Genomic DNA, 54,979 nt, shown 5'->3' on the forward strand with positions numbered 1-54,979 from the left:
GCCCGACGCCGCCGATCCCCTCACCGGCGAGGACCCGGTCCGCACGCCGCCCCTGTTCCACGACCTCGACGGAGTGGACGTCGACGTCGACATCACCCCTCCGGCGCAGCCCGGCTCCCTCTCGCTCTCCGTCGCCGCCGACGCCGTCGACCTCGCCGAGTCGGGCTCCACCGCCCTCCAGCGCCGGTTCACAGGCGGGCTCCCCACGGTCACCGTCACCGACTCGCGCGTCGGCGCGCAGAACGACTGGTACGTCCTCGCCTCGGCGAGCGCCCTCACCGGCCCGAGCGCCTCGATCGGAGCCGACCACCTCGGCTGGACCCCGCGCCTGATCACCGGCACCGGCGCCGTCGCGGGCGATCCGGTCGCCTCCTCCCTCGAGGGCGGCGCGGGCCTGCAGGACGCGCTGCTGCTCGGAGCCGCCGGCGGGGCCGGCACCTGGAGCGCCGACGCCGAGCTGCGGCTGCTGGCCGAGCCGGACGTCGAGGCCGGCTCCTACCGCTCGACGATCACGCTGTCGCTGTTCGCCTAGGCGCGGACCAGCGCAACGGCCGGGGACCGCGCCCCGCGGTCACTCCTGAGCGACCGCGACCGCCACGACGAGCGCGGAGTGGACCGTCGGCTCAGAGACGGCGAAGTAGCGGCTCGAGCCCTCGATCCAGGCCTCGGTCGCGCCCTCCCTGGTGCGGAAGCGGACGGGCTCGTCGCTCGACGTCCCGCGCCCGTCGGCCTTCGCGACCGCCTGCGAGCGCAGATCGGCGAGCACCTGCTCCGCCGTCGTCGCCCCGGACGCCACGCGGTCGCGGACGCTGCGGGCGCGCACCGCGTCGATCCCGATGTCGCGTCCGGTCGCCAGCGCCGCGACCACCGCGCCGTCGCAGTGCGCGATGCTGATCCGCATCCGCTCCAGCGCCGGGTGCTCGCCGCGGAGCACCGGGCGGCCGTGCGGTCCGGAGCAGCGCTCGCAGCGCGCGTCCACGGCGACCTCGAGGGGATCGATCCCGAGCGTCTCAGCAGCCAGCTCGCGCACGAGGACCCGGCCGAGGAGGAAGCCGTCCCGGACCTCGCGTCGACTCGTCGCCTCGTAGCGCAGGCGCTCGGCGAGGGTGAGCAGGCGCAGCATCCGGTGGCGGGCGGAGTCGAGGACCTCGGGCCGCGCCCAGCGCAGCTGCACGTCGTCGGTGGCGAGGAGGGGGAGTCCGGTCATGCCCCGGACGCTACGCACGCCAGGCGACATCGGCGTGACGGGAGGGTGGCCGGAGGGAGACGGGCCGCTGTTGACTGGGAGGCGTGCAGACCTTCCTCCCCTACCCCGACTTCCACCGCAGCGTCCGCGCCCTCGACGGCAAGCGGCTCGGCAAGCAGCGCGTCGAGACGCTGCAGGTCATGCGGGCGCTGACCGTCCCGGGGTACGGCTGGCAGAACCACCCCGTCACGCGGATGTGGCGGGGCTACCGACCGGCGCTGATGACCTACCAGCGCGAGACCTGCGCGGAGTGGACGGAGCGCGGCTTCGCCGACACGTGCCTCGTGAAGACCGAGGAGGCCCTCGCCGCCACCCCGGAGGATCTCGCCGCCTACCTGACCGGCGACTACGCGCTCCCGCCGTGGTTCGGCGACGAGCGGCTGCACCTCTCGCACCGCTCGAAGCTCGTGGCCAAGGACGAGGACCACTACGGCCCGCTGTTCCCCGGCACGCCGCCGGGGCTCGACTACCTCTGGCCCGTCGGCGCCTGAGCTCAGGCCGCGGGCGGGCGGAGGAACGGGATCGCGATGCGCGGACGGAACACCTCGCGCTGGTTCGCCTTCACCAGTCCGCAGATGATCAGCACGAAGTGCACCAGCCAGAGCACGGCGAACAGCGTGATCGGGATGCCGATCGGATAGAAGTCCTTCGCGAGCGGGGTGTCGGAGGCGGCGAAGAGCAGCACGACGTGCGCGCCGAGCGTCACGACCCCGATCAGGATCACCGTCAGGCCCCAGTTCGCCGCGTTCCGCGCGTTCTCGGCGGCGAGCCCGCCCTTCCTCCGGGCGGAGGGGTACACGGACGCCATGACGATGCCGCCCACGATCAGGCTGAGGAACGGGATCCCGATGAACGCGAGGAAGCCGAGAGCGTACGAGAGGGCGCCCGTGGGCGGTGCGGGGACGGCCTGCGGGGGCGCGACCGGAGCGGCCTCCGGGGTCGTCGCGTCGGCCGGTCCGGGGTCGGAGGAGGGGCTCGCCATGCCGACAGCCTAGGGAACACCGTCCCCCGGGTCGCGGTCAGGGTCTTTTCAGGCCTCTGGCCGGGCCTTCGTCTTCGGGGGCTCTCGGGTTAGTCTGTCGAGGTTGACCTGCCGCACGGAGCGTGCAGGGCGTCGGCCGCGGTCGTCGCAGCATCCGGGGGGATTCGCGAAGGAGAAGGTTTGGCGTCCGACAGAAGGACCACCGGTGGTGTGGTCAAGGCGATCGTGGGCTTCCTGGGCATGAGCGTCGTGGCCGGAGTCCTCGTGACCGCCACCGTCACCCCGGCCGTGGCGCTCGCCGGAGTCGCCGCGAACCAGTCGATCGGCGTCTTCGACGGCCTGCCCGACTACCTCGAGGTCGACAAGCTCTCCGAGAAGAGCAACATCTACGCGACCGGCTCCGACGGCCCGCAGCTGCTCGCCTCCTTCTACGTCGAGAACCGCGTCGAGGTGCCGCTCGACCGCATCGCCCAGGCCGCCAAGGACGCCGCCGTCTCGGGTGAGGACCCCCGCTTCTACGACCACGGCGGAGTCGACCTCCCCGGCACGCTCCGCGCCGTCGCGCAGACCTACGTGCTCGGCAACGACGTGCAGGGCGGATCCTCGATCACCCAGCAGTACGTGAAGAACGTCCTCGTCGAGAAGGCCGTCCGCAACATCTCGGACGACGCCGAGCGCGCGGCCGCGATCGACGAGGCCACCCGGACCTCCCCCGAGCGCAAGCTCCGCGAGATGAAGCTCGCCATCGGGCTCGAGAAGCAGTACACGAAGGACCAGATCCTCCAGGGCTACCTCAACATCGCGTTCTTCGGAGGCACCACCTACGGCCTCGAGACCGCCGCGAACTACTACTACGCGACCTCGGCAGCGGACCTCTCGATCGCCCAGGCCGCGAGCCTCATCGCGATCGTCAACAACCCGGCCGTCCTGCGGATCGACCAGCCCGACAACCCGGACAACGGCGCCGCGAACGGCTACGCCCGCAACAAGGACCGCCGCGACTACATCATCGGCAAGATGCTCGAGGAGGGAAAGATCTCGCAGGAGGACCACGACGCCGCCGTCGCCGCTCCGATCGAGCCCCGCATCACCCAGCCCAGCACCGGCTGCTCGACCGCGGGAAACGCGGGCTTCTTCTGCGACTACGTCACCAACGTCCTGAAGAACAACGAGATCTTCGGCGCCGACGAGGACACCCGCTGGACCAACTTCCGCCGCGGCGGCCTCGACGTCTACACGACGCTCGACGTCGGCCTGCAGGACGCGGCCGTCGCCGCCGTCGACGCGCAGGTCCCGCAGACCTGGAACTTCGACGTCGGAGCCGTCTCCGTCAGCGTCGAGGTCGGATCCGGGCGCGTGCTCGCGATGACGCAGAACAAGAAGTACTCGCAGGATCCGGACGTCCTCACGACCGACCCGTCCTACAGCGCCGTGAACTACAGCACCGATCGGGCCAACGGCGGATCCTCCGGGATCCAGCCGGGCTCGACCTACAAGCTCTTCACCCTGGTGGAGTGGCTGAAGGAGGGCCACAGCATCAACGAGTCGGTCGACGGGACGCGCAAGTCCACCTGGGGCACCTTCACGGACTCCTGCGTCTCCGGCGGCACCGACACGAGCAACGAGACGAGCGCGAAGAACGACGAGGGCGGAACCGGCGAGGTCGGCACCCCGGTGTCCTTCACGAAGACCTCCCTCAACACCGGCTTCGTCGGCATGGCCCGTGAGCTCGACCTGTGCGGCATCCGCGACACCGCGGTCGACATGGGCGTGAAGCAGGGCAGCGGCGAGGAGCTCGAGCACAACCCGTCGTCGGTGCTCGGCACGAACTACGTCTCGCCCCTCTCGATGGCCGGCGCCTTCGCCACCATCGCCTCCGGCGGCACGACCTGCGACCCCGTCGCGATCGACCGCATCACCGACTCCGCCGGAGCCGACCAGCCGGTGCCCCCGGCGAACTGCCGCCAGTCGATCGACCGCAACGTCGCCGCCACCGCGGCCGTCGCGCTGCAGGCGACCTTCACCGGCGGCGGGACGGCCGTGGCCTCCCGCACCGGCGACGGCGTTCCGCTGATCGGCAAGACCGGCACCACCGACGACGCGAAGGCCACCTGGATGACCGGAGCGAGCACCCGCGTCGCGACCGCCGTCGGCGTGTTCAACGTGAAGGGCGACGCGAACCTGCGCCTCGGCCGCTACTCCTTCGACTCCGGATCGGCCGCCACCGCGCGCCACCGCATCTGGCCGGTCGTCATGCGCGCCGCCGACGCGACGTACGGCGGGACGGAGTTCCCGGAGGCCGACGGCTCGCTGCAGGTCGTCCCGAAGGTCGACATCCCGGATGTCGTCGGGCTCTCCTCCGCCGACGCCGAGGCCAAGCTCGAGGCGGCCGGCTTCGGCGTCGTGCAGGGCGGCACGGAGGCGAGCGACGCCGCGGTCGGGACGGTCACCCGCGCCGACCCGTCGGGCTCGGCCCCGCGCGGCACCGCGATCACCGTGTTCACCAGCTCCGGCAACCAGAAGACCGTGCCGAACGTGACGGGCCAGGACCTGGAGGCCGCGAAGAACGCCTTCGGCGCCGCCGGCTTCACGAAGATCACGCTCGCCTGCGCCGAGGACCCGAAGGCGCCCGACGCCGGCCAGGTCACCGGGCAGGAGCCGGCCGGCGGCTCCCCCGTCGCTCCGGACGCCACGCTGAAGGTGACGATCACCGCGAAGAAGTGCCCCTGACCGGCGCCTGACGGCTCGCGAGAACGCGTCCGGCCCGCGAGGATCCTCGGATCCCGCGGGCCGGACGCGTTCCTGTCGGACGACGGCGTCGGAGCCGGGGCTACTGCCCTCGCCCCCGGATCGCGCCGACGATCGCGACGGTCGCGAAGTAGACGATGAGGGCCAGCACGCCGAACGAGGCGAGCGCCCCGCTGGCCTCGGCCCAGGGCCGTCGCTCGTCCGTCATGGTGCCGGGCATGACGATGTCGAGGGCGAACATGCCCACCGCCAGGGCGAAGCAGACGAGGCTCAGCACGAGCAGCGCCCGGACCGCCTTGCCCACGGGGTCGTAGTAGCGCGGGTTCGACATCGTGCCTCCGGTTCTCGTGCTCTCGTGTCTATCCCGCCCGGACCGCTGTGGCAAGCCGTGGGGACGCGAAGACCCCCGCCCCTCCCCCTCCGCGGGCGCCGCTCTCGACGACGGGCGGTGCCGTCGTCACGAGCGGTGCCTCGCGGGAGGAGGAGGGACGGGGGTCGGAGCGGGACCGGCTACGCGGCCAGCGGGAGGGCGGCGGCCGAGGTCACCAGCAGCTCGCCGCCGACGGCGTCGACGCGGACCGCGCCTCCGTCGGAGACCTCGCCGCTGACGAACAGGTCGGCGATCCGGTCGTCGATGGAGCGCTGGACGAGCCGACGCAGGGGCCGGGCACCGTACTGCGGCTCGTAGCCGTTCTCGGCGAGCCAGTCGACGGCCGCCTCCGTCACCTCGAGCGTCACCTCGCGGGGAGCGAGGCGGGAGCGCGTGGTGTCGAGGACGATGCCGACGATCTCCCGCAGCTGCTCGCGGCCGAGGCGGCGGAACAGGACGATCTCGTCGATCCGGTTGAGGAACTCGGGGCGCATCGCCTCGCGGAGCCGGCCCATGACGCGATCCCGCAGGTCCTTCTCCGAGGCGAAGCCCTCGGCCGACGCATCGCTCTGAGCGACGAAGCCGAGCGCACCCGACCGCGAGGCCAGGAACTCCGAGCCGAGGTTCGAGGTCATGATGATCACCGTGTTGCGGAAGTCGACCGTCCGCCCCTGGCCGTCGGTCAGACGCCCGTCGTCGAGCACCTGCAGCAGCAGGTTGAACACGTCGGGGTGCGCCTTCTCGATCTCGTCGAAGAGGACCACCGAGTACGGGTTCCGGCGCACGCGCTCGGTCAGCTGACCGGCCTCGTCGTAGCCGACGTACCCGGGAGGGGCGCCGACCAGCCGCGAGACCGTGTGACGCTCGCCGAACTCGCTCATGTCGAAGCGGATGACCGACTGCTCATCGGCGAAGAGGGAGCCCGCGAGGGTGCGCGCCAGCTCCGTCTTGCCGACACCGGTCGGACCGAGGAAGAGGAACGAGCCGACCGGGCGCGAGGAGTCGCCGAGGCCTGTGCGGCTGCGGCGGACGGCCCGGGCGACCGCGGTGACCGCGTCGTCCTGGCCGATGACCCGCTGGTGCAGCTCGGTCTCGAGGTGGGCGAGGCGCTCGCGCTCCCCCTCCGTGAGCCGCGACACCGGGATGCCGGTGGCGCGGGCGATGACGGCCGCGATCTCGGTCTCGCTGACGACAGCCTCCGCGGGAGCGCTGCCGGTGGCGGCGTCGAGCTCCTCCTGCACGGCGCTGATCTCGTCGCGGACGCGAGACGCCTCCTCGTAGCGCTCGGCCGAGACGGCCGCGTTCTTGTCGGCCTCCAGGGTCGCCAGACGCTCGAGCAGAGCTCCGGTGTCGACGCCGGCTCCGAGGCGGAGGCGGAGGCGCGCGCCGGCCTGGTCGATCAGGTCGATCGCCTTGTCGGGCAGCACGCGGTCGGTGAGGTACCGGGCCGAGAGCTCGACGGAGGCGCGGAGTGCCTCGTCCGTGAAGCGCACGCGGTGGTGCTCCTCGTAGGCGGGGCGCAGGCCGTGCAGGATGGCGACCGCGTCCTTGATGCCGGGCTCGCCGACGCGGACCGGCTGGAAGCGCCGCTCCAGTGCCGGGTCCTTCTCGATGGTGCGGTACTCCTTGAGCGTGGTGGCGCCGACGAGGTGCAGCTCGCCCCGGGCCAGACGCGGCTTGAGGATGTTGCCCGCGTCCATGCCGCCCTCGCCGCCGCCGCCCGCACCGACCACGGTGTGGACCTCGTCGATGAAGACGATCAGCTCGCCGGAGTGCGCCGCGATCTCGTCCATGGTGCCGGTGAGGCGCTCCTCGAAGTCGCCGCGGTAGCGGGTGCCGGCCAGCATGCCGGGGAGGTCGAGCGAGATCACGCGCTTGCCGCGCAGCTGCTCGGGGACCTCCTCCGCCACGATCGCGCGGGCGAGGCCCTCGACGATCGCGGTCTTGCCGACGCCAGCCTCGCCGACGAGCACCGGGTTGTTCTTGGTGCGGCGGCTGAGGATCTCGACGGTCTGCTCGATCTCGTCGGCGCGCCCGATGACCGGGTCGAGCCGGCCCTCGCGGGCGAGAGCGGTGAGGTCGGTGCCGAACTTGTCGAGCATCGGAGTGTCGGAGGCGGGCTGTCCCGCCTCCTGCTGCTGCGGGGCCTCGGTCTCGCGCATGCCCTGGGTGAGGGCCTCGGCGGTGACGCCGGCGCGGGCGAGGACCTGCCCGGCGGGGGCGTCCTGGCCGAGCACGAGCGCGAAGAAGAGGTGCTCGGGCTCGATGTAGGTCGAGCCGCTGGAGCGGGCGACCTGGTAGGCGTGGAACAGCGCGCGCTGCGCGCTGGGGGTGATGGTGGCCGCGTTCTGCGAGGCGTGGGCCTCGTCGGCCTGCGGGAGGCGCGCCTCCGCGGCGGTGGCGATGGCGGCGGGGTCGACGCCGATGCGGCGCACGGCCTGTGAGACGGTCTCGTCGTCGATGAGCACGCGGAGCACGTGCAGGGCGTCGAGCTCGGTCTGGCCGCGCTCGAGGGCGAAGCGTCCTGCGGACTGCAGGATGTCGCGGGTACGGGCGGTGAGGAATCGGCTGAGGTCGATCGACCGCGCCGCGCGGGCGCGCTCACCGTCGAGGTAGCGGGCGAGGAAGTCGTCGAACGAGCTCGCTCCGGCCTCGCTGTAGTTGTCGGGCACCTGTCCTCCTGAGGAAGTTGAGTCGGTTACGCTCAAGTTCAACGCAGGGGTGCCGTTCCTATTCCCGCCCCTCCCCCGCGAGATGCCGCTTCGGTCGACGGCACACCGCGGCGGGCGTTCCGACCGGCGTCTCGCGGGGACGGGAAGAGGCACGGACTCCGGGGAGTCCGTGCCTCTCTGCGCCGACGCGCATTTCCTCCGGGGTGGGAGCTCTAGGGGACGAGGTAGCCCGCCGCGCGGAACAGCTCGTACCACTCCGGCCGCGTGAGCGGCAGATCGGAGCCGAGGGCCGCATCGCGCACGCGCTGCTCGTTCGTCGTGCCGAGCACGACCTGCATGCCCGCCGGGTGGCGGGTGATCCAGGCGGTGGCCACGGCGATCGCCGGGACCCCGTACGTCGCTGCGAGCCGGTCGATGACGGCGTTCAGCTCGGGGTAGGCCGGGTTGTCGAGGAAGACGCCGGTGAAGAACCCCGCCTGGAAGGGCGACCAGGCCTGGACGGTGATGTCGTTCAGGCGGCAGTAGTCGAGGATGCCGGCGTCGCGCATGACGGACTGGTCCTCGCCGACCATGTTGGAGGCGACGCCCTGCGCGATCAGCGGCGCATGGGTGATCGAGAGCTGCAGCTGGTTCGCCACGATCGGCTGGTTCAGCGACTTCTTCAGCAGCTCGATCTGGTACGGTGTCTGGTTCGAGACGCCGAAGTGCTTCACCTTGCCCGACGCGTGCAGCTCGTCGAATGCGCGGGCCACCTCATCGGGCTCGACGAGCGCGTCGGGCCGGTGCAGGAGCAGCACGTCGACGTAGTCGGTGCGCAGCGCCTCCAGCGAGCCCTCGACCGAGGCGATCAGGTGCTCGTACGAGAAGTCGAAGTAGGGGCCGTCCGGGACGATGCCCGCTTTGGTCTGCAGGACGACCTGCTCGCGCTCCGACGGGGTCAGCGCCATCGCCTCGGCGAAGCGCTCCTCGCAGCGGTGCAGCTCGCCACCGTACACGTCGGCGTGGTCGAAGAAGTCGATGCCGGAGTCGCGGGCGGCGCCGACGAGGCCGCGGATCGCCTCGTCGCTCATCTCGGGGATGCGCATGAGGCCGAGGACGACGTTCGGGGAGTCGACACCGGAGGTGCCGAGGGGGACGTGCTTCACAGGGAGTGCTCCTTCGCTGGATACCTCGTCCACGGTAGGCGCCCCGCCTGGGCGCCGTCCAACAGGGGGTGCTGGTGCGATTCATCCGGCGGAGTGGTGAATCGGCGGAGGGCGTCGAGGATGCCGGACGAACGTGGTGCCGCGACCCCGATTCCGCGGCAGGGAGGGAGTCCTTCGTCGTTCGTCCTGAGTTCTGAACGGCTTGTCCGCACATCGCGACGGTGGAAGGCTGCCGCCATGACGATCGAGGTGCGCGCAGCCACCGCCTTCGACGACCTGGCGACGATGGTCGGCCCGAAGCGCCCCGACGCGAGCGTGTGCTGGTGCCTGAGCTACCGGCTCCGCTCCTCCGTCGAGAACCGGGCTCTCGCCGGTCCCGCTCGCGGCGCCCGGGTGCGGGAGCTCGTCGCGGAGGATCCTCCGCCCGGCGTCCTCGCGTACGACGGCGAGGAGGTGGTCGGCTGGGCGGCGGTGCACCCCCGGGCCGACACGAGCTCCTCGACGAACCGGCGCATCCCGCACGTGGACGCCCTCGACGTGTGGAGCGTGTGGTGCCTGCGCGTGCGGCCCGGCTTCCGCGGGCGCGGGATCTCGCATCCGCTGCTCGAGGGCGCCGTCGAGTTCGCCCGAGCCCACGGGGCACCGGCGATCGAGGGCTACCCGGTCGACAACGCCGGTGCGGAGGTCGACCGGACGATGGCGTACGTCGGCACGCGCTCGCTGTTCGAGCGCGCCGGCTTCGAGAAGGCCGCGGACACGACCTCGGTGCTCGACGGCTTCCCCCGGGTGCTGATGCGCCTGGCCCTCTGAGGCGCGCACGACGGCCGCTCCGGCCCCGCTCCGCGAGACACCGACGTGCCGCGCGAGGCGCCGCCGACAGGACGGCGCCTCGGCGACAGGGCGGCGCCTCGCCGGGTGCGGTGACCCGGCGCCCGCCCGCCGCCCGGAGATGAGGAACGGCCCCTCACCCGCGAGGGGAGGGGCCGTTCGCCGTGGAGGCCGGGACGTGGTGTCGACGCCTAGAAGTCCCAGTCCTCGTCCTCGGTGTTCACGGCCTTGCCGATCACGTAGGAGGAGCCGGAGCCCGAGAAGAAGTCGTGGTTCTCGTCCGCGTTGGGCGAGAGGGCCGACAGGATCGCGGGGTTCACATCGGTGACCTGCTTGGGGAACATCGGCTCGTAGCCGAGGTTCATCAGCGCCTTGTTGGCGTTGTAGTGCAGGAACTTCTTGACGTCCTCGGTCAGGCCGAGCTGGTCGTAGAGGTCCTGCGTGTACTGCGCCTCGTTGTCGTAGAGCTCGTAGAGCAGCGAGAACGTGTAGTCCTTGATCTCGTCGCGCTTGGCCTGGTCGACCCGCTCGAGTCCCTTCTGGAACTTGTAGCCGATGTAGTAGCCGTGCACGGCCTCGTCGCGGATGATCAGGCGCACGAGGTCGGCCGTGTTGGTGAGCTTGGCACGCGAGGACCAGTACATCGGCAGGTAGAAGCCCGAGTAGAAGAGGAAGGACTCCAGCAGCGTGGAGGCGACCTTCCGCTTCAGCGGGTCGTCGCCGCGGTAGTAGTCCATCACGATGGACGCCTTCTTCTGCAGGTTCGGGTTCTCCATCGACCAGCGGAAGGCCTCGTCGATGTCCTGGGTGTTCGACAGGGTCGAGAACACCGAGGAGTACGACTTGGCGTGGACCGACTCCATGAACGCGATGTTCGTGTAGACGGCCTCCTCGTGAGGCGTGATCGCGTCCGGGATGAGCGAGACGGCGCCGACGGTGCCCTGCACGGTGTCGAGCAGGGTGAGCCCGGTGAACACGCGCATGGTGAGCTGCTGCTCCTGGTGCGTGAGCGTGTTCCACGACTGGATGTCGTTCGACAGCGGGACCTTCTCGGGAAGCCAGAAGTTGCTCGTGAGGCGGTTCCACACCTCGACGTCCTTGTCGTCCTGGATCCGGTTCCAGTTGATCGCCTGGACGGAGTCGACGAGCTTGAGCTTCTCGGGGGGAGTCATGATTCCTTCTCGCTGCTGCGGATGGGTCGTGCGGAGGGGGGTGGGGCTGCGTGCTCTAGAGCATGCACGAGACGCACTGGTCGAGCTCGGTGCCCTCGAGCGCCAGCTGACGGATGCGGATGTAGTAGATCGTCTTGATGCCCTTGCGCCAGGCGTAGATCTGGGCGCGGTTGACGTCGCGGGTGGTCGCCGTGTCCTTGAAGAAGAGCGTGAGCGAGAGGCCCTGGTCGACGTGCTGCGTGGCCGCGGCGTAGGTGTCGATGATCTTCTCGTAGCCGATCTCGTACGCGTCCTGGTAGTACTCCAGGTTGTCGTTCGTCATGAACGGCGCCGGGTAGTAGACGCGGCCGAGCTTGCCCTCCTTGCGGATCTCGATCTTCGACGCGATCGGGTGGATCGAGGACGTCGAGTTGTTGATGTACGAGATCGAGCCGGTCGGCGGGACGGCCTGCAGGTTCTGGTTGTAGATGCCGTGCTCCATGACCGAGGCCTTGAGCGCACGCCAGTCCTCCTGGGTGGGGACCGCGATGCCCGAGTCGGCGAAGAGGCGGGAGACGCGCTCGGTGGCCGGCGTCCACTCCTTCTCCGTGTAGGTGTCGAAGAACTCACCCGAGGCGTACTTCGAGTCGGCGAAGCCCTCGAAGGTGGTGCCGCGCTCGATGGAGAGGTTGTTGGAGGCGCGCAGGGCGTGGAACAGCACCGAGTAGAAGTAGATGTTGGTGAAGTCGATGCCCTCCTCGGATCCGTAGTGGATCCGCTCGCGGGCGAGGTAGCCGTGCAGGTTCATCTGGCCGAGGCCGATGGCGTGCGACTTGTCGTTGCCGTCCTCGATCGAGCGGACCGAGGTGATGTGCGACTGGTCGGACACCGAGGTGAGGCCGCGGATAGCGGTCTCGATGGTGCGGCCGAAGTCGGGCGAGTCCATCGTCAGCGCGATGTTCAGCGAGCCGAGGTTGCAGGAGATGTCCTTGCCGATCTGCGCGTAGGAAAGGTCCTCGTTGTAGGTCGTCGGAGTGTTGACCTGGAGGATCTCGGAGCAGAGGTTGGACATGTTGATGCGGCCCTTGATCGGGTTCGCCTGGTTCACCGTGTCCTCGAACACGATGTAGGGGTAGCCCGACTCGAACTGGATCTCGGCGATGGTCTGGAAGAACTCGCGCGCCGAGATCTTGGTCTTCTTGATGCGCGGGTCGTCGACCATCTCGCGGTACTTCTCCGAGAGGGAGATGTCGCCGAAGGGGATGCCGTAGACGCGCTCGACGTCGTAGGGCGAGAAGAGGTACATGTCCTCGTTGTTCTTCGCGAGCTCGAACGTGATGTCGGGCACGACGACGCCGAGGGAGAGCGTCTTGATGCGGATCTTCTCGTCGGCGTTCTCGCGCTTGGTGTCGAGGAAGCGGAGGATGTCGGGGTGGTGCGCCGAGAGGTACACCGCTCCCGCGCCCTGGCGCGCGCCGAGCTGGTTGGCGTAGCTGAAGCTGTCCTCGAGGAGCTTCATCACGGGGATGATGCCCGAGGACTGGTTCTCGATCTGCTTGATCGGGGCGCCGGCCTCGCGGATGTTCGAGAGCGAGAGGGCGACGCCGCCGCCGCGCTTGGAGAGCTGGAGCGCGGAGTTGATGCCGCGGGCGATCGACTCCATGTTGTCCTCGATGCGGAGCAGGAAGCAGGAGACGAGCTCGCCGCGCTGTGCCTTGCCTGTGTTGAGGAAGGTCGGGGTCGCGGGCTGGAAGCGGCCGGCGACGATCTCCTCGACGAGGGCGGTCGCGAGCGTCTCGTCGCCCTGGGCGAGGCCGAGGGCGGTCATCACGACGCGGTCCTCGAAGCGCTCGAGGTAGCGCTTCCCGTCGAACGTCTTGAGCGTGTACGAGGTGTAGTACTTGAACGCGCCGAGGAAGGTCGCGAAGCGGAACTTCTTCGAGTACGCCAGGTCGTTGAGCTGCTGGATGAACTCGAACGAGTACTGGTCGAGCACGGCCTGCTCGTAGTACTCCTTCTCGACCAGGTAGTCGAGGCGCTCCTTGAGCGTGTGGAAGAACACCGTGTTCTGGTTGACGTGCTGCAGGAAGAACTCGCGAGCGGCCTCGCGGTCCTTGTCGAACTGGATCTCTCCGTTCGGGCCGTAGAGGTTCAGCATCGCGTTGAGCGAGTGGTAGTCCATCTGTGCGGCGTCGCGGGGAGCGTCGATCACTGCTGCGTCCAAAACGTGTCCAATCCTTCGTCGACGGCGCGGACGTCGTCGGGTGTTCCGAATACTTCGAATCGATAGAGGTGCGGCACCTCGCACTTGCGGGCGATGATGTCGCCGGCGAGGCAGTACGCCTCGCCGAAGTTCGTGTTGCCGGCGCCGATGACGCCGCGGATCAGGGAGCGGTTGCACGGATCGTTGAGGAACCGGATGACCTGCTTGGGGACCGCTCCTCCGCCGTTGCCGCCGCCGTAGGTGGGGAGGACGAGCACGTACGGCTCGTGGACGTGGAGCGTGTCGAGGGCGGCTCCGTCGCGACGGGCGTGGAGCGGGATGCGCTGCGCCGGCCGTCCGAGCTTCTCGATGAACCGGTGCGTGTTCCCCGAGCTGCTGGAGAAGTACACGAGCCCGCTCATCCTCCGGCCCCTCTCCCCGTCAGCTGCTGTTCTCGGTCCCGCCTCCGAGGCGGCTGCGCGGTGAGCCGCGAGGCGGAGGAGGAAGCCGCAGCGGCGCTACGGCGCCCGCCGACGACGTCGCGGATCGCCGTCCGTGCGCCTCAGAGGGTCGCGATCTTGTCGGGGCGGAAGCCGGACCAGTGGTCGTCGTCCGTGATGACGACCGGCGCCTGGAGGTAGCCGAGGGCTTTGACGGCCTCGAGGGCCTTCTCGTCCACGGAGAGGTCGAACACCTCGTAGTCGATGCCCTTGCTGTCGAGGGCGCGGTACGTCGCGGTGCACTGGACGCAGGAGGGCTTGGTGTAGACCGTCACAGCCATGGGTGTCGCCTTTCGGAGGGGGTGTCCCGGTGCAGCTCCCCGACCGGCGGCTCGCGATGCGGGCGGGGTCGGAGGGTGGTCCGGGTGAGTTCTGGGTGCCGGTGGGGCTCTCGCTCCGACCTGCTCAGCAATACTACATATAGGGGGCGGGCCGGTGTCAGCCCACTAGACGTAGTAGTTACAGCCGTGTAGTTATCCACCGGTTCCTCCCCCGTTCATCCACAGGCCGGAGCCCGTGGAACCGCGGAAGGACGCGGATCCGGACGAACCATCCACAGGTGTGGACAGAAGGATCCCGTTCACTGTGTACAACGCGCCACGGCGTGTCGGCATGCCCGACCGGTGGGGTCCGCGCGGCGGCTCGACCACAAGATGTGGTGGTCGGATCGCATCGCGGGGCATGCCCGGACGGTACGCCCGACCACCGACACCGCGAACGGTCAGAGGAGCTGCGCGGCCCACTCCCGGGCGACGGCGCGCAGGTGCGGGAGCGGGTCCGCGAGGGCCGCGGACGAGGAGCCCGCCGCCTCCGTCAGCGACACCGCCGCGGTGAAGCCGGGAGTCGGCGCCGCGATCGCCCCGGCGACGAGGAGCGTCCGCGCCCCGGCCGCCTCGGCGAGCGCGAGGACGTGCAAGGGGACCTTGCCGGCGGCGGACTGCGCGTCGAAGCGCCCCTCCCCCGTGATGACGACGTCCGCGCCCGCGAGGAGCGTCGGGAGCCCGATCGCCCGTCCGACGGCGCCGGCGCCGGAGGTCGGGCGCGCGCCCCAGGCGAGCAGCCCGAAGCCCGTCCCGCCCGCCGCCCCGGAGCCCGGCGCATCGGGATCCGCGTCCAGGTGCGCGGCGAGACGGCGGAGGCCGCTCTCGAGGAGGAGGACGTCCTCGGGGCCGGCCCCCTTCTGCGGACCGAAGACGCGGGCCGCCCCGGAGTCGCCGAGCAGCGGGGTCGCGACATCGCTGAGCACGACCGCGCCTCCGGGCGGCAGAGGACGCAGCGCGCGGAGGTCGGCGGCGGCGAGCGCGGGCAGCGCACCGCCTCCCTCGCCGAGGTCGCGGCCGGAGGCGGTGGAGAAGCGTGCGCCGAGCTCGCGGAGCGCTCCGACTCCGCCGTCGGTCGAGGCGCTGCCGCCGATCGCCAGCAGCAGGGCGTGCGCCCCCGCGTCGAGGGCGGCGGCGATCGCGCGGCCGAAGCCGCGCGTGTGCGCGGTGAGCGGACGGAGCGGGTCGAGCAGCGTGATGCCGCTCGTGGAGGCGAGCTCGACGACGGCTGTCCCGTCGGGGAGCAGCAGCCACCAGGCGCGGACCGGCCGGTCGTCCGGGCCGGGGACGACGACCGGCCGCCGAAGCGACCCCGGGACCGCGAGCGCGAAGGCCTCGACCGTGCCCTCTCCTCCGTCGGCCATCGGCGCGAGGACGATCTCGTCCCCCGGGCGCGCAGCGCTCCAGCCCTCGGCGATCGCCCGCGCGACCTCGACCGCGCTCGCCGACCCCTTGAAGGAGTCGGGCGCGACGACGACCCTCAGCCTGCCCACGCGCTCAGTGTGGCACCGCGCCGCCACTCAGAGCGGGGTCGCGAGCCGGTAGCCGCGCTTGATCACCGTCGCCACGAGCCGCGGTTCGGGGAGGGCCTGACGGAGGCGGCTGATAGCGACGTCGACCGCGTGGTCGTCGAGAGCCTCCGGCGCGGAGGCCGCGAGGACGTGACGCGCGACGGTCGCGCCCTCGGCGGCGACGAGAGTCCGGAACAGCGCGAGCGCGACCGGGGTCAGCGCCACCCGGGTCCCGGCCAGGACGGCGTGCCGGCCTCGGAGCTCGAGAGTGCCGAAGGCCGTCTCGATGCGGGGCGACGCCTGCTCGAGGTGCTCGCAGGTCAGGCGGATGAGCGCACCCATCCGGAACCGGTCCGGCAAGACCGGGAGGATCCCTGCCTCGACCAGGGGTGCTGCGGTCACGGGGCCGACGGCGGCGGCGACCACCGTCTCGCGGAAGGCCGCCTGGAGGTCGTCGAGGCGGCCCGCGGCCTCCGCGACCGTGAAGAGCGCCTCCACCGCCGGCGCGCTGGTGAAGGTGACGGCGTCGATGCCCCCTCCGCAGACCGCGTCGATCAGCCGCAGCACCCGGGCGGAGTCCTCGTGCACGCTCCAGCGGTAGGGCGCGGCCGTGAGCACCCGGGCGCCGGCGTCGCGGAGACGCTGCAGCTGAGCCGGGTCGGTGAATCCGTGCAGCTGCACCGCGATCATGCGGCCGGCGACGCCCTCGCGCAAGGCCAGGTCGACGAGGGAGGTGGTCGTCTCGCGCTCGCTCATCCCGTGGTCGTCGAGACCCGCCGCACGGATCGCTCCGCGCGCCTTGGGTCCCCGGACGAGGATCCGCGCGGAGGACAGCGCGTCGGCCAGCTCGATCCCCGCGGCGTCCGCGGCCTCGAGCCAGCGCCGCAGGCCGTAGGAGGTGGTGGCGAGGAGCACGTCGGGACGGGCGGCGACGATGGCGCGGGTCTCCTCCTCGAGCGCGCCCTCGGTGTCGACGCCGCGCATGCGGATGGTGGGGGCGTGCGTGACGGCGGCACCGCGGCGCTCGAACGCGGCGATCAGGTCCTCGGAGCGGCGGTCGGAGGTGACCCCGATGCGGAAGCCGTCCAGCTGGTCGGGTCGGAACCCCACGGCGGCGTCGGGATCGGTGCCGGTCATGCTCGGCCCCCTCGGGGTCTCACGCGGTCAGTGCATCGACCGCTCGGGCGATGCTCTCGGGGTCCCCCGCATCATGGCACGCGGCCTGCCGGACCACCTCGCCGATGACGATCACGGCGGGCGAGCGCGGTGCCAGCTCGGCGAGCAGGCCGAGCACTCCGCCGACCGACGAGACCGTCGTGCGCTGGTCGCGCGACCAGCCCCGCTCGACGATCGCGAGGGGCGTGTCGGCGCGCATCCCGGCGCGCTGCAGCCCGGCGACGAGGTGCGGGAGGGTGTTCACGCCCATCAGCACCACGATCGTCCCGCCCAGCCCGGCCAGATGGCCGAGCTCCTGCTCGCTGAACGGCGCATGGCCCGAGACCACGGTGAAGGCCCTGCTGACCTCGCGGTGGGTGACCGGGATCCCGGCGGCGGCGGGCACCGAGATCGCGCTGGTCACTCCGGGGACGACCGTGGAGCCGACGCCGGCGAGCCGGCACGCGCGCACCTCCTCCGACCCGCGGCCGAACACGAACGGATCGCCGCCCTTCAGGCGCACGACGTCCAGACCCGCGAGGGCCCGCTCGATCATCAGCCGCTCGATCTCGTGCTGCGGCACCGCATGATGACCCGGCGTCTTGCCGACGTCGATCAGCTCGGCGCCGGGCGCCCACTCGGCCAGGCCCTCGTGCGGACCGAGCCGGTCGTAGAGCACCACGTCCGCGTCGCGGAGGGCGCGGCGGGCGGCGAGGGTCATCAGATCCGGATCGCCGGGGCCGCCGCCGACGATGCTGACGTGCCCGACCGGCCGGGTCGGCGCGGGGGCCTCGTCGACGATCCAGGGGCAGAGCTCGGCCGCCGCTGCTCGGAGCGGCGCCGGCCCCTCCACCCACACGATCAGGGCCGGGGGCGCCGGGGTGAGCGCGTCCTCCGCCTCGTGCCGCTCGACGAGTGCGCCGGCGGCTCGGTAGCGGGCGAGCACGCGGCGGGTCCCGGAGGCGGTGCCGATCACGAGCACGCGGCGTCCGGCGAGGTCGAGGGAGAGCTGCATCACGAGTCCGATCCGATCCCGGCCGGACCGACGGGGATCCTCGGCCCCGCGACCAGCACGGGTCCGTCCGGTCTCTCGTCCCGGCCGGCGGGCCGGACCTGCCCGCGCTCGCGCACGGTCGCGACGCGCGGATCCGCGGTGTCCGGGGCGTTCACGAAGGAGCGGAAGCGGCGGAGCCGGTCGGGATCGGCGAGGGTCGCCGCCCACTCGTCGACGTAGGTGTCGACGTGCGTGGCCATGGCGGCCTCCAGCTCGGCGGCGATGCCGAGCGAGTCCTCGCAGACCACCTCGCGCACGTGCTCGAGTCCGCCGGGGAGCTCCTCCTGCCAGCGTGCGGTCCGCTGGAGCCGCTCGGCCGTCCGCACGTAGTACATGACGTAGCGGTCGATGTAGCGCACCAGGGTCTCGTCGTCGAGGTCCTGCGCGAGCAGCTGGGCGTGCGCCGGCTGGTAGCCGCCGTTGCCGCCGACGTAGAGGTTCCAGCCGAGGTCGCTCGCGATGACGCCGATGTCCTTCCCCCGCGCCTCGGCGCACTCGCGGGCGCAGCCGCTGACCCCGAGCTTGAACTTGTGCGGCGAGCGGAGACCCCGGTACCGCTCCTCGAGGAAGACCGCCATCCCGACCGCGTCCTGGACTCCGAAGCGGCACCAGGTCGATCCGACGCACGACTTGACCGTGCGCAGCGACTTGCCGTACGCCTGACCCGACTCGAAGCCGGCGTCGACGAGGAGGCGCCAGATCTCGGGCAGCTGCTCGAGGCGGGCGCCGAACATGTCGATCCGCTGCCCGCCGGTGATCTTCGTGTAGAGGCCGTACTGCTCGGCGACCTCGGCGATCACCTTGAGCTTCGCCGGCGTGATCTCGCCCCCGGGGATCCGCGGGACGACGGAGTAGGTGCCGTCCTTCTGCATGTTGGCCAGGGCGCGGTCGTTGGTGTCCTGCAGCGGCGCCTGGCCGCCGTCGAGGATGTAGGCGTTCGTCTGGGTGGCGAGGACGGAGGCGATCACCGGCTTGCACACGTCGCAGCCCAGCCCGGAGCCGAAGCGCTCCATCACCTGCTCGGCCGAGTGCAGCCCGAGGATGCGGACCGACTCGAACAGCTCGCTGCGGCTGAGCGCCACATGCTCGCAGAGGGCGCGGGAGACCTCGACGCCCGCACGGATCAGCTCCGTGTCGAGCAGCTTCTTCACCAGGGGCACGCACGATCCGCACTGGGTGCCCGCGCGGGTGCAGGCCTTGAGCGGCCCCAGCTCGGTGCACCCCTCGCCGATCGCGTGGCGGACCTCGCCGACCGAGACGTTGTTGCACGAGCAGACCTGAGCGTCGTCCGGAAGGTCGCCCGAGGGCGCCTCCGCCCCCGCCGCCGCGAGGTAGGCGCCGGGCTCGGCCGGCAGCTCGCGCCCCAGCAGCGGGCGGAGGGAGGAGTAGGGGCCCGCGTCGCCGACGAACATCCCGCCGAGCAGCGTGCGCGCATCGTCCGAGACGACGACCTTCTGGTAGAGACCGCGGGCCGGATCGGCGTAGACGACCTCGAGCGCTCCCTCCGTGGTGCCGAGGGCGTCGCCGAAGCTGGCGACCTCCACGCCCGAGAGCTTGAGCTTGGTGGCGTCGTCGACCCCCGGGAAGGTCGCGTCGCCGCCGAGGATCCGGTCGGCGACCACCTCCGCCATCGCGTTGGCGGGTGCGACGAGCCCGACCGTGCGGCCGGCGATCGCGGCGACCTCGCCGATGGCCCAGACTCCCGCCCTGCTGGTGCGGCAGGCCTCGTCGACGACCACGCCTCCGCGCGGTGCGACCTCGATCCCGACCGCTCGGGCGAGCTCGTCGCGCGCCGTGATCCCGATGGAGAAGACCACGAGATCGGCGCTGATGCTGCTGCCGTCGGTCAGCGCGACGCCGAGCACCGTCCCCGTCGGCGAGGTGAGGATCGCGGTGGGCCGGTTGCCGAGGTGCAGCGCGATCCCCTGCGCCGAGATGATGCGGCCGAGGGCCTGCCCGGCGCCCTCGTCGAGCTGCGCGCTCATCAGCCAGCGGCCGGAGTGGACGAGGGCGGTGCGCGCACCGAGCCGGTGCGCGCCTCCCGCCGCCTCGAGGCCGAGCAGACCGCCGCCGACCACGACCACGATCGCGGGGCGTCCGCGCCGGGCGCGGAACGCGGCGAGCTCGGCGACGAGCCCGTCCACGTCCTCGAGCGTGCGGTAGACGCGGCCGTGCTCGGCGCCCTCGATCGGCGGGACCGTGGCGGAGGAGCCCGTCGCCAGGACGATCTCGTCGCCCTCGAGGGAGCGGCCGTCCGCGAGCTCGACGCGCAGGCGGTCGGGATCGATCGCGACGACACGGGAGGAGGTGATCAGCCGCGCCGACTCCCACAGAGCGCCGTCGCCCAGAGTCAGGTCGTGCTCGCCGTCGAGGCGCTTCGAGAGTGCGACGCGGTCGTAGGGACGGTGCACCTCCTCGCCGAGGACGGTGATCTCCAGCGCCTGGTCGCCGGCCCGGGCGACGAGCGCGTCGACCAGGCGGTGCGCGGCGGGTCCCGCTCCGACGACGAGCACGCGTCGGGGCCGGGCGGCGGGGTTCGCTCCAGGAGTCATGACGTCCACCGTAGGGACGGCCCGTTTCCCCGCCGTTGCCCCTGTGTAACAGCGTGTGACGCGCGCCTCTCGGCGAGCGCCGCAGGCCGTGAGGGCTTCGTTACGCCCGTGACACCGAAGGCGTGCTCGCACGAAACGCGCGATCCCTACCGTTGCCTCATCGCGTCCGACCGGATGCGGTGGCCCACCCGCAGGAAGAAGGCGCAGCGATGACCCTCCTCGATCGGCTCGCCCCCGCGACCGCCACCACCTGGGTGCCGGTCTGCGCCGTCGGCGACCTCGAGCCGCTCTGGGGCGAGGCCGCCCTGGTCGGCGGTGTGCAGCTCGCCCTGTTCCTCCTGCCCGACGGGCGGGTGCGGGCCGTCTCGAACCTCGACCCCGCGACCGGCGCCGCCGTGCTCTCACGCGGCATCGTCGGCTCGCGTCTGGTCGACGGGGTGCAGCGGCCCACGATCGCCTCCCCCCTGCACAAGGACGTCTTCGACCTCGAGACCGGCGCCTGCTTCACACGAGCGGAGCTGCACCTCGCCACCTGGCAGGTGCGCGAGAGCGACGGCACGATCGAGGTCGCCCAGCGGACCGCTCTGGTCGCCGCGTCCCACGGGACCTCCGACGACGACGGGAGGCGTGCCGTCGCCGCGCTGGTCGAGGCGGTCCGCCGGGCCAACCCGGCGCTGGACGTGCTCGACTCCTTCGTCGACGTGCAGCAGCCCGACGTCCCCGCGACCCTGGGTTCTCTCGAGCCGGGCCGGCCGGCGGTGGTCGTGCCGCTGCTGCTCTCGGCCGGCTACCACGTGCACGTCGACCTCGCCGAGGCCGCGGCGGAGGCGGAGCGGCCGGTGCGGGTCTCGGGCGCGCTCGGACCCGATCCCCGCCTGGCGCGCGTGCTCGCCCGCCGGCTCCACGAGGCAGGGCTCGACGACGGCGACCGCGTCGTGCTCGCCGCTGCCGGCTCGAGCGACGCCGGTGCCGTCGCGGACTGCTGGACCACCGGCCGCCTCCTCGCCGCCGAGCTCGGCCGCGAGGTGAGCACCTCGTTCATCTCGGCCGCCGAGCCGCGGATCGCGGAGGCGGTCGCCGCCGAGCGCGCCGCCCACCCCGGCGCGCGCGTCGTGGTCGCCACCTACCTGCTCGCGCCCGGCTACTTCGCCGGCCTGGCCGCCTCCGCGGGGGCCGACCTCGCCTCCGCTCCCCTCCTCACCGCCGTCGATCCGCCCGCCCGCGAGCTGGTCGACATCGTCTCGGAGCTGTTCGGGCGCAACGCCTGACGCCTCCTCCCCGCACCACCACCGCTCCACCTCCCCGTCCCGAGCGCGCCCTCGCGCGCGCCGCCCACCCTCCGGAGGACCACGATGACTGCTGCACCCCCGACCACCGTCCCCACGACCGCCGCCACATCCACCGGCATCATCCGACGGCCGGGCCGCTGGATCGACGGCTGGAACCCCGAGGACCCCGCCCAGTGGGAGGCGGAGGGACGCTCCGTCGCCGCTCGCAATCTGAGGTGGTCGATCTTCGCCGAGTTCCTCGGCTTCGTCGTCTGGCAGCTCTGGTCGGTCGTCGTCGTCTCGCTGCCGGCGGCCGGGTTCGCCTTCGACACCGGGCAGATCTTCTGGCTCATCTCGATGCCGAGCCTCGTCGGCGCCACCCTGCGGATCCCGTACACGTTCATGGTCCCCCGCTTCGGCGGCCGCAACTGGACGATCGTGTCGGCGGGCCTCCTGCTGATCCCGAGCGTCGGACTCGGCATCGCGGTCTCGAATCCGGAGACCCCGTTCGGCGTCATGCTCCTGGTGGCCGCGCTCGCCGGCTTCGGCGGCGGCAACTTCGCCAGCTCGATGGCGAACATCACCTTCTTCTACCCGCACGCGCAGAAGGGCTGGGCTCTGGGGCTCAACGCCGCGGGCGGCAACCTGGGCGCCTCCGTCGCGCAGCTCGTCGTGCCGATCGCGATCACCGTCGGCGCCGCGGCCACGCTGAACCTGCCGATCGCCGGCTTCCTCTGGGTCCCCCTGATCGTCGTGGCGATGATCGGCGCCGCCAAGCGCATGGACAACCTCTCGACCGCGAAGTCCGACGTCGCCGCCTCCCTCGCCGCGCTCCGCGAGCCGCACCTCTGGCTGCTGGCCGTGCTCTACATCGGCACCTTCGGGTCCTTCATCGGATTCGCCGGCGTGTTCCCGAAGCTCATCGCCGACACCTTCCCCGAGTTCTCCGGCTTCGCCGTCGGCTCGGCGACGGTCGGCCTCGCGTTCCTCGGCTCCCTGGTGGGCTCGCTGTCCCGCCCCTCCGGCGGCCGTCTGGCCGACCGCTTCGGCGGAGCGCCTGTCACGGTCCTCGCCTTCGTTGCCATGGGCGCCGGGATCCTCGGCGTGATCGCGACACTGCCGCTCGGCAGCTTCTGGCTCTTCCTCGCCTGCTTCCTCGTGCTCTTCTCGGCGGCCGGCATCGGCAACGGCGCGACCTACCGCATGATCCCCACGGTGTTCGCCCTCCGCGCCCGCCAGCGCGGTGACGACGGCATCGGCGCCCAGCGCACGTCCGCCGCGGCGCTCGGCCTGATCTCGGCGATCGGCGCCTACGGCGGCTTCGTGATCCCCCAGCTGCTCGGCTTCTCCAAGACCGAGTTCGGCGACTACACCACGGCGCTGGGCTGGTTCGTCGGCGCCTATGCGGTGATGCTCGCGATCACGGCCGGCGTCTACCTCCGCCTCGCCGCGAAGACGGGGACCCGGATCTGACGATGAGCGCCCCCGCCCCGACCGACTCCCACTGCCCGTACTGCGCCCTGCAGTGCGCGATGACGTTGACACCCGCGGCGGGCCCCGTACCCGTGGCGGTCGAGGGGAGGGAGTTCCCGACGAACCGGGGCGGGCTCTGCGCCAAGGGCTGGACCTCCGCCGAGCTGCTGGCGAGCGGACAGCGCCTGGTCTCCCCGCTGCTGCGCGGCGCCGACGGCGTCCTCGCGGAGGCGTCGTGGGAGGAGGCGCTCGACGCGGTCGCCGGGGCGGTGCGCGGCGTCCGGGAGCGGCACGGCGCCGACGCGGTGGCCGTCTTCGGCGGCGGGGGCCTCACCAACGAGAAGGCCTACCAGCTCGGGAAGTTCGCTCGGATCGCTCTCGGCACCTCCCGGATCGACTACAACGGCCGCTTCTGCATGTCCTCGGCCGCGGCGGCCGGCAACCGCGCCTTCGGCGTCGATCGCGGACTGCCGTTCCCGGTGTCCGACCTCGACGACGCCGACACGATTCTGCTCCTGGGCTCGAACGTCGCCGCGACGATGCCGCCGCTTCTCGCCCACTTCGCCGGTGCCCGCTCGCGGGGCGGCCTGGTGGTCGTCGACCCGCGCCGCTCGGCCACCGCGCGGCTGACGGAGGACGGCGCCGGCACGCATCTGCAGCCCGCTCCCGGGACGGATCTGCCGCTCCTGCTCGGGCTGATCCACCTGGTCTTCGCCGAGGGCCTCGCCGACACCGCCTACCTCGCCGCGCGCACGACCGGCGCCGAGGCGGTGCGCCGCAGCGTCTCGGCGTGGTGGCCGGAGCGCACGTCCGCGGTCACGGGCGTGCCGACCACGCTCCTCCGCTCCCTCGCGCGCCGGCTCGCCGCGGGGCGGTCGTTCGTGCTGACCGGCCGCGGGGTCGAGCAGCACGTCGACGGCACCGACACCGCGACCGCCGCGATCAACCTCGCTCTCGTGCTCGGCCTGGTGGGTCGCGAGGGGTCGGGGTACGGCACGCTCACCGGTCAGGGCAACGGCCAGGGCGGACGCGAGCACGGCCAGAAGGCCGATCAGCTCCCGGGGTACCGCTCCATCCGCGATCCGGAGGCGCGGCGCCACGTCGCCGCCGTCTGGGACGTGACGCCCGAATCGATCCCCGGCCCGGGCCTGCCCGCCACCGCCCTGCTCGCCGAGCTCGGACGCTCCGTGCACTGCCTGCTGGTGCACGGCTCCAACGTGGTCGTCTCGGCTCCGGACGCCGACGCCGTCCGCGCCGGGCTCGAGGCCCTGGACACGCTGGTCGTCTGCGACTTCTTCCTCTCCGAGACCGCCGCGCTGGCCGATGTGGTGCTCCCGGTGCCGCAGTGGGCGGAGGAGGAGGGCACGATGACCTCGCTCGAGGGCCGGGTGCTCCGCCGCCGCCGGGCGATCGACCCGCCGGCAGGAGTGCGCAGCGAGCTCTGGATCATGAGCGAGCTGGCGCGCCGTCTCGACGCCCCCTCGAGCTGGTCGGCGGTCCCCTCGGAGGTGTTCGACGAGCTGGCCCGCGCGTCCGCGGGAGGCGTGGCCGACTACTCCGGCCTCTCGCACGCCCTGCTCGACACCGGGATCGCCGCCCACTGGCCCTACCCCGCGGGCGGCACGGGGACGCCGCGCCTCTTCGCTGAGCGCTTCGGGCACCCCGACGGCCGGGCGCGCCTGGTCGCCGTCATCCCCGCCGTCCCCGTCGTCGTGGACCGCGGCGAGGAGCTGACCCTCGTGACCGGCCGCTACCTCCAGCAGTACCAGTCGGGCACCCAGACCCGGCGGGTCGCGGAGCTCGATGCGGCCCGCCCCGAGGCTCGGCTCGAGATCCACCCGGCGACCGCCTCCCGGCTCGGCGTCCGCGACGGAGCACCTGTGGCGATCGGGAACGCGCGCGGCGTGGTCCGCGCCCGCGCGAGCGTCACCGCGGACATCCGCCACGACACGGTGTTCCTGCCCTTCCACTACGCGGGTGAGCAGTGCGCGAACCTCCTCACCGAGGCCGTCGTGGACCCGGTGTCGTCGATGCCCGAGTTCAAGCGCACGCGGGTCTGGGTCCGCGCGGAAGGGACGGCACATGCCTGAGACACCTCCCGAGCGGATCGTCCTGATCGGCTATGGCCCCGTCGGCTCGCGCTTCGTCGAGGAGCTGCTGCCGGCCGTGCGGGCCGGTCTGGTCGCGCTGACGGTGGTCGGCGCCGAGAGCGACGACCCGTACAACCGTGTCCTGCTCGCGGAGTACGCCGTCGGCCGGGCGACCCGCGAGCGCCTCGACCTCGGCGACCGGACGGCGGCGGAGGCGGCGGGCGTCGTCCTGCGCCTGGGAGCGGCCGTCGTGGGGATCGACCGCGCGCGGAACGTCGTGCGGCTGCACGACGGCGAGCGGCTGCCCTACGACCGCCTCGTCCTGGCCACCGGCGCCCGGGCGAACGTGCCGACCCTCGCCGGGATGGAGCGGTCCCGACGCGAGCGGACGGTGCGCGCCGCCTATCCGGAGTCGCTCGACGCGGGCTCCCGGCCCCTCCCGGAGCGGGTGGTGGCGCTGCGCGACCTGGCCGACGCCCGGGTGGTCCGCGAGTCCGTGCGCTCCGGCGCGCGCCTCGTCGTGCTCGGGGCGGGAGTGCTCGGGATCGAGTTCGCCCTCGCGGCCGCCGAGCAGGGCGCGCAGGTGGTGGTGGTCTTCCACGGCGACATCCCGATGGCCCGCAATCTCGACACGGGCGGGGGCCGGATGCTGGCCGCGGCCGCCCGCGCGGCCGGCGTCGAGATGGTGGCACACGCCCGGTCCGAGAGCGTCCTGCTCGCGCACGACGACCGCGGCCGTGCGCACTTCCAGGCGCTCGTCTGCGCTGACGGCAAGCAGATCGAGGGGGATCTGCTGGTGCTCTCGTGCGGTGTCGGTGCGCGGGTCGAGCTGGCCGCGGGCGCGGAGCTCGCCGTCTCGACCGGGATCCTGGTCGATGAGCAGCTGCGCAGCTGGAGCGACCCGGACGTCTTCGCGATCGGCGACTGCGCGCACGTCGCCCCCCGCGGCTCGGCCCTGCCCGACGGCCGCGTGCCCGGCGGACCGAGCGGACTGATCGGTCCGGGATGGGAGCAGGCGGACCGGCTCGCAGCACGGATCCGGGCGGAGGCGGAGGGCCGCTGCGGCGAGGAGCGCGTCCCCGACGCCCGACCGGCGGTCGTGATGCTGAAGGCCGAGGGCGTCGACCTCGTGGCAGGAGGCGACGTGGCCCCGGAGCCGTGGGACCCGCACCGCCCGGGCGAGGAGCACCTCGAGGTGACGCTGTGGGCTGACCCCGCCCGCGGCGGCTACGCCAAGCTCGTGACCGCAGGAGGAGTGCTGCGCGGGTTCGTCTCGGTGGGTCTGCCCCGGGTCGGCGCCGAGCTCAGCCTCCTCTTCGAGCGGGGCTCGGAGCTGCCGGCGGACCGGTCGAGCCTCCTGCGTCTGGACGCCCCGGATGCGGGCGCCGCGGCGACCGGCGATCCGTTCGCCCCCGATGCCACGGTCTGCTGGTGCAACGGCGTGACGGCGGCGGTGATCACCGATGCGGCTGCGGCGGGACACGGGACGGTCGCCTGCGTCGGGCGGGCGACCCGCGCCGGCACGGGCTGCGGCGGCTGCACCGGTCGCATCGCCGAGCTGCTCGCGCGGACGGCGGTCCCCGCCTGATCGCCGCGAAAACCGGGCCTCGCCGCCTCAGCGGTCGAGCGCCTCCGCGAGGCGCCGGGTGACCGCCCGCAGTTCGAGCTCGGCCCCGCGGACGCGCTCGTCGAGAGCCGCCGCGGTGTCGGCGGCCTGCTCGGCGGCCGCCGCACCCGCCGCCTCGGACGAGGCTCGGGCGGCCGCGACCGACGCGCTGAGCTCGTCCAGCGCCTCCCGGAGGCCCGCCGACTCGTCGCGCAGCACGGAGACGTCGCCCTGCACCGCGCTCAGCTCGCCGCGGAGCCCGGCCACCTCGTCGCGCAGGGCCGCCGTCTCGGCGCGCAGCTCCTCCGTGCGCAGCCGCGCCTGCTCGAACCAGGGGGCGACCAGCCGGTGCACCGCGTCGCGGAGCACGACGCCGCTGCGGCCGAGCCGGGTGGGCGCGGAGCCGGGGTCCTGGAGGAAGTCGTGGTCAGTGGTCATCGTCGTGGTCCCGTCCGGAGAAGCGGCGGTGGAGCACGTCCATCGCCCGCAGATCCTTGTCCATGATGTCGGCCTCGAGGGTGGTGTCGGCGAGGCGGTCGGCGAGGCCCGGCCGGGAGCGGCGCTCGAGCGAGGCCTCGATCAGCTCGACGGAGCGCTCGAACGAGAGCGGTCCGCGCGCCGCGGCCCGGCCCCGCCGACCGAGCGCCTCGAGGTCCACCGCCCCGCTCGCCACGTCCCGCATCGCCTCGAGGAGCGCCGGGGCGGAGCGGGTGATCTTGATGCAGTCGACGCCGTCGATGAGGAACTCCGCGACTCCGCTGGCCGCCGTCACGATCGGCACGGCGCCCGCCGCGGCCGCCTCGACCGGCGCGACGCCGAACGCCTCTCCGGCCCAGGTCGGGAAGAGGAACGCGTCGGCGCGGCCGTGCGCGGCGAGCACCTCGGCGTGCGGCGTCGCTCCGTGGAACTCGACCAGGCCGGCCAGGCCCGCCTCGTCCGCCCGGGCGCGCCAGCCGTCCACGTCTCCGTCGCCGTAGAGGTCCACGCGGAAGTCGCGGGTCTCCTCCGCGAGAGACGCCGCCGCCTCCAGCACCAGCCCGACGCCCTTGTGCTCGCCGAGCGACGCGGCGAACGTGAACCGGGTGGTCCCGCCCTCGCGGTAGCGCCTCGGCTCCGCGGTGTCGGGGGGAACGGACACTCCGCGCCCGATCACCTCGACCTCGCCCAGGCTCAGCCCGCCGGCCTCGATCGCGTCGACGAGGGAGCGGCTGACCGCGACGATCTCGCCGCGGTCGAAGTGGTCGGGGGCCTGGGCGCCGTAGACGCGGAGCACGCGCTCGGGCAGCCCGTCGACCAGGGCGTTCGGGATGCGGTCGCCGAGGTTCAACATCCACGGGGCCTCCACCGTCCGCAGCAGGTCGATCAGCGCGAGGCCGCCGATCCCGAGCAGGTTGAAGGCCACCACGTGGGTCGGCGCGAAGTCGCGCAGCTCCTCGAGCAGGATGCGGGTGTTCTCGAACCGCGAGACGGCGCTCTCGTGGTGCAGCAGCTGAGCGATCTCGCCACCGGTCTGCGGCAGCGGGAAGTAGGTGCGCAGGCTCAGCGTGCGGTGCACCTCGACGCCCGAGGGCTCCGGCGGCAGGTAGGTCGGCGTGGTCAGCACGCGCACGGTGTGGCCGCGGGCCGCCATCGCCTCCGCGACGCGCGCACAGGTCATCTCGTATCCGCCGAGCACCTGCGGCGGGTAGAGGTTGCTCACGAACAGCAGGCGCATCACCGCACCTCCCCTCTCGCGGAGGCGTCCGCCGCGATCCGCGCCGTCACCTCGGGCGTGTAGGCCGCGCGGGCCTGGCGGTCATTGCCGCCGTCCCAGTAGTTGACGAGGTAGAGCCCGGACTGCTGCGTCCGCGGCACGAACGGGAACAGCTGGGCCCGGGGCTCGATCTGCGCGATCCGGTAACCGGCGTCGACCGCGCGCACGTGCAGCCAGATGTCGTCGGCGTCCGGGGCGATCTCGCGGAACGCCTCCCCGTGCGCGGCGATCTCGCCGAGGAGCGGGGCGGGCAGCAGCTGCCCGGCGACGGAGGTGCCGAAGACATCGGTCGACGCGCGCGTGTCGGCGACCGGCGTCCAGCTCGTGTACGGAGCCACGGCGCCGTCGACGATACCCACCCGGTGGGCGCGGTAGCAGAGCACGGTCTCGCGGGGGTAGCGCGAGCGGGCGTCGAGCAGGCCCCTCAGCCAGGTGCGCGGGTACACGATGTCGTCGTCGGAGGTGACGAGGTCGCGCTCCCCCGCCCGGCCCGAGAGCAGGTGCGGGTAGTACTTCGTGTGCACGCGGTAGCCGTCGACCAGGCGGATCTCGACGCCGCGGCGGCGGAGGCGGCGCAGCGGCGCGGGCAGGTCGGCGTGCAGGGCCGGGTCGTCGAGCCAGAGCACCAGGCGCGCGGGCCGGGCGTCGCCGCGGGCGATGGACTCGAGCGCCACGTGGACCCGCTGCAGCCGCTCGCCGTGCGTGGTCATCGTCACCACGACCTCGCCCGCCGGATCGACCGCGGAGCGGCGGGAGAAGCGGTTGGCCAGGTCGAGCAGCAGCAGCTCGCGCCGGAGCGCGGGCGAGGGGTGGTCGATCGGCCGGGCGGCGATCACGGCGGCGCGGCGCTCCGAGAGGCGCTGAGGGGCGGAGCGGACGACCCGGGCCGCGGAGCGCAGCCGCGTGCGGGGGCGGACACGACGGCCCAGCGCCGCGAGGCGCGTGCGGGGCCGGACGCGCCGGCCGACGGCGGCGAGAGCGGGATGCATCGGTCCAGGTTAGCCGGAGGCGCCCGGGGGCCCTGCGCCGGTCAGGGCTCGTCGACGACCGCGAAGGCCCGCACCGGGAAGGTCCCGAAGCCCCGCACCTTCGGCGGCACGGCGGTGAAGCGCGCCCCTGTCGCCGGCAGCCCGCCGAGGCCGGTGAGGTGCTCGACGACGTGCACTCCCGCGGCGAGGAGGGCCGAGTGCGCGGGCCGCGATCCGCCCGACTCCGTGTCGTCGATGTTCACCGAGTCGATGCCGACCAGCACCGCGCCGGCGGCGACGAGCGCCTCCGCCGCCTCGCCGCTGAGGAAGGGGGCGCCCCTGCCGTACCCGGGCGTGGCGAAGTGCGCGTCCCATCCGGTGCGGAGGAGGACGGCGGCGCCGCGGACGTCGAGTCCCACGACCGCGTCCGAGCCGATGCCCCGTTCGGTGGCTCCGGTCGCGTCGACCACGGCGGTCGGCAGGTCGACCAGCGTCTCGAGCGGGAGAGCGGCGAGATCGGCTCCGCCCTCGTAGCGGTGGAACGGGCTGTCGAGGTAGGTGCCCGTGTTCCCGATCATCTCGATGACGTCCATCGCGAACTCGGTGCCGGGTGCGTAGGAGGCGCGGGACGCCTCACGGGTGAGGTGCGGCCGGATGCGCGGAGCGGGCAGGCCCGGGTAGGTCACCAGCCCGTCCGCGACGGTGTGGCTGAGATCGACGAAGCGGCGCGAGGAGGTCATGCGCCCGATCCTGGCAGGGGCCGGATCGGGCGCACCATCGAGATGCCGCCCCGCGGGGCGGCGTTCCCGCCTCTACTTCTTCGGCAGCGCCGCCGACAGGTCCGCGATCAGGTCGGACGAGTCCTCGAGGCCCACCGAGAGGCGCACCAGCGACTCCGAGACCTCCAGCGGCGTGCCCTTCACCGACGCGTGCGTCATCTCGCTCGGGTAGCCGATCAACGACTCGACGCCGCCCAGCGACTCCGCGAGCTGGAACAGCTCGGTCGACTCGGCGAACTTCCGGGCGGCGCGCGGCGTCGCGAGCTCGAGCGAGAGCATCCCGCCGAACCGCGACATCTGGCGCTTCGCCAGCTCGTGGCCGGGGTGCGAGGGCAGGCCCGGGTAGTGCACGGCCGTCACCGCCGGGTGCTCGACGAGGAACTCGGCGACCGCCTGCGCGTTGACGGAGTGGCGCTCCATCCGCACCCCGAGGGTCTTGATGCCGCGGACCGTGAGCCACGCGTCCATCGGGCCCGAGATCGCTCCGACCGCGAACTGCAGGAACGCGATCTTCTCGGCCAGCGGCCCCGAGCGCAGGGCGAGCGCGCCGCCGACGACGTCCGAGTGGCCACCGAGGTACTTCGTGGTCGAGTGCACGACCACGTCGGCACCGAGGGCCAGCGGCTGCTGCAGGGCGGAGGAGGCGAACGTGTTGTCGACGACGACGATCAGGTCGTGCGCGTGGGCCAGGTCGGCGAGCTCGGCGATGTCGCTGATGGTCATCAGCGGGTTCGACGGGGTCTCGACCCAGAGCATCTTCGTCTCACCGGGGACGATCGCCCGCTGCACCTCGCGGAGGTTCGACATGTCGACGGCCGTGTTGCGCACGCCCCAGACGCTGTGCACCCGGTCGATCAGGCGGTGGCTGCCGCCGTACGCGTCGTTGCCCAGGACGACGTGGTCGCCGGGCGCGAGGGCGGCGCGCAGAAGGGTGTCCTCGGCGGCGAGGCCGGAGGAGAAGGAGTAGGCGACGTCCGCGCCCTCGAGCGAGGCGATGAGCTCCTGGAGCGAGTCGCGCGTCGGGTTCGCCGAGCGGGCGTACTCGTAGCCGCCCCGGAGACCGCCGATGCCGTCCTGGACGAACGTGGAGGTCATGTAGACGGGCGGCACGACCGCCCCGGTGGTCGGATCGAACTCCTGGCCGGCGTGGATGGCGCGGGTGTCGAAGTGCTGCTTCTTGGGCATGGTGCGGGCTCCCTGGGTCGGAGGTGCGGAGGCGGCGGCCGTCAGGCCGTGGCGTAGGTGAGGAGGTCCTGTCGGGTGATCACCGCGACGGGCTTGCCCTCGTCGGTGACGAGGAGGGCGCTGTGCTCGGTGAGCGCGGCGCGGGCGGCGGTGATGCTCTCGCCGAGCCCGATCAGCGCGAGAGCATCGCCCACGCAGTCGCCGAGCGGGTCGTTCATCGAGGCGGATCCGGCGAAGACGCGGTCGAGCAGCTCGCGCTCGTCGACGGCTCCGACGACCTCGCCCATCACGACCGGCGGCTCGGCGGTCAGCACCGGGAGCTGCGAGACGCCGTACTCGGTCATGATGCCGATCGCGTCGCGGATCGTGTCGGTCGGGTGCGCGTGCACGAGCGCCGGGAGGTCGGCCTGCCCGCTCGCCGCCCGCGCGCGGAGCACGTCGCGGACGGTGCCCTCGTCGCGCATCTCGAGGAAGCCGTAGGAGCGCATCCAGCGGTCGTTGAAGATCTTGCCGAGGTAGCCGCGCCCGCCGTCCGGCAGGAGCACGACGACCACGTCGTCCGGCCCGAGACCGGCGGCGGCCTTGAGCGCGACGGAGACGGCGAGCCCGCTCGATCCGCCGACGAGCAGCCCCTCCTCGCGGGCGAGGCGGCGGGTCATCGCGAACGACTCGGCGTCGCTGGAGGCGATGATCCGGTCGACCACGCTCGGGTCGTACGCGCTCGGCCAGAAGTCCTCGCCGACGCCCTCGGTCAGGTACGGGCGACCGCCGCCGCCCGAGTAGACGGAGCCCTCGGGGTCGGCGCCGACGATCTGCACGCGGCCCTCCGACACCTCCTTGAGGTAGCGGCCGGCGCCGCTGATGGTGCCGCCCGTGCCGACTCCCGCGACGAAGTGGGTGAGCCGGCCGGCGGTGTCGCGCCAGATCTCGGGGCCCGTGGTCTCGTAGTGGCTGAGCGGTCCGTTGAGGTTCGCGTACTGGTTGGGCTTGAAGGCGCCGGGGATCTCGCGGGCGAGGCGGTCCGAGACGGAGTAGTAGGAGGCGGGGTCATCCGGAGCGACGGCCGTCGGCGTCACGACGATCTCGGCCCCGTAGGCGGTGAGGACGTTGCGCTTGTCCTCCCCCACCTTGTCCGGCAGCACGAACACGCAGCGGTAGCCGCGCTGCTGCGCGACGAGGGCGAGGCCGATGCCGGTGTTGCCGCTGGTCGGCTCCACGATGGTGCCGCCGGGCTTCAGCAGCCCGTCGCGCTCGGCGGCGTCGATGATGCGGGTCGCGATGCGGTCCTTCGACGAGCCGCCGGGGTTAAGGTACTCGACCTTGACCAGCACGGTCGCCTGCACGCCCGCCGCGACCGGACCCAGCTTCACCAGCGGGGTGTCGCCGATGAGGTCGAGCACCGAATCGGCGTAGGCCATCCCGGTCTCCGGGCGTGCGGGAAGGGCGCGATCCAGGCTCATCCCGCCAGCGTAGCAACCGGCTGCGGGCGTGTGACGGGGGTGGGCGGAGGCACAGGGAGCGGTCTCGGGAGGGGAGTGCCGCCGGTCGCGCCGGTGCCCTATCGTGGGGGTCCGCGAGCGCCGCGGTCGACCCGGAACGGACCCCGAATGACCTCACCGATCGCCGCACCGCCGCGGCGTCCGGCCGACATCCACCTCCTCCGCCTGCTCGGTCCGGCGCTGGTCGCCGGAGTCGCCTACCTCGACCCGGGCAACGTCGCCAGCAACATGACGGCCGGCGCCCGGTTCGGCTACCTCCTGGTCTGGGTGGTGGTGCTCGGCAACCTGATGGCCTGGCTCATCCAGTACCTCTCGGCGAAGCTCGGCCTGATGACCGGCCGCAGCCTCCCCGAGCTGCTCGGCGACCGCCTGCGCGGCCGCTGGGGCCGCCGGGCCTACTGGCTGCAGGCCGAGACGGTGGCGATGGCGACCGACCTGGCCGAGGTGATCGGCGGCGCGATCGCGCTGAACCTGCTCTTCGGACTGCCGCTGCTGGCCGGCGGCGTGGTCACCGGCGCGGTCTCGCTGGTGCTGCTGCTCGTGCAGACGCGGGGCGGGGCGCAGCCGTTCGAGCGGGTGATCACGGCGCTGATGGTGCTGATCGCCGTCGGCTTCACGGTCGGCGTGGTCGTCGATCCGCCGGACGCGGGCGCGACCGTCGCCGGTCTCGTGCCGCGCTTCGAGGGCTCGGAGTCGGTGCTGCTCGCCGCCTCGATCCTCGGCGCGACCGTCATGCCCCACGCGATCTACGCCCACTCCGCGCTCGCCCGCGACCGCTTCGGCCACGTCGAGGGCGTCGGCGCGCGCCGGAGGATCCTGGTCGCCACCCGGATCGACGTGACGATCGCGCTCGCCATCGCCGGCACCGTGAACCTCGCGATCCTGCTCCTCGCCGCGCACTCCCTCGCGGGAGTCGCCGGGACCGACAGCCTCGAGGGCGCCCACGCGGCCATCGGGGCGGCGCTCGGACCGGTGGTCGCGACCCTGTTCGCCGTCGGCCTGCTCGCCTCCGGCCTCGCCTCGACCTCGGTCGGCGCGTACGCGGGGGCCGAGATCATGCACGGTCTGCTCCAGGTGCGGGTGCCGCTCGTCGCCCGTCGTCTGGTCACGCTGATCCCGGCGCTCCTGGTGCTCGCGATCGGCTTCGACCCGACGCGCGCGCTGGTGCTCAGCCAGGTGGTCCTGTCGTTCGGCATCCCCTTCGCGCTCGTGCCGCTCGTGATCCTGACCCGCGACCGCCCCCTGATGGGCGACCAGACGAACCGCTGGTTCACCACCCTCGCCGCCGCCCTGGCCGCCGTCTTCCTCATCGTCCTGAACGGCCTGCTGCTCTGGCTCACCTTCGCCCCCTGAGCGGAGCGGCGGCGCATCCTGCGGATCGAGCGGGCCCGTTGGGCATCCCGCTGATCGAGCGGCCCGCTCCTCGGGCGCATCGAGATCCCCCTGACCGCGCATTGATCCGATCCGAAGCCTCGCTCGTTATCCTCTGAGAGCGCCTCTCAGGCGCCTGCGCCCGCCCCAGGCGCCTTCCGCCCTCAGAACGAGAGACGCCGCCGTGCCCAAAGACACGATGTCCGCCAAGAATCGCGCCCGACAGGAGAAGCTCGAGGCCTACAAGCGCGAGCAGGACCGCCGCAAGCGCGGCTCCCGCATCTGGATCTGGTCGCTGTCGGCCCTGGCCGTCCTCGCGGTCGGCGGGATCGTCGCGGTCACCGTCTTCGGGAACCAGCAGATCGTCGAGGCGCGCGAGATCGACGGCCTGCAGACCTTCGACAACGACGCCACCCACGTCGCCGGCGCCGTCGACTACCCGCAGACCCCGCCGGCGGGCGGACCGCACAACGCCGTGTGGATGAACTGCGGCGTCTACGACGAGCCCGTCCCGAACGAGAACGCGGTGCACGACCTCGAGCACGGCGCCGTCTGGGCCACCTACGACCCCGAGCTCCCGCAGAGCGAGGTCGACGCGCTGATCGCTGCGATGCCCGACACCTACTCCGTCGTCTCGCCCTACGAGGGCCTCGAGTCGCCCATCGTGCTGAGCGCCTGGGACGCCCAGGTCGCGATCGACTCGCCCGAGGACCCCCGCATCGACGCCTTCGTCGAGCGCTTCTGGCAGTCCTCGAGCGCTCCGGAGCCCGGCGCCCCCTGCACCGGAGGGATCGATGCGCCCGGCAAGCAGTAGGGGCCGGATCCTCGTCGCCGCGGTCGCCGTGGTCGCGCTCCTCCTCGGGGCGGCCGGCGGCTACCTCTTCGGCGCGCTCGCCCCGTTCGCCTCCGCGGTGACGCCCTCGAGCGCCAGCGCCGAAGCGGGCTTCGCGCGCGACATGCAGGTGCACCACCTGCAGGGCGCCGAGCTGGCGATGATCGCCCGCGAGCGCAGCGCCGACGACGAGGTCCTTACCGTCTCGAAGGACATCCTGCTCACCCAGCAGCAGCAGGCCGGGCAGCTCTTCGGCTGGCTGAACTCGTGGGGCCTGCCGCAGGCTGCTCCGGAGCCCTCGATGACCTGGATGGGCCGGCCGACCCTGGCCGGAGCCGCCGACGAGCACTCGTCGATGGGGATGGGGACCGAGGACGGCGTCGTGCCAGCGAGCATGCCCGGTCTCGCGACACCGGACCAGATCACCGCCCTCAGCAGCGCGTCGGGCCGAGACTTCGACCGGATGTTCCTCGAGCTGATGATCGCCCACCACCGCGGCGCGATCGACATGGCCGAGGCGCTGCTCGCCCGGAGCCGCGTGACGGTCGCCACCGACTTCGCCTCCTCCGTCGTGAAGGCCCAGGAGGCCGAGATCTCGCTGATGGAGCAGATGCTCGAGGACCGGCCGGTGGAGTGACCGCCTCCGGCGCGCACGACATCGGCTGAGACTGGTGCGCCTCCCTCACCGGGGAGTGGCACGTGCTCTCCGCCGACGCCGTGCACGGAGCCGGAGCCGGAGCCGATGGAGGGCGCGTGCCGCCGCCGCGGTGGAGGCCTCTCCTCAGGCATCGCGCACGACGACCACCCTTCGCTCCGGCCGGCTGCACGTGCACTGAGTGGAATCGCCTTGCCCCGACCGACAGATGCCGGTTGGATGCTCCCGGCGCCCCGATCATCAGGGCGCGAGACCACCGCGAGGAGCAGCACATGACCGATCCCAGCCCGTCCGCGACCTGGCCTCCGCCGCTCCCGTCGACGGAGGACAGGAGGCGGAAGCAGGACCGCCGTCGCCGTCGCGTCCCGCTCGTCGCACTGGTCTGGGCGTCCGTCGGAGCCCTCGTGGTCGGAACCGCCGTCGGCGGCGCGGGCGGCGCCTCCGACAAGACCGAACTGGAGGAGCGGCTCGCGGCCGTGCAGCAGCAGCTGAGCACGGCGGAGGACTCGCTCGACGAGCAGACCGAGGCGCGCGCCGGGGCCGAAGCCGAGCGGAGCGCCGCCGAGGCGTCGGCCGCAGGACTTCAGCAGCGGATCGACACGATGACGGCCGACGCCGCCACCTCGACCACGACGCTGGCGAGCCGCGACGCCCGGATCGCCGAACTCGAGGCCGCCGCCACCGCAGCTGCCGCCGCCGCCCCGGTCGCGGTCGCCGAGGTCGCTCCCGCCGCGGCCCCCGCCGCAGCAGCGCCGGTAGCCGCCTCGACCGGAGGAGCAGGAGCGGCGTTCTACGCCAACTGCGACGCCGTCCGTGCCGCCGGGGCCGCGCCGATCCGCATGGGTGACGCCGGCTACAGCCGCAAGCTCGACCGCGACGGAGACGGCGTCGGCTGCGAGTAGCCCCGCGAAGTCCGGCCGCCGATCCGCGGCTCAGCCCTGGAGGGCCGACTCCGTCTGCTGTGCGTAGAGCGAGGCGTAGAGGCCGCCGAGGCCGAGCAATTCGCGGTGGGTGCCCGATTCGACGATCCGTCCGCCCTCGACCACGTGGATGACGTCGGCCGACACGATGGTCGAGAGCCGGTGAGCGATCGCGATGGTGGTGCGGCCGCGGGCGGCGTCGTCGAGCGCGGTCTGGACGATCCGCTCCGAGACGGTGTCGAGGGCGCTGGTCGCCTCGTCGAGGATGAGGACCGCCGGGTCCTTCAGCAGGACGCGGGCGATCGCGAGCCGCTGCTTCTCGCCTCCGGAGAGCCGGTAGCCACGCTCGCCGACCAGCGTGTCGTAGCCGTCGGGGAACGACGTGATCGTCGCGTGGATGTTCGCGGCGCGGGCGGCCGCCTCCAGCTCCTCCTGCGTCGCGTCGGGGCGGGCGTAGCGGAGGTTGTCGCCGATCGTCGCGTGGAAGAGGTAGGTCTCCTGGCTGACGATGCCGATGTGCGAGACGAGCGACTCCTGCCGCAGCTCGCGCACGTCGGTACCGGCGAAGCGCACCGCTCCCCCGGCCACGTCGTAGAGGCGCGGGACGAGGTACGAGATGGTGGTCTTGCCCGCGCCGGAGGGACCGACGAAGGCGACGAACTGGCCCGGCTCGATCGCGACCGAGACGTGGTCGAGCGTCGGGCGCGCGTCCTGCGCCTGGTCGGGGTAGCGGAAGACGACGTCGTCGAGCTCGACCCGGCCGAGCTCGCCCGAGACCTCGCGTGCATCTGCCCTGTCCGTGATCGCCGGGCGCAGGTCCAGGTACTCGAAGATGCGGGCGAACAGCGCTCCGGCCGTCTGCAGGTCGAGCGCGACGCGCATCAGGCCCAGGAGCGGCCACATCAGGCGCGCCTGCACGGTGGTGAAGGCCACGACGGTCCCGGCGGTGACGGTGGTGCCGCCGAGGATCAGCCAGGCGGCCACGAGGTACACGATCACGGGGATGACGGAGAGGAAGATCTGCACCATCGCGAAGAACCACTGGCCGGACATCTGCTGCCGCACCTGGAGCTCGATCTGCCGGCCGTTCTCGTCGGCGTAGCGCGTCACCTCCGACTCCTGGCGGCCGAAGCTCTTGGCCAGGAGGATGCCCGAGACGCTCAGGGTCTCCTGGGTGATCGCGGTCATCTCGGACAGCGACTCCTGCGTCTTCGTCGCGATGCGCGCCCTCACCTGGCCGACGCGGCGCTGGGCCACGACGAGCACCGGAGTGAGGACGAGGGCGACGATCGTCATCTGCCACGAGAGCAGGAGCATCGCGACGACGGCCGCGATCACGGTGACGGTGTTGCCGAGGACGCTCGAGACGGTGTTCGTGAGCACGTTGGCCACGCCGCCCACGTCGTTGGCGAGGCGCGACTGGATGACGCCGGTGCGGGTGCGGGTGAAGAAGCCGAGCTCCATCGCCTGCAGGTGGCGGAAGAGGCGGATGCGCAGCTCCCCCATGACCGTGTTGCCGACGGTCGCGGTGAGGTAGGTCTGCCAGACGCCGAGGATCGCCGAGAACGCCCAGACCAGCACCATGACGCCGACCAGCTCGAGCAGCACCGGGAGGTTCGGGCGTCCGCCTGGCGGGAAGAGCCCACGGTCGAAGGCCAGCTGAGTGAGGAGCGGGGGCACCACCGTGAGGGCGGCGCCGACGAGCACGAGGATCACGGTGAGCGTGAGCTTGGGGCGGTGGTCGCGGAAGAGTCCCGCGATGCGCCGGAGCAGGTCGTCGACCTTCGGAGCCGCCGCGTTGATCTCCCGCTGGCTGTCCGGATCGCTGCTCGAGATCCTCCCGCCGCGCGCCCCTCCGCGCATCCCGCCGCCTGCCGCGACGTCACCCATCCTGCTCACGGCTCGACCCTAGCCCCGCCCGTCCCCGGACCCCCGCCCTTCCGCCCACGGCGAAGTCGTGCAAGCCCGCGCCGCGCCGACGCGCCGTCCCGCACCCGATGCCCGTGCCGGGTACCTCCCCGGTGCCCGGTCTCGCCACGCCGCTCCACCGCTACTCGACCACCATGGGGTCCGCAGGTCTCGATACGCCGCTCCGCCGCTAGCCGCCCCCGGCCCGAGACGGCCGCCGCAGGCGCCGCTCCCCGTCGCCCGCCCCCGGCGCCGTGCCTCAGTCGGCCGCCCCCGGCGCCGTGCTCCCCTGGTGGCCGCCCCCGGCGCCACCGCACGACGAAGGCCCGGGTCCTGCGCAGCAGGACCCGGGCCTTCGTTCGTGCACCCTATTCCCCCCGACGAGCAGTGCTGACGGCCCGCGGGGGTGTCGTGGGCAAGGCGGAGGAGGAGAGCTGTAGCGGAGCTACCGCCGACGACGACAACGCCGCCCACGGCACCCCCGCGGGTCGTCAGCCCTTGGTGGCGCCGGCGAGGAGGCCGCGGACGAAGAACCTCTGGAGGGAGAAGAACACGATGAGCGGCACGATGATCGAGATGAACGCGCCGGCCGTGAGCAGCTCCCACGATTGGCCGTAGGAGCCGGTGAGGTCCTGCAGCGCCTTCGTGATCGGCAGCCCCTGTCCGGAGGTGAAGACCGTCGCGACCAGCAGGTCGTTCCAGACCCAGAGGAACTGGAAGATGCCGAAGGAGGCGATGGCGGGGACCGAGAGCGGGAGCACGATGCGGAAGAAGATCTGGCCGTGTCCGGCGCCGTCCACTCGTGCCGCTTCGATGACCTCGCCGGGGATCTCGGAGATGAAGTTGTGGAGCATGAAGATCGCGAGCGGGAGCGCGAAGATCGTGTGCGCGATCCACACCTTCGCGTAGGAGCCGTCCAACCCGTTCACCCCGAGGCCGGGGAGGATGTAGAGCCCTCCGATGCGCAGGCCGTCCGAGAACAGCTGCAGCAGCGGCACGAGCGCCATCTGGATGGGGACGATCTGGAGCGAGAACACGAGGACGAAGAGCGTGTTGCGGCCCTTGAAGTCGATCCAGGCGAACGCGTAGGCGGCGAGGCTGGCGATCGTGATCGGGATCAGCGCCGCCGGCAGCGTGATGACCAGCGAGTTCACGAACGCCTTGCCCAGGGTCAGGCTGTCGCCCGAGTTGAGCGCGTTCGCGTAGTTGTCGAGGGTGAAGCCGGGGTTGGCGAAGATCGTCCACCAGCCGGTCGTCTTGATGTCGTTCGCGGGGCGGAACGACGAGATGAACAGGCCGAGGGTGGGGACGGTCCAGATGACGGCGATGATCAGCGCGGCGAGAGTGGCGCCGCGCGACGTCGCCGCCTTCTTCACCTTGCCGCTGGCCGCCTCGATCCTGGACTCGCCGCGGGCGAGCGCGCGCTCGGTGCTGCGGTCGACCGGAACCTGGATCGGAGTGGGCGTGACGCTCATCGGATCTCCCTCTGCTTGGCGAGCTGGCGGGCGTTGTAGACGACGATCGGGAGCACGAGCAGGAACAGGATGACCGCGAGGGCCGCGCTGTAGCCGCTGCGGGCGCCGAGCTGGAACTGGCGGACCATCTCGAACGCGAGGACCGTGGTGTCGGAGCGGCCGCCGGTCATCGCCGAGACGATGTCGAAGACCTTCAGCGACGCGATCGAGATCGTCGTGAGGACGACCACGATCGAGGAGCGGATGCCGGGGACGGTGACGTTCCAGAAGGACTGCCACGCGCTGGTGCCGTCGAGCGAGGCCGCTTCGAGCTGCTCGGAGGGGACGCCCTTGATGGCGGCGGAGAGCACCGTCATGGCGAATCCGGCCTGGGTCCAGATGAGGACGACGACGAGGAACAGCGTGTTCCACGGCTCGAGTCCCAGCCAGTCGACCGGCGGGGCGCCGAAGGCGGTGAGGATGCCGTTGAGGAGGCCGATCTGCTCGCCCTGGCGCACGTCGTAGAAGAACTTGAAGATGATCGACGCGCCGACGAACGAGATCGCCATCGGCATGAAGACCAGCAGCTTGAAGAACTTCTCGCCGCGGCTCTTGTCGATGAAGACCGCGTAGGCGAGACCGATCGCGGTCGCCGTGATCGGGGCCAGGAGCACCCAGACCACCGTGTTGAGGAAGGCGGTGATGCCGTCGGGGCTGGTGAAGACCCAGACGAAGTTGTCGATGCCGGCGAATCCGGAGCCGTCGTTCTTCATGAACGCGTTGATGGCCGTCGTGATCGTCGGGTAGATCAGGCCGATGAGGATGAAGAAGGCGGCCGGTGCCATGAACGCGATGAGCTGGAGTCCGTAGCCCGCGCCTTTGCGGGACCGGAAGTCGAGCAGGAACAGCGCGCCGCCGATGACGGCGGCCACCACCGCGACCCAGAGGACGGAGTTGTAGAGGCCGAAGACCAGCAGGAGGACGACCGGCAGGACGACCGTCACCGCGAGCCGGAGGACCGTGTAGCCGGTGCCGCGGCGGGGCGCGATCTCGACGAAGAAGAGGATGAGCGCCACCACGGCCGCGAAGGCCAGGAGGATGAGCGGGATCTGCGCGAGCGGCGGGATTCCCGCCAGCCATTGGAAGAACCCCGAGATGGTGATGGGGGACATGGACGCCCTTTCGAGTGCGACTCTGGACTCAGGAGGGGCCCGGCCCCGGGATCCGTGGATTCGGGGGCCGGGCCGTCACAGCTGAGCCGCCACTCGGGAGCGGCGGCTCTGCTCCGCTGCTAGGAGGTGTAGCCGGCCTGGATCTCCTCGAGCGCCTGGTCGGTGCTCGTGCCGTCGATCCAGTCGACCATGCCCTTGAAGAAGCTGTCCGAGCCCACTGCCTTCGGCATGAGGTCGGACGCGTCGAAGCGGAACGTGGTGTCCGGGTTCTGGAGGATCGCGATGGAGTCCTTCAGGACGTCGCTGCCCGCGTTGGCCGGGTCGAGACCGGTGTTCGCGGAGATGACGCCGCCAAGGGAGACGCGGCTGTTGGCCCAGTCGGCGCTGGCCAGGTACTCCTGGACCTTCGCGGTGTCCTCGTCGTTCGAGAACGCGGCGACCATCTCGCCACCACCGGTGACGGCCTGGGCGTCGTCGGCCTTGACCGGCGGGGTGAGGAAGGCCCACACGTCGCCGTCCTCGGCCACGTTGGCGCCGGCCGAGGTCAGGAAGCCCTCGAAGAACGAGGCCTGGTGGGTCAGCGCGCAGGTGCCGTTCGCCATGTTCTGGGCGACGTCGCCGAAGGCGGTGGAGTTGATCGACTTCACGTCGCCGTAGCCGGCGTTGACGAGGGTCGGGTCGAGGAGGATCGATCCGACGGAGTCGAACGCGGACTTGATGGCCGGGTCGGTGAAGGGGGTGTCGCCCGCGACCCAGGAGTCGTAGACGTCGGGGCCGGCCTCGCGGAGGACGGCGTCCTCGATCCAGTCGGTTCCGGGCCAGCCGGAGGCCTCACCGGAGTTGAAGCCCGCGCACCAGGACGGTCCGCCGGTCTTCTCGGCGATCGTCTTGCCGAGCGCCTCCATCTCGTCCCACGTCGTGGGAACGGAGACGCCCCACTCCTTGAACTTGGCCGGGGAGTACCAGATGTAGCCCTTGACCGACGCCATCAGCGGCGCGCCGTACTGGGTGCCGTCGACCTGGCCGTACTTCTGCCAGTCCTCGGACCAGTTCTGCTTGACGTTGGCGAGGGCGCCCTCGGGGAGCTCCTGCACCTTGCCGGAGGCGACGGTGTCGGCGAGCAGACCCGGCTGCGGGAAGATCGCGAGGTCGGGGGTGTCGCCACCCTGGACCTTGATGCCGATCTGCTTCTCGAACTCCTTGTCGCCCGTGTACTTGATCTCGATGCCGCTCTCCTTCTCCCAGTCCGCCCAGGACTGCTCGAGAAGGGTGGCCTCGTCGCCGTTGATGGTGCCGTAGACGTTGACGACGCCGTCGGCGGTGCCGACCGCGCCGGCCGAGCTGCCGCCGCCGGCGTTCGGGTCGTTGGGGTCATTGCTGCTGGAGCAGCCCGCGAGTGCGATGCCGGCCGCTGCCAGAACGGCGACCGGGACGGTGATACGGCGGTGCAGGGATGACCGCATTCTTCCTCCTCATTGAGTGGTGGAACCAGCCGAGCAGGCCGCTCCTCGCCGATCGGAATCGGGAGGCTGTGGCGGCTCGAAGCGTGTGCCGCGACGACTCGGATGCTGGTGATGGCGATGCCAGGAGGAACTCCGAGCGGATCACCGGATTCGTGTGGGTGGGCTCCCACGGAGGGAAACCTTTCCACAAGAACGATGAAAGCACAACGCCGGTGATAGAGCGCTCTCTGAGATAACGATTCGGCGTCAGAACAGCGATCGCGGGGCCGGGGCCGAGCGGAGATCGATCTCGGCGCGACGCCCGGCCGCCGGGCGGGGTATAACTTCCTGGAACCGTTTCCAGCATCGAGGCCGGACGGTCGGGAGGAACGCCGTGCCAGGCATCGAAGAGGTGGCCGAGCTCGCAGGAGTGTCGAAGGCGACGGTCTCGCGCGCGCTCAGCGGCCGGGGCTACGTCTCCGCGGGGACGAAGCAGCGCGTCGAGCGCGCCGCGACGAGCCTGGGCTACGTCGTCTCCGCCAACGCCTCCAGCCTCGTCACCGGCCGCAGCAACAACATCGCCGTGATCATCCCGATCATCAACCAGTGGTTCTTCGCCGGGATCATCGAGGGCATCGAGCGCGCCCTGCTCGCCGCCGGCTACGACCTGCTCCTCTACAACATCGACAAGCACCTCGACGCCCGCCGGAGCGTGTTCGAGTACTACCTCGTCCGCAAGCGCGTCGACGCGATCGTCGCCGTCACGCTCGAGATCTCGCCGCACGAGACGGAGGCGCTCCTCGCCCTGGGCAAGCCCATCGTCGGCATCGGCGGCGAGCTCCCCGGCATCCCCACCTTCAGCATCGACGACGTCGCCGCCTCCCGCCTCGCCACGGAGCACCTGCTCTCCCTCGGCCACGAGCGGGTCGTCCACATCGGCGGGCTCGCGGAGGAGGAGATGGACTTCCACGTCCACACGCAGCGCCGCGACGGCTTCCGCCAGGCGCTCGCGGCCGCCGGCCTCGAGCCGGGCGCGCAGGACATCGTGCCCACCACCTTCGACATCCCCGGCGGGCACAGCGCCGGACGGCAGGTCCTCGGCGACCCGCGGACCCGGCCGACGGCGATCTTCGCCGCCTCCGATGAGATCGCGATCGGGATCATCCTCGCGGCGCGCGAGCTCGGCCTCTCGGTGCCCGAGGACGTCTCCGTCATCGGGATCGACGACCACCCCCTCGCCGAGCTCTTCGGTCTCAGCTCGATCCGCCAGGACCCGCGCCAGCAGGGCGAGCTCGCAGTCGCGCTGGTGCTGGACGCGCTGGCCGCCCTCGGTCGCGGCGAGCCCCCTCCCCCGGCCCGCCACACGCTGATCCCCGCCTCGCTGGTGATCCGCACCAGCACCTCGGCGCCGCGGGGGGCGAGAATCGGAGCATGAGCGACTCCGACACCCCCACCGTCCGCGACGTCCCCGAGCGGTCCCGCTTCGTGATCGAGGTCGGCGGCACCCCGGCCGGCTTCGCCGCGTACACCCGTCAGGGCGACGAGGTGACGCTCACCCATACCGTCGTCGACGACGCGTGGGAGGGCCACGGCCTCGGGAGCATCCTCTCGCGGGCCGCGGTCACCGCGATCACGGAGGCGGGCGGCACGGTCGTCCCGCGCTGCCCCTTCGTCGCGGCCTGGCTGCGCAAGCACCCCGACGTCGACGCCCGGGTCCGCTGGCCCGAGGACTGACTCACTCCGGGGGCGTCCTGCTCCCGATCTCCTGGAGCGCCCAGGTGTTGCCGTCCGGATCGGCGAAGTACGCGTACTGCACGCCGCCCAGGTCCTGGACCTCGCTGATCTCGAGCGAGCGGCCGACGAGCTCCGCGCGAGCGGCGGCGATGTTGTCGACGACGAGGTGGAGGGAGCGGACGACGCCCTCCTCCGGACCGGGGCCCATCCCGCTGCCGACCACGATCGAGCAGGCCGAGCCGGGCGGGGTGAGCTGGACCACGCGCATCGCGGCGGAGGGCCGCACGTCGTGGTCGAGGTGGAAGCCCATCACCTCCGTGTAGAAGGCGACCGCGCGGTCGACGTCGCCGACGGGGAGGGGGACGAGCTCGAGTCGCATCTGCACGCGACCAGTGTGCCGCGCGGCGGAACCGCGCGGGAGGGGTCAGTCCCGCGGGCCGACGACGAGGCGCTCGTGCATGATCTCGACGGCGCGCTCGAGGACGCGGCGGTCCTCGAGGGTGAGATCGGCGAAGATCGGCGTCAGCGCGTCGCCGAGGTCGGTCCGCCAGGCGTTCAGCGCGTCCGCGCCGGCGGGAGCCAGGCGGATCTGCCAGGCGCGCGCGTCGAGGGGATCGGCGATCCGGTCGAGCCAGCCGGTCTCGACGAGGTTCTTCACGATCTTGGTCATCGTGGGCTGCGAGACGCGGCTCTGGGAGGCGAGCTCCCCCAGGCGCATCGGGCCCATCGAGAGGAGCACCGAGAGCGTGCGCCAGACGGCCTGCGACTCCTGGTTGCCGGTCGCCTGGGCGGCGAGGCGGGTGATCCGGTGCGTCACCGAGACGAAGTCGCTCAGGAGCTCGCTGAGCGAGACCTCGCTGGGCGGGACGTCGCGGGCGGGGAGCCCGGCGAGCAGATCGTGAGCAGTCACGCTCCGATCCTAGGGGCGCGTGCCTCGAACGGCCGGGAACGACGAAGGGCGCCGCCTCCGAGGAGACGACGCCCTGCGTCTGCAGGCGGGCCTGCATCACCCCGACGAGCGACCGGCCGGAGCCGGCACCCGCGACGGGTGAAGGGAATTACTTGACGGTGACGGTCGCGCCGGCGCCCTCGAGCTGAGCCTTGGCCTTCTCGGCGGTCTCCTTGTTGACGGCCTCGAGGACCGCCTTGGGGGCACCGTCGACGAGCGCCTTCGCCTCACCGAGGCCGAGGCTGGTGAGGGCGCGCACCTCCTTGATGACCTGGATCTTCTTCTCGCCGGCGGCCTCGAGCACGACGTCGAACTCGGTCTGCTCCTCGACCTCTTCGGCGGGGGCGGCCGGGCCGGCCACACCGGCGGCGGCGACGGGCGCCGCAGCGGTGACCTCGAAGACCTCTTCGAACTTCTTGACGAACTCCGAGAGCTCGATGAGCGTGAGCTCCTTGAAGGCCTCGATGAGCTCGTCCTGCGTGAGCTTTGCCATGATTTTTCTCCTTGTTTTTCTTTGTCTACGAACCGCGCGCGCACTGCTTCCCGGAAGGGGAAGACGTCAGCTCGCGGACTCCTGCTTCTCGCGCAGCGCCTCGACCGTGCGAACGGCCTTCGAGAGCGGAGCGTTGAACAGATATGCGGCGCCGAACAGCGAGGCCTTGAAGGCGCCGGCGAGCTTGCCGAGCAGAACTTCGCGGGACTCGAGGTCGGCGAGCTTGCCCACCTCTTCTGCGGTCAGCGGGTTACCGTCGAAGTAACCGCCCTTGACCACGAGGAGAGGGTTTGCCTTGGCGAAGGCACGCAGCGACTTCGCGACGGCGACAGGGTCGCCGTGCACGAACGCGATGGCCGAGGGGCCAGCGAGCTCGTCGTCGAAGGACGAGATACCGGCGTTGTTCGCCGCGATCTTGGTCAGCGTGTTCTTCACCACGGCGTAGGTTGCGTGCTCACTGATGTCCTTGCGCAGCGTCTTGAGCTGAGCAACAGTGAGACCGCGGTACTCGGTCAGCAGAACGGCCGTCGAGCTCTGGAACTTCTCCGTGAGTTCGGCAACCGAGGCTTCCTTGTTCGCCATGGCTACTCCTGTGAATTCTCGTGCCGGTAGCCCGAAGGCAGGCAAAGAAAAAAGCTCCGGCACAGGGGCGCGGAGCTTCGGGATCGCGGTGAGGCGGAACTGAACTCGTGCACCTGCGCGGGCAATTCGCTTCGCGAATCCTTCGTCCGGTGGCGATCCGCGGGGCCGGGGCCCTGCTCGTGCGCACACCGGAAACCGGCGGTCTTTGGCTTCGGGAAGCGTACGTCATCGCGGCGCGCGGGCGCAAGTCGAGGAGGAGGGTCCTCGCGCGGGATGCTGGAGGCATGACCGGCCCGACCCCCGACTCCGCCCGCGACGTCGACTCCGCGATCGCCTCGGTGGAGGGCGAGCTCAGCACCCTCTTCAACCGTGTGCGGGCGGCGATGCGCTCCTACGCCGAGCGTCTCCACCCGGAGCTGACGCCACTGGGCTACAAGACGATCTCGGCGCTCGAGCGCCGCGGACCCGTGCACTCGGGCGTGCTGGCCGAGCTCCTCGAGATGGACAAGTCGGCGCTCAGCCGCCAGATCACGGCGCTCGACCGCCTCGGCTTCCTCGAGCGCACCCCCGACCCGCAGGACGGCCGCGCCACGATCCTCTCGGTGACTCCGGCGACCGCCGCGCGGCTGCGCGAGATCCGCAGCTCGAACCAGGCGCTGATGCACGAGGAGCTGCGCAGCTGGGCGCTCGCCGACGTCGAGCTCTTCGCCTCTCTCCTGCACAGGATCAACGACCTTGACATCTGACGCTTAGCACCCCGTCCGTTCGGGGACAATCGCCGGACGCCGCCCGCTCGACTGCGTAGTTTCGGAGGCGATGGACCAGCACTCCTCCTCTCTCCTCCCCCACGACGTCGACGGCGCGCTCGGCTTCGCGCGCGGTCTGAGCGCCGACGCGCTCCGGCCCGGCACCGGTCGCACCGCCGAACTGCACGGTCTCCTCGAGCGCCTCGCTCGGCACGACCTCGGCGTCGCGCGTGCGGTGGAGCCGCACCTCGACGCTCTCGCGATCCTCGGCGAGGCGGAGCTCGACCCGTCCGGACTCGGAGTCGCCGCCGACGCCGCCTGGGGGGTCTTCGCGGCCGAGGGAGGTGGGGATCCTCTGGTCGCCCGCGAGAGCGACGGCGACTGGCTGCTCGACGGAGTGAAGCCCTGGTGCTCGCTGGCCGACCGCCTCGACGCCGCCCTCGTCACCGCCCACGTGGGGAACGGCTCCGGCGAGCGCCGCCTCTTCGCCGTGGCGCTGCGCGACGGGACGGCGACGCCGGAGCAGGACGCCTGGCACGCGCGGGGCCTGACGGAGGTGCCCAGCGGACCGGTCCGCTTCTCCGGCACCCGCGCCGTCCCCGTGGGCGACGCCGGCTGGTACCTCTCGCGACCCGGCTTCGCCTGGGGCGGCATCGGCGTCGCCGCCTGCTGGCACGGCGGAGCCCTCGGAGTCGCGGCCGCCGTCGCGGCAGCGGCCGCCCGACGCGAGGACCCGCACCTCCTGGCCCACCTCGGAGCGATCGACACGGCGCTCTCCGCATCGCGCCGGGCACTGGACGAGGTCGCCGCGGCGGTCGACGCGGGCGAGGCCGACGGCCCCCGCGGCTCGCTGCTCGCCAAGCGCGTGCGGGCGAGCGTCGCCGGAGCGGTCGAGGAGATCCTGCTCCGCGCCGGCCGCGCGCTCGGCCCGGCTCCGCTCGCCCTCGACGCCGAGCACGCCAAGCGCGTCGCCGACCTCGCGCTCTACGTCCGCCAGCACCACGCCGAGCGCGACGACGCCGCTCTCGGCCGCGCCGTGCTCGCCTCGGGCGAGGCGGCCTCCTGGTGAGCCGGCCCTTCGACGGGCGCCTCGAAGGCACTCCTCTCGAGCGCTGGACCGCGGACGGCCGCCGCGACCGCCTCCCGGAGCTGACCCTGCCCGACGGGATCCGGCGCGTCCTGGTGGTCGTGGCGCATGCCGACGACGAGACCCTCGGCTGCGGCGGCACCATCGCGCTCGCGCGTCGGCGCGGGATCGCGGTCGACGTCGTCGTCGTGACCGACGGAGCCGCGGCCCACGGGGAGCGGGACGCGGACCTCGCCGCCGAGCGCCGGCGGGAGGCCTCGGACGCACTGGCGGAGCTCGGCCCCGGCATCGGGCTCGCCTTCCTCGACGTGCCGGACTCGGCGACCCCGGAGCACCACGAGCGCATCGCACGCGAGGTGCGCGAGCGGGCGGCCGGCGCCCCCGGGACCGTCCTGCTCCTCTCCACCTGGACCGGGGACGGGCACCGGGACCACCGCGTGGTCGGCGAGATCTGCGCGGAGGTCGCGCGCGAGCGCGGGCAGCCGCTGCTCGCCGCGCCGATCTGGCTGTGGCACTGGGCGGACCCGGAGGACCCCGAGGTGCCGTGGGGCGATCTCGTGCGCCTGCCGCTCGACGACGAGCTGCTCGAGCGCACCCGCCGCGCCCGCTCCCGCTACCCCAGCCAGACCCGCCCCGCGCCCGACGGGACCGGTCCGGTGCTCCATCCGCTCTTCCTGCGCACCTTCACCGGGGACGACCGGCTGGTGAGGATCGCATGAGCTACTTCGACGAGCTGTACGCCCGCCACGAGGACCCGTGGGGGTACACGAGCCGCTGGTACGAGCAGCGCAAGCGCGCCCTGACCCTCGCGAGCCTGCCGGAGCAGCGCTACGGCTCCGTGCTGGAGATCGGCGCCTCGATCGGCGTGCTGGCCGAGGCGCTGGCCGACCGGGCCGACCGCCTGCTGGCGATCGACGTGTCGAGCGCCGCCGTCGAGCGCGCCGCCCGCCGCCTCGCTCCGCTCGAGCACGTGCGGGTCGAGCACCACGACATCACCCGCGGCGTGCCCGAGGGTCCGTTCGACCTGGTCGTGCTCTCGGAGGTCGGCTACTACCTCGGCGACGCCCTCCCCGGCGTGCTGCGCACCATCCGCGACGCCCTCGCCCCCGCGGGGGAGCTCGTCACCGTGCACTGGCGGCATCCGATCGAGGGGCTCGCTTTGGACGGCGACGCCGTGCAGTCCGCCGTGGCGGAGCTGGGCCTGCACCGCCTCGCCCGCCACGAGGAGGAGGACGTCCTGCTCGAGGTCCACGCCCGCGACTCCCGCTCGGTCGCCCGCCGGACGGGGCTGGTGTGAGCCGGCTCGCGCAGGTGCTGGTCGTCGTCCCGGCCCTCGACGAGGAGGAGCGGATCGGCGGCCTGATCGCCTCCGTCCGGGCGAGCGCGACCCACCTCGCCCATCGGGCGCCCGGAATCGGGATGCGCCTCGTGGTCGCCGCGGACGGCTGCTCCGACGCGACCGTCGAGCGGGCCCGTGCCGCCGGCGCCGAGGTGCTGGAGCTCGCCCGCTGCGGAGTCGGCGCCGCCCGCTCCGCCGGGATCGCGCACGCCCTCTCCTCCGTCACCGCTCCGCTCGAGCAGGTGTGGATCGCCAACACCGACGCCGACACCGTGGTCCCCCGCGACTGGCTGGCCGCCCACGTCGAGCACTCCCGACGGCACGACGCGCTGCTCGGCACGGTCCGGCCCGACCCGGCCGACCTCTCCCCCGGTGCCTACTCGCGCTGGCGAGACGTCCGCGCGCGGGAGGAGTCGATCGGCAGCATCCACGGCGCGAACCTCGGCGTCCGCGCGAGCGCATACCTCGCGGCGGGCGGCTTCGGCCGGGAGCCGCTGCACGAGGACGTCCTGCTCGTCGAGCGGCTGCGCGCGAGCGGCGCCCGGGTCGGAGCGACGGACCGCGGCGAGGTGGTCACCTCCGGCCGCCGCGACAACCGGGTCGAGGGCGGCTACGGCCACTACCTCAACGCTCGCTTCCCGTCCGAGACGTCTCCGGCCTGCGGCTGAATCGGGTACACGCGCACGCGGAACACGATGCGAGGGGTCCCTGTCAATGGTCGGGCCGTGGTTTGTCACGGATTGCGCAGGAGAGTCAAATGGGTGTCGAGCACGACCCGGTGCTCTCCGATGGAAGGGTCACCGCATGAATCCCCGCCTCGTCCTGCTGGCACTGGTCGCCTTCACCGCCTACGTGTTCGGCTCCCGCGCCGGCCGTGGCCGCTACGAAGAGCTGCGCCACCTCGCACTCGGCGTGTGGAACGACCCGGCCACGAAGAAGACCCGCAAGAAGCTCAAGAAGACCTCCAAGCGCGAGGCCAAGCAGCTCACCGCCATCGCGAGCAAGGCCCGCGACAAGGTGCAGCGCCGCCTCCGCTGACCCCCGCTTCCACGACTCACCGGACACCGGCCCGCCGGTGTCTCCGCTCGCATCGGAACGGCCGATCGAGCACGAACTGAAGGAGAAACATCATGGGCATCATCAGCTGGATCATCCTCGGCCTCATCGCCGGGGCGCTCGCCAAGCTCATCCTCCCGGGCAAGCAGGGCGGCGGATGGATCATCACGATCGTCCTCGGCATCGTGGGCGCGCTGCTCGGCGGCTTCCTCAGCACGCTGTTCGGCATCCAGGACGCCGTCAACGGCATCAACATCGTGAGCATCATCGTCTCCGTCGTCGGTGCGATCGTCGTCCTCCTCATCTACGGCGCGATCGTCGGCCGCAAGTCCCGCGCGTAAGTCGCGCTCCCCGAAGGCCCCCGGCATCCGTGCCGGGGGCCTTCGGCGTTCCCGGGAGGGCACACCGGTGGTCGGGGGATCCGACTCCTCCTCCGCGGGGAAGCTGGATGTCCGCCGAGCGCGCAAGGGGTTGATGCTGGGAGCCGCAGGCGATGGACTGGAGGCACGACGGCGCGGCTCCACTGCGCCCTCGCCCCGACGAAAGGACGTACTCGCTCATGAGCGACGACACCGCAACGGTCCCCACGATCACCCTGAACAACGGCGTGGAGATCCCGCAGCTGGGCTTCGGCGTGTTCCAGATCGACCCGGCCGAGACCAAGGACGCGACCCTGGCGGCCCTCGAGGTCGGCTACCGCCACATCGACACCGCCGAGATGTACGGCAACGAGGCGGGCGTCGGCGAGGCCGTCCGCGCCTCCGGCCTCGACCGGTCCGAGGTCTTCGTGACCAGCAAGCTCAACAACGGCTTCCACGCCCGCGAGGACGCTCTCGCCGCGATCGACGTCACCCTCGGCGAGCTGAAGTTCGACTACGTCGACCTGTTCCTCATCCACTGGCCGCTCCCGAACGTGGGCGACTACCTGGAGACCTGGAAGGCGATGGAGGAGATCTACCGCAGCGGCAAGGCGAAGGCCATCGGCGTCTCCAACTTCCAGACCAACCACCTCAACCGGCTCCGCGCCGAGGCGACCATCGTCCCGGCCGTGAACCAGATCGAGGTGCACCCCTACCTCGTGCAGCAGGAGCTCCGCGCCTACGGCACCGAGCACGGCATCGCGACCGAGGCCTGGTCGCCGATCGCGCAGGGCCTCGTCCTCGACGACGACACCATCACCCGCATCGCGCGGAACGTCGACCGCAGCCCGGCGCAGGTCGTGCTCCGCTGGCACATCCAGCGCGGCGACATCGTCTTCCCGAAGTCGGTCACCCGCAAGCGCGTGGAGGAGAACTTCGCCCTCTTCGACTTCGAGCTCGACGACGAGGCGATGACCGACATCACGGCGCTCGACCGCGGCCACCGCACCGGCCCCGACCCCGACACCTTCAACTACATCCCGAGCTGATCCTCGGCTCCACGGAGCGCGCCCGGCCTGCAGTCATCCTGCGGACCGGGCGCGCTCGTGCGTGGGGCGGCGAGCCGAGCCGCGCACGAACAGGGCGGGTCTCGAGACGCCGCGCTGCCGCTCCTCGACCGGCACGGTCACGGGCCGACCGCACCCCTGCTGATCGAGGAGCGGGCGCAGCCCGCGTATCGGGATCCACCCCACCGACGAACAGCGCGGATCCCGATGCGCCGGGCCCGCGGGTCAGCCCTGCTGCGAGTCGCGCCAGGAGTGCTCGGGGGCGTAGCCGAGGACCTCGCGGGCGTGGTCGATCGAGAGCAGGGTGCCGGTTGTCCCGAGGTCGCCGCGCAGCTCGACGCCGGGGAACACCTCGGCCACCAGCTCGGCGTTGGGGCGCGTCATCACGGTGTCGGCCGCGGCGATGATGAAGCGGTCGAACCCGGTCGTCTCGGCGAGCAGCGCCTTCTCGACCGCCTGCGCTCCGTCGCGTCCGTCGATGTAGCCCCAGAGGTTCCACTTGCGCAGCAGCGCGTCGGAGTCGAACGACGGGAACTCGGCGTAGTCGGCCTCGTCCATGACGTTCGAGAAGCGCAGGCCCGTGATCTTCAGGTCCGGGTGCCAGCGGCACAGCTCGATCGCCATCTGCTCCTCGAGGTGCTTGGTGAGCGAGTAGACCGACTCCGGGCGCGCCGGGTACTGCTCGTCGACCGGGATGTAGGGCGGCGGGACGTCGAAGGGCAGGCCCAGCACGGTCTCGCTGGAGGCGTAGACGACGTTGCGGATGCCGGCACGGATCGCTCCGTGGAAGGCGTTGAACGTCGCGATCATGTTGTTGTGGAACGTGGCGACGTCGGGCACGAGGCCCGGCGCGGGTATCGCGGCGAGGTGCACGAGCGCGTCGATGCCCTCGTACTGGTCGTTCACCGACTGCAGCGCGTCCACGACCTGGCCGTAGTCGGCGATGTCGATGCGGACGAAGCCCGCGCCGCGGTCCCCCGCGCGGTCCAGGTTGAAGACCTCGTGCCCGGAAGCGCGGAGGCGGGTGACGACGTGGCGGCCGAGCTTGCCGGATCCACCGGTGACTGCGATTCTCATGCTCGAACGCTAACGGGCCTGAGCGACGAGGGACGAGGGTTGCGGATCAGCTCCGGGCATGGAGCGAGATCGCGCCGCCGACCTCGGGCGTCGTCTCGTCGGCGACGAGCTCCGTCCAGCGGCGGAGCACGGCGGCGCCGGCCGCGTCGTTCACGGCTCCGTCGACGACGAGGACCGGGTAGGGCTTCTCGGGCACGCCCTCTGTGGGCCGCACGTCGACGTGGGCGACGTCGTAGGCGTGCTCGAACAGCCAGTCGGCCATCGCGTAGTCGCTCCGGGAGTCGCCGACCGTGCGCCAGCGCTGCGGGATCGCGCCGGTCGCTCCGAGCAGCTCCACGGCGCGCTGGGCGCCGAGGTCCTTGCCGAGCCGGTTCGACTCGATGTCGGTCGAGATGACGGTCGGGTCGATGCGGAAGTCGACCGTCCCCTCCTCGTTCGGGTACCGGATGCCGCGGCGCTCGACTCCGAGGCCCGCGGCGGTCATGATCTGCAGGGCGTCGGCGTCGAACACGAGCTGGCGCTCGAGGTAGTCCTCGCTCGGCAGGTCGACCAGCTGCTCGGCCGAGACCATGGCGCGCTTGGTCTCGTCGAAGAAGACCAGGTCGTCGTAGTCGGAGCGGATCATCCGCTCGAGGTCGCGGGCCACCGGCTCGGGGATCGCGAGCGACTCGTCGACGATCGGCTCCGAGGTGCCGCGGTAGTCGACGGTGAACCAGACGGCGCCCTTCTCGCAGACGCAGACGATGCGGGCCTCGGCCGAGACGCCGCGCTCGAGGAGCGCGGGCAGGACCCGCTCGCGCAGGAACGCGTCGGAGCGGCCCGTGTTGAACACGATCGGGATGCCGGCGTTGGCCAGGGTGACGAGGTCGTCGGCGATCTCGGGGATCGAGATCGTGCGCGTGACGGGGCTCGCGATGGGCCCGTCGACGTCGAGGAGCAGGCCGAGCGGAGGGGGTGTGGAGGTCATCGTGTCCCATTCTGCCGTGCCGGGGCCGCTCGACGCCTCCGTGACCGCCTCCGCGCGGGCGGAGCGGTTCAGGAGGCGGGGACGACGAGGGTGCGCTGGGCGGTGGTGCCGTCGGGAGCGAGGACGGCGAGGGTGATCAGGGTCTCGGAGTCGCGGCAGACGGCGGTGACGGCGGTGTAGCCGGACGCCGCGAGGTCGACGGGCTCGCCCGCGCTCGCGTCGGTGGTACCGACGGCCAGGCGGGCGGTGGCACCTCCGCTCGTCTCCCACGACAGGGCGAGCGGGACGGAGGCGGTGCGGTCGCCCTCGCAGTCGACGGAGGCGGGGGTGGAGGCGAAGGAGACGATCGCGGGAGGAGCATCGGATCCGGTGCCCGGCTCGGTGCCGGACGGAGCGGCGGAGACCGTCGGTGCGGGGGCGGCGGCGCCGTCGGCCGCCTCCGCGGAGCCGGGAGCGGCGGACGTCGCCGGAGCGGTCCCGGACGGCGCCGAGGACGGGCCCGCGGACGCCGTGGCTGCGCCGGGCGCTCCCCCGCCGGCGGGCCGGACGAGCAGCACGATCGCGAGGACGACGGCGACGAGTCCGAGGGCGGCGAGGACGATCCCGGTGGTGCGGGCGGAGCGGGACGGCATCGGTCCTCCTGGGACGGGACGGGACGGGCGGAAGAGACAGGGGGCGCGGGGCCGGACAGACGCGACCGACGGGCGGGAG

52 protein-coding genes are annotated in these 54,979 nt (G+C 72.1%); 22 read left to right on the forward strand and 30 right to left on the reverse strand.

Going from position 1 to position 54,979, the window contains the following annotated elements:
• Positions 1-532, forward strand: a 532-nt coding sequence (locus C5C71_RS17630) for a hypothetical protein (protein ID WP_104337746.1), incomplete at its 5' end; no start/stop codon positions are given.
• Positions 533-571: 39 nt separating this feature from the next.
• Here the strand turns inward: C5C71_RS17630 and C5C71_RS11810 are convergent.
• On the reverse strand, positions 572-1,207 hold the full coding sequence (locus C5C71_RS11810; RefSeq protein ID WP_104309716.1) for a 4'-phosphopantetheinyl transferase superfamily protein: 636 nt from the start codon (positions 1,205-1,207) through the stop codon (positions 572-574).
• An 83-nt stretch (positions 1,208-1,290) separates the two neighbouring features.
• Between C5C71_RS11810 and C5C71_RS11815 the strand changes: the two genes are divergently transcribed.
• Positions 1,291-1,737: an MSMEG_6728 family protein gene (locus tag C5C71_RS11815; protein ID WP_104336102.1), complete on the forward strand. Its 447-nt coding sequence runs from the start codon at positions 1,291-1,293 to the stop codon at positions 1,735-1,737.
• Between the two features lie 2 nt (positions 1,738-1,739).
• Here the strand turns inward: C5C71_RS11815 and C5C71_RS11820 are convergent, their stop codons facing one another.
• Positions 1,740-2,228 (reverse strand): DUF4870 domain-containing protein, encoded by a 489-nt coding sequence (locus tag C5C71_RS11820; protein ID WP_104261493.1) that lies wholly within the window; start codon positions 2,226-2,228, stop codon positions 1,740-1,742.
• Between the two features lie 180 nt (positions 2,229-2,408).
• Between C5C71_RS11820 and C5C71_RS11825 the strand changes: the two genes are divergently transcribed.
• Positions 2,409-4,958: a transglycosylase domain-containing protein gene (locus C5C71_RS11825; RefSeq protein WP_258068718.1), complete on the forward strand. Its 2,550-nt coding sequence runs from the start codon at positions 2,409-2,411 to the stop codon at positions 4,956-4,958.
• Between the two features lie 100 nt (positions 4,959-5,058).
• Here the strand turns inward: C5C71_RS11825 and C5C71_RS11830 are convergent, their stop codons facing one another.
• The 3 genes from C5C71_RS11830 to C5C71_RS11840 all read right to left on the reverse strand — a co-directional run bounded on the left by C5C71_RS11830 (position 5,059) and on the right by C5C71_RS11840 (position 9,163).
• Positions 5,059-5,307: a hypothetical protein gene (locus C5C71_RS11830; RefSeq protein ID WP_104224361.1), complete on the reverse strand. Its 249-nt coding sequence runs from the start codon at positions 5,305-5,307 to the stop codon at positions 5,059-5,061.
• A 179-nt stretch (positions 5,308-5,486) separates the two neighbouring features.
• Positions 5,487-8,018, reverse strand: a complete 2,532-nt coding sequence (locus C5C71_RS11835; protein WP_104337747.1) for an ATP-dependent Clp protease ATP-binding subunit — start codon at positions 8,016-8,018, stop codon at positions 5,487-5,489.
• Between the two features lie 212 nt (positions 8,019-8,230).
• Entirely contained in the window at positions 8,231-9,163 is a 933-nt protein-coding gene (locus C5C71_RS11840; RefSeq protein WP_258068719.1) for an aldo/keto reductase family oxidoreductase, read from the reverse strand.
• 237 nt (positions 9,164-9,400) lie between these two features.
• On the opposite strand from C5C71_RS11840, the gene C5C71_RS11845 reads away from it, so the two are divergent.
• A complete protein-coding gene (locus tag C5C71_RS11845) occupies positions 9,401-9,973 on the forward strand; it encodes a GNAT family N-acetyltransferase (protein WP_104337748.1) in 573 nt (190 codons plus the stop codon).
• Between the two features lie 209 nt (positions 9,974-10,182).
• On the opposite strand, the gene nrdF is transcribed toward C5C71_RS11845, so the two are convergent.
• From nrdF to nirB, 8 genes are all read right to left on the reverse strand, one after another.
• Positions 10,183-11,163, reverse strand: coding sequence for a class 1b ribonucleoside-diphosphate reductase subunit beta (gene nrdF, locus C5C71_RS11850; protein WP_104224358.1), 981 nt, complete (start codon positions 11,161-11,163; stop codon positions 10,183-10,185).
• 55 nt (positions 11,164-11,218) lie between these two features.
• Positions 11,219-13,324: a class 1b ribonucleoside-diphosphate reductase subunit alpha gene (gene nrdE, locus C5C71_RS11855; RefSeq protein WP_104337766.1), complete on the reverse strand. Its 2,106-nt coding sequence runs from the start codon at positions 13,322-13,324 to the stop codon at positions 11,219-11,221.
• Between the two features lie 26 nt (positions 13,325-13,350).
• Positions 13,351-13,767, reverse strand: coding sequence for a class Ib ribonucleoside-diphosphate reductase assembly flavoprotein NrdI (gene nrdI / locus C5C71_RS11860; RefSeq protein WP_104224357.1), 417 nt, complete (start codon positions 13,765-13,767; stop codon positions 13,351-13,353).
• 140 nt (positions 13,768-13,907) lie between these two features.
• Entirely contained in the window at positions 13,908-14,126 is a 219-nt protein-coding gene (nrdH, locus tag C5C71_RS11865) for a glutaredoxin-like protein NrdH (protein ID WP_068255139.1), read from the reverse strand.
• A 440-nt stretch (positions 14,127-14,566) separates the two neighbouring features.
• Positions 14,567-15,649, reverse strand: coding sequence for a glycerate kinase (locus tag C5C71_RS11870; protein ID WP_104308512.1), 1,083 nt, complete (start codon positions 15,647-15,649; stop codon positions 14,567-14,569).
• A 36-nt stretch (positions 15,650-15,685) separates the two neighbouring features.
• Positions 15,686-16,813, reverse strand: a complete 1,128-nt coding sequence (locus tag C5C71_RS11875) for a uroporphyrinogen-III synthase (protein ID WP_104337749.1) — start codon at positions 16,811-16,813, stop codon at positions 15,686-15,688.
• A gap of 19 nt (positions 16,814-16,832) precedes the next feature.
• Positions 16,833-17,846: a uroporphyrinogen-III C-methyltransferase gene (gene cobA / locus C5C71_RS11880; protein ID WP_104227191.1), complete on the reverse strand. Its 1,014-nt coding sequence runs from the start codon at positions 17,844-17,846 to the stop codon at positions 16,833-16,835.
• A complete protein-coding gene (nirB, locus tag C5C71_RS11885; RefSeq protein ID WP_104224354.1) occupies positions 17,846-20,437 on the reverse strand; it encodes a nitrite reductase large subunit NirB in 2,592 nt (863 codons plus the stop codon). The genes cobA and nirB overlap by 1 nt, the downstream gene beginning before the upstream one ends.
• Positions 20,438-20,646: 209 nt before the next feature.
• Here nirB and nirD point away from each other — a divergent pair, with 209 nt between their 5' ends.
• From nirD to C5C71_RS11905, 4 genes are all read left to right on the forward strand, one after another.
• On the forward strand, positions 20,647-21,705 hold the full coding sequence (gene nirD, locus C5C71_RS18060) for a nitrite reductase small subunit NirD (protein ID WP_104224353.1): 1,059 nt from the start codon (positions 20,647-20,649) through the stop codon (positions 21,703-21,705).
• Positions 21,706-21,789: 84 nt separating this feature from the next.
• On the forward strand, positions 21,790-23,178 hold the full coding sequence (locus C5C71_RS11895) for an MFS transporter (protein ID WP_104224352.1): 1,389 nt from the start codon (positions 21,790-21,792) through the stop codon (positions 23,176-23,178).
• Between the two features lie 2 nt (positions 23,179-23,180).
• Positions 23,181-25,268, forward strand: coding sequence for a molybdopterin oxidoreductase family protein (locus C5C71_RS11900; RefSeq protein ID WP_104337750.1), 2,088 nt, complete (start codon positions 23,181-23,183; stop codon positions 25,266-25,268).
• A complete protein-coding gene (locus tag C5C71_RS11905; protein ID WP_104326348.1) occupies positions 25,261-26,856 on the forward strand; it encodes an NAD(P)/FAD-dependent oxidoreductase in 1,596 nt (531 codons plus the stop codon). The genes C5C71_RS11900 and C5C71_RS11905 overlap by 8 nt, the downstream gene beginning before the upstream one ends.
• Positions 26,857-26,883: 27 nt before the next feature.
• Here the strand turns inward: C5C71_RS11905 and C5C71_RS11910 are convergent, their stop codons facing one another.
• The 6 genes from C5C71_RS11910 to C5C71_RS11935 all read right to left on the reverse strand — a co-directional run bounded on the left by C5C71_RS11910 (position 26,884) and on the right by C5C71_RS11935 (position 32,977).
• The gene (locus C5C71_RS11910) at positions 26,884-27,312 is read right to left on the reverse strand and encodes a hypothetical protein (RefSeq protein ID WP_104326347.1); all 429 of its coding nucleotides are present in this window, start codon (positions 27,310-27,312) and stop codon (positions 26,884-26,886) included.
• Positions 27,302-28,588, reverse strand: a complete 1,287-nt coding sequence (locus C5C71_RS11915; RefSeq protein WP_104326346.1) for a glycosyltransferase — start codon at positions 28,586-28,588, stop codon at positions 27,302-27,304. Before C5C71_RS11915 ends, C5C71_RS11910 begins: the two co-directional genes overlap by 11 nt.
• Positions 28,588-29,616 (reverse strand): glycosyltransferase, encoded by a 1,029-nt coding sequence (locus C5C71_RS11920; protein ID WP_104326345.1) that lies wholly within the window; start codon positions 29,614-29,616, stop codon positions 28,588-28,590. Before C5C71_RS11920 ends, C5C71_RS11915 begins: the two co-directional genes overlap by 1 nt.
• A 41-nt stretch (positions 29,617-29,657) precedes the next feature.
• Complete coding sequence (locus C5C71_RS11925; RefSeq protein WP_104337751.1) at positions 29,658-30,335, reverse strand: cyclase family protein; 678 nt, start codon at positions 30,333-30,335, stop codon at positions 29,658-29,660.
• A 72-nt stretch (positions 30,336-30,407) separates the two neighbouring features.
• Positions 30,408-31,559 carry a cystathionine gamma-synthase gene (locus C5C71_RS11930; protein ID WP_104337752.1) on the reverse strand — a complete coding sequence of 384 codons (1,152 nt, stop codon included), beginning with the start codon at positions 31,557-31,559 and terminating at the stop codon, positions 30,408-30,410.
• 41 nt (positions 31,560-31,600) lie between these two features.
• Entirely contained in the window at positions 31,601-32,977 is a 1,377-nt protein-coding gene (locus C5C71_RS11935) for a cystathionine beta-synthase (protein ID WP_104337753.1), read from the reverse strand.
• 189 nt (positions 32,978-33,166) lie between these two features.
• On the opposite strand from C5C71_RS11935, the gene C5C71_RS11940 reads away from it, so the two are divergent.
• The 4 genes from C5C71_RS11940 to C5C71_RS11955 all read left to right on the forward strand — a co-directional run bounded on the left by C5C71_RS11940 (position 33,167) and on the right by C5C71_RS11955 (position 36,818).
• Positions 33,167-34,411, forward strand: coding sequence for an Nramp family divalent metal transporter (locus C5C71_RS11940; RefSeq protein ID WP_104337754.1), 1,245 nt, complete (start codon positions 33,167-33,169; stop codon positions 34,409-34,411).
• A gap of 202 nt (positions 34,412-34,613) precedes the next feature.
• Positions 34,614-35,243 carry a DUF3105 domain-containing protein gene (locus tag C5C71_RS11945; protein WP_244230507.1) on the forward strand — a complete coding sequence of 210 codons (630 nt, stop codon included), beginning with the start codon at positions 34,614-34,616 and terminating at the stop codon, positions 35,241-35,243.
• On the forward strand, positions 35,224-35,898 hold the full coding sequence (locus C5C71_RS11950) for a DUF305 domain-containing protein (protein WP_104337755.1): 675 nt from the start codon (positions 35,224-35,226) through the stop codon (positions 35,896-35,898). The genes C5C71_RS11945 and C5C71_RS11950 overlap by 20 nt, the downstream gene beginning before the upstream one ends.
• Positions 35,899-36,188: 290 nt before the next feature.
• Entirely contained in the window at positions 36,189-36,818 is a 630-nt protein-coding gene (locus C5C71_RS11955; RefSeq protein WP_104337756.1) for an excalibur calcium-binding domain-containing protein, read from the forward strand.
• 30 nt (positions 36,819-36,848) lie between these two features.
• Here C5C71_RS11955 and C5C71_RS11960 read toward each other — a convergent pair whose 3' ends face one another.
• The 4 genes from C5C71_RS11960 to C5C71_RS11975 all read right to left on the reverse strand — a co-directional run bounded on the left by C5C71_RS11960 (position 36,849) and on the right by C5C71_RS11975 (position 42,833).
• On the reverse strand, positions 36,849-38,726 hold the full coding sequence (locus C5C71_RS11960; RefSeq protein ID WP_104337757.1) for an ABC transporter ATP-binding protein: 1,878 nt from the start codon (positions 38,724-38,726) through the stop codon (positions 36,849-36,851).
• Positions 38,727-39,235: 509 nt separating this feature from the next.
• Complete coding sequence (locus C5C71_RS11965; RefSeq protein ID WP_104337758.1) at positions 39,236-40,219, reverse strand: carbohydrate ABC transporter permease; 984 nt, start codon at positions 40,217-40,219, stop codon at positions 39,236-39,238.
• On the reverse strand, positions 40,216-41,370 hold the full coding sequence (locus C5C71_RS11970; protein WP_181027270.1) for a carbohydrate ABC transporter permease: 1,155 nt from the start codon (positions 41,368-41,370) through the stop codon (positions 40,216-40,218). The genes C5C71_RS11965 and C5C71_RS11970 overlap by 4 nt, the downstream gene beginning before the upstream one ends.
• A 119-nt stretch (positions 41,371-41,489) precedes the next feature.
• The gene (locus C5C71_RS11975) at positions 41,490-42,833 is read right to left on the reverse strand and encodes an ABC transporter substrate-binding protein (RefSeq protein WP_104337759.1); all 1,344 of its coding nucleotides are present in this window, start codon (positions 42,831-42,833) and stop codon (positions 41,490-41,492) included.
• 373 nt (positions 42,834-43,206) lie between these two features.
• Here C5C71_RS11975 and C5C71_RS11980 point away from each other — a divergent pair, with 373 nt between their 5' ends.
• Positions 43,207-44,247 carry a LacI family DNA-binding transcriptional regulator gene (locus tag C5C71_RS11980; protein ID WP_104224337.1) on the forward strand — a complete coding sequence of 347 codons (1,041 nt, stop codon included), beginning with the start codon at positions 43,207-43,209 and terminating at the stop codon, positions 44,245-44,247.
• A complete protein-coding gene (locus C5C71_RS11985) occupies positions 44,244-44,546 on the forward strand; it encodes a GNAT family N-acetyltransferase (protein ID WP_104273430.1) in 303 nt (100 codons plus the stop codon). The genes C5C71_RS11980 and C5C71_RS11985 overlap by 4 nt, the downstream gene beginning before the upstream one ends.
• A gap of 1 nt (position 44,547) precedes the next feature.
• On the opposite strand, the gene C5C71_RS11990 is transcribed toward C5C71_RS11985, so the two are convergent.
• The 4 genes from C5C71_RS11990 to rplJ all read right to left on the reverse strand — a co-directional run bounded on the left by C5C71_RS11990 (position 44,548) and on the right by rplJ (position 46,570).
• The gene (locus C5C71_RS11990; RefSeq protein WP_181065703.1) at positions 44,548-44,931 is read right to left on the reverse strand and encodes a VOC family protein; all 384 of its coding nucleotides are present in this window, start codon (positions 44,929-44,931) and stop codon (positions 44,548-44,550) included.
• Positions 44,932-44,970: 39 nt separating this feature from the next.
• Positions 44,971-45,456, reverse strand: a complete 486-nt coding sequence (locus C5C71_RS11995; RefSeq protein ID WP_258059518.1) for a MarR family winged helix-turn-helix transcriptional regulator — start codon at positions 45,454-45,456, stop codon at positions 44,971-44,973.
• 148 nt (positions 45,457-45,604) lie between these two features.
• Positions 45,605-45,988, reverse strand: a complete 384-nt coding sequence (gene rplL, locus C5C71_RS12000) for a 50S ribosomal protein L7/L12 (protein WP_104224335.1) — start codon at positions 45,986-45,988, stop codon at positions 45,605-45,607.
• 66 nt (positions 45,989-46,054) lie between these two features.
• On the reverse strand, positions 46,055-46,570 hold the full coding sequence (rplJ, locus tag C5C71_RS12005) for a 50S ribosomal protein L10 (protein ID WP_055791018.1): 516 nt from the start codon (positions 46,568-46,570) through the stop codon (positions 46,055-46,057).
• 284 nt (positions 46,571-46,854) lie between these two features.
• On the opposite strand from rplJ, the gene C5C71_RS12010 reads away from it, so the two are divergent.
• From C5C71_RS12010 to C5C71_RS12045, 8 genes are all read left to right on the forward strand, one after another.
• Complete coding sequence (locus tag C5C71_RS12010; RefSeq protein WP_104224334.1) at positions 46,855-47,316, forward strand: MarR family winged helix-turn-helix transcriptional regulator; 462 nt, start codon at positions 46,855-46,857, stop codon at positions 47,314-47,316.
• A 70-nt stretch (positions 47,317-47,386) separates the two neighbouring features.
• Positions 47,387-48,385: an acyl-CoA/acyl-ACP dehydrogenase gene (locus C5C71_RS12015; RefSeq protein WP_104337761.1), complete on the forward strand. Its 999-nt coding sequence runs from the start codon at positions 47,387-47,389 to the stop codon at positions 48,383-48,385.
• Entirely contained in the window at positions 48,382-49,122 is a 741-nt protein-coding gene (locus C5C71_RS12020; protein ID WP_160033802.1) for a PIG-L deacetylase family protein, read from the forward strand. The genes C5C71_RS12015 and C5C71_RS12020 overlap by 4 nt, the downstream gene beginning before the upstream one ends.
• Positions 49,119-49,700 (forward strand): class I SAM-dependent methyltransferase, encoded by a 582-nt coding sequence (locus C5C71_RS12025; protein ID WP_104234596.1) that lies wholly within the window; start codon positions 49,119-49,121, stop codon positions 49,698-49,700. Before C5C71_RS12020 ends, C5C71_RS12025 begins: the two co-directional genes overlap by 4 nt.
• Positions 49,697-50,410: a glycosyltransferase family 2 protein gene (locus C5C71_RS12030; protein ID WP_104337762.1), complete on the forward strand. Its 714-nt coding sequence runs from the start codon at positions 49,697-49,699 to the stop codon at positions 50,408-50,410. Before C5C71_RS12025 ends, C5C71_RS12030 begins: the two co-directional genes overlap by 4 nt.
• Positions 50,411-50,546: 136 nt before the next feature.
• Positions 50,547-50,780, forward strand: coding sequence for a hypothetical protein (locus C5C71_RS12035; protein WP_104227476.1), 234 nt, complete (start codon positions 50,547-50,549; stop codon positions 50,778-50,780).
• A 92-nt stretch (positions 50,781-50,872) separates the two neighbouring features.
• The gene (locus C5C71_RS12040) at positions 50,873-51,139 is read left to right on the forward strand and encodes a GlsB/YeaQ/YmgE family stress response membrane protein (RefSeq protein WP_104224330.1); all 267 of its coding nucleotides are present in this window, start codon (positions 50,873-50,875) and stop codon (positions 51,137-51,139) included.
• A gap of 218 nt (positions 51,140-51,357) precedes the next feature.
• Complete coding sequence (locus C5C71_RS12045) at positions 51,358-52,206, forward strand: aldo/keto reductase (protein ID WP_104224329.1); 849 nt, start codon at positions 51,358-51,360, stop codon at positions 52,204-52,206.
• A gap of 243 nt (positions 52,207-52,449) precedes the next feature.
• Here C5C71_RS12045 and C5C71_RS12050 read toward each other — a convergent pair whose 3' ends face one another.
• The 3 genes from C5C71_RS12050 to C5C71_RS12060 all read right to left on the reverse strand — a co-directional run bounded on the left by C5C71_RS12050 (position 52,450) and on the right by C5C71_RS12060 (position 54,900).
• On the reverse strand, positions 52,450-53,301 hold the full coding sequence (locus C5C71_RS12050) for an NAD(P)-dependent oxidoreductase (RefSeq protein ID WP_104227477.1): 852 nt from the start codon (positions 53,299-53,301) through the stop codon (positions 52,450-52,452).
• Between the two features lie 46 nt (positions 53,302-53,347).
• Positions 53,348-54,268, reverse strand: a complete 921-nt coding sequence (locus tag C5C71_RS12055; RefSeq protein WP_104337763.1) for a hypothetical protein — start codon at positions 54,266-54,268, stop codon at positions 53,348-53,350.
• 68 nt (positions 54,269-54,336) lie between these two features.
• Positions 54,337-54,900 carry a hypothetical protein gene (locus C5C71_RS12060; RefSeq protein ID WP_104337764.1) on the reverse strand — a complete coding sequence of 188 codons (564 nt, stop codon included), beginning with the start codon at positions 54,898-54,900 and terminating at the stop codon, positions 54,337-54,339.
• Positions 54,901-54,979 lie beyond the last annotated feature (79 nt).

The sequence above is a fragment of the Rathayibacter sp. AY1C1 genome (assembly GCF_002932105.1).
Taxonomy (GTDB): domain Bacteria; phylum Actinomycetota; class Actinomycetes; order Actinomycetales; family Microbacteriaceae; genus Rathayibacter.

Excerpts from the sequence above, each read along its gene's own strand:
- C5C71_RS11810 (WP_104309716.1), bottom strand. The coding sequence starts at position 1,207 with ATGACCGGACTCCCCCTCCTCGCCACCGACGACGTGCAGCTGCGCTGG.
- C5C71_RS11820 (WP_104261493.1), bottom strand. The coding sequence starts at position 2,228 with ATGGCGAGCCCCTCCTCCGACCCCGGACCGGCCGACGCGACGACCCCG.
- C5C71_RS11830 (WP_104224361.1), bottom strand. The coding sequence starts at position 5,307 with ATGTCGAACCCGCGCTACTACGACCCCGTGGGCAAGGCGGTCCGGGCG.
- C5C71_RS11845 (WP_104337748.1), top strand. The coding sequence starts at position 9,401 with ATGACGATCGAGGTGCGCGCAGCCACCGCCTTCGACGACCTGGCGACG.
- nrdF (WP_104224358.1), bottom strand. The coding sequence starts at position 11,163 with ATGACTCCCCCCGAGAAGCTCAAGCTCGTCGACTCCGTCCAGGCGATC.
- nrdE (WP_104337766.1), bottom strand. The coding sequence starts at position 13,324 with ATGGACTACCACTCGCTCAACGCGATGCTGAACCTCTACGGCCCGAAC.
- nrdI (WP_104224357.1), bottom strand. The coding sequence starts at position 13,767 with ATGAGCGGGCTCGTGTACTTCTCCAGCAGCTCGGGGAACACGCACCGG.
- nrdH (WP_068255139.1), bottom strand. The coding sequence starts at position 14,126 with ATGGCTGTGACGGTCTACACCAAGCCCTCCTGCGTCCAGTGCACCGCG.
- C5C71_RS11875 (WP_104337749.1), bottom strand. The coding sequence starts at position 16,813 with ATGACCGGCACCGATCCCGACGCCGCCGTGGGGTTCCGACCCGACCAG.
- cobA (WP_104227191.1), bottom strand. The coding sequence starts at position 17,846 with ATGCAGCTCTCCCTCGACCTCGCCGGACGCCGCGTGCTCGTGATCGGC.
- nirB (WP_104224354.1), bottom strand. The coding sequence starts at position 20,437 with ATGACTCCTGGAGCGAACCCCGCCGCCCGGCCCCGACGCGTGCTCGTC.
- nirD (WP_104224353.1), top strand. The coding sequence starts at position 20,647 with ATGACCCTCCTCGATCGGCTCGCCCCCGCGACCGCCACCACCTGGGTG.
- C5C71_RS11895 (WP_104224352.1), top strand. The coding sequence starts at position 21,790 with ATGACTGCTGCACCCCCGACCACCGTCCCCACGACCGCCGCCACATCC.
- C5C71_RS11900 (WP_104337750.1), top strand. The coding sequence starts at position 23,181 with ATGAGCGCCCCCGCCCCGACCGACTCCCACTGCCCGTACTGCGCCCTG.
- C5C71_RS11905 (WP_104326348.1), top strand. The coding sequence starts at position 25,261 with ATGCCTGAGACACCTCCCGAGCGGATCGTCCTGATCGGCTATGGCCCC.
- C5C71_RS11910 (WP_104326347.1), bottom strand. The coding sequence starts at position 27,312 with ATGACCACTGACCACGACTTCCTCCAGGACCCCGGCTCCGCGCCCACC.
- C5C71_RS11915 (WP_104326346.1), bottom strand. The coding sequence starts at position 28,588 with ATGCGCCTGCTGTTCGTGAGCAACCTCTACCCGCCGCAGGTGCTCGGC.
- C5C71_RS11920 (WP_104326345.1), bottom strand. The coding sequence starts at position 29,616 with ATGCATCCCGCTCTCGCCGCCGTCGGCCGGCGCGTCCGGCCCCGCACG.
- C5C71_RS11925 (WP_104337751.1), bottom strand. The coding sequence starts at position 30,335 with ATGACCTCCTCGCGCCGCTTCGTCGATCTCAGCCACACCGTCGCGGAC.
- C5C71_RS11930 (WP_104337752.1), bottom strand. The coding sequence starts at position 31,559 with ATGCCCAAGAAGCAGCACTTCGACACCCGCGCCATCCACGCCGGCCAG.
- C5C71_RS11935 (WP_104337753.1), bottom strand. The coding sequence starts at position 32,977 with ATGGCCTACGCCGATTCGGTGCTCGACCTCATCGGCGACACCCCGCTG.
- C5C71_RS11940 (WP_104337754.1), top strand. The coding sequence starts at position 33,167 with ATGACCTCACCGATCGCCGCACCGCCGCGGCGTCCGGCCGACATCCAC.
- C5C71_RS11950 (WP_104337755.1), top strand. The coding sequence starts at position 35,224 with ATGCGCCCGGCAAGCAGTAGGGGCCGGATCCTCGTCGCCGCGGTCGCC.
- C5C71_RS11955 (WP_104337756.1), top strand. The coding sequence starts at position 36,189 with ATGACCGATCCCAGCCCGTCCGCGACCTGGCCTCCGCCGCTCCCGTCG.
- C5C71_RS11960 (WP_104337757.1), bottom strand. The coding sequence starts at position 38,726 with ATGGGTGACGTCGCGGCAGGCGGCGGGATGCGCGGAGGGGCGCGCGGC.
- C5C71_RS11965 (WP_104337758.1), bottom strand. The coding sequence starts at position 40,219 with ATGAGCGTCACGCCCACTCCGATCCAGGTTCCGGTCGACCGCAGCACC.
- C5C71_RS11970 (WP_181027270.1), bottom strand. The coding sequence starts at position 41,370 with ATGTCCCCCATCACCATCTCGGGGTTCTTCCAATGGCTGGCGGGAATC.
- C5C71_RS11975 (WP_104337759.1), bottom strand. The coding sequence starts at position 42,833 with ATGCGGTCATCCCTGCACCGCCGTATCACCGTCCCGGTCGCCGTTCTG.
- C5C71_RS11985 (WP_104273430.1), top strand. The coding sequence starts at position 44,244 with ATGAGCGACTCCGACACCCCCACCGTCCGCGACGTCCCCGAGCGGTCC.
- rplL (WP_104224335.1), bottom strand. The coding sequence starts at position 45,988 with ATGGCAAAGCTCACGCAGGACGAGCTCATCGAGGCCTTCAAGGAGCTC.
- rplJ (WP_055791018.1), bottom strand. The coding sequence starts at position 46,570 with ATGGCGAACAAGGAAGCCTCGGTTGCCGAACTCACGGAGAAGTTCCAG.
- C5C71_RS12010 (WP_104224334.1), top strand. The coding sequence starts at position 46,855 with ATGACCGGCCCGACCCCCGACTCCGCCCGCGACGTCGACTCCGCGATC.
- C5C71_RS12015 (WP_104337761.1), top strand. The coding sequence starts at position 47,387 with ATGGACCAGCACTCCTCCTCTCTCCTCCCCCACGACGTCGACGGCGCG.
- C5C71_RS12025 (WP_104234596.1), top strand. The coding sequence starts at position 49,119 with ATGAGCTACTTCGACGAGCTGTACGCCCGCCACGAGGACCCGTGGGGG.
- C5C71_RS12035 (WP_104227476.1), top strand. The coding sequence starts at position 50,547 with ATGAATCCCCGCCTCGTCCTGCTGGCACTGGTCGCCTTCACCGCCTAC.
- C5C71_RS12040 (WP_104224330.1), top strand. The coding sequence starts at position 50,873 with ATGGGCATCATCAGCTGGATCATCCTCGGCCTCATCGCCGGGGCGCTC.
- C5C71_RS12045 (WP_104224329.1), top strand. The coding sequence starts at position 51,358 with ATGAGCGACGACACCGCAACGGTCCCCACGATCACCCTGAACAACGGC.
- C5C71_RS12050 (WP_104227477.1), bottom strand. The coding sequence starts at position 53,301 with ATGAGAATCGCAGTCACCGGTGGATCCGGCAAGCTCGGCCGCCACGTC.
- C5C71_RS12055 (WP_104337763.1), bottom strand. The coding sequence starts at position 54,268 with ATGACCTCCACACCCCCTCCGCTCGGCCTGCTCCTCGACGTCGACGGG.
- C5C71_RS12060 (WP_104337764.1), bottom strand. The coding sequence starts at position 54,900 with ATGCCGTCCCGCTCCGCCCGCACCACCGGGATCGTCCTCGCCGCCCTC.